General features: G+C 65.2%; 54 protein-coding genes, 1 tRNA gene and 3 rRNA genes (1 of these 58 only partly in view). 43 read left to right on the top strand and 15 right to left on the bottom strand.

What is annotated here, in order from left to right; genetic code table 11:
* Both MSP7336_RS17860 and MSP7336_RS17855 read left to right on the top strand, forming a co-directional pair.
* Positions 1-2,604: the 3' portion of an acyl-CoA synthetase gene (locus MSP7336_RS17860; RefSeq protein ID WP_113965029.1), read on the top strand. Its footprint begins 375 nt before the window's first position; 2,604 of the gene's 2,979 nt are visible here — the last part of the coding sequence; its start codon lies off the left edge, out of view; it ends in the stop codon at positions 2,602-2,604.
* Positions 2,601-2,813 carry a Trm112 family protein gene (locus MSP7336_RS17855; RefSeq protein ID WP_069397634.1) on the top strand — a complete coding sequence of 71 codons (213 nt, stop codon included), beginning with the start codon at positions 2,601-2,603 and terminating at the stop codon, positions 2,811-2,813. The genes MSP7336_RS17860 and MSP7336_RS17855 overlap by 4 nt, the downstream gene beginning before the upstream one ends.
* On the opposite strand, the gene MSP7336_RS17850 is transcribed toward MSP7336_RS17855, so the two are convergent.
* From MSP7336_RS17850 to MSP7336_RS17840, 3 genes are read right to left on the bottom strand one after another with little or no spacing between them, the layout of a single operon-like run.
* The gene (locus MSP7336_RS17850) at positions 2,779-3,393 is read right to left on the bottom strand and encodes a TetR/AcrR family transcriptional regulator (RefSeq protein WP_069397633.1); all 615 of its coding nucleotides are present in this window, start codon (positions 3,391-3,393) and stop codon (positions 2,779-2,781) included. The genes MSP7336_RS17855 and MSP7336_RS17850 overlap by 35 nt on opposite strands.
* A gap of 4 nt (positions 3,394-3,397) precedes the next feature.
* A complete protein-coding gene (locus MSP7336_RS17845; protein WP_113964249.1) occupies positions 3,398-4,216 on the bottom strand; it encodes an ABC transporter permease in 819 nt (272 codons plus the stop codon).
* Positions 4,150-4,914, bottom strand: coding sequence for an ABC transporter ATP-binding protein (locus MSP7336_RS17840; RefSeq protein ID WP_113964248.1), 765 nt, complete (start codon positions 4,912-4,914; stop codon positions 4,150-4,152). The genes MSP7336_RS17845 and MSP7336_RS17840 overlap by 67 nt, the downstream gene beginning before the upstream one ends.
* A gap of 59 nt (positions 4,915-4,973) precedes the next feature.
* On the opposite strand from MSP7336_RS17840, the gene MSP7336_RS17835 reads away from it, so the two are divergent.
* The 16 genes from MSP7336_RS17835 to xerD all read left to right on the top strand — a co-directional run bounded on the left by MSP7336_RS17835 (position 4,974) and on the right by xerD (position 23,793).
* Positions 4,974-5,588: a DNA-3-methyladenine glycosylase gene (locus MSP7336_RS17835; RefSeq protein ID WP_069397630.1), complete on the top strand. Its 615-nt coding sequence runs from the start codon at positions 4,974-4,976 to the stop codon at positions 5,586-5,588.
* Between the two features lie 22 nt (positions 5,589-5,610).
* Complete coding sequence (tyrS, locus tag MSP7336_RS17830) at positions 5,611-6,885, top strand: tyrosine--tRNA ligase (RefSeq protein ID WP_113964247.1); 1,275 nt, start codon at positions 5,611-5,613, stop codon at positions 6,883-6,885.
* 466 nt (positions 6,886-7,351) lie between these two features.
* A 16S ribosomal RNA gene (locus MSP7336_RS17825) occupies positions 7,352-8,887 on the top strand.
* Between the two features lie 308 nt (positions 8,888-9,195).
* A 23S ribosomal RNA gene (locus MSP7336_RS17820) occupies positions 9,196-12,323 on the top strand.
* Positions 12,324-12,382: 59 nt separating this feature from the next.
* Positions 12,383-12,496 (top strand): 5S ribosomal RNA (gene rrf, locus MSP7336_RS17815).
* The 16S, 23S and 5S rRNA genes sit together here, the layout of an rRNA operon.
* A gap of 139 nt (positions 12,497-12,635) precedes the next feature.
* Entirely contained in the window at positions 12,636-13,409 is a 774-nt protein-coding gene (locus MSP7336_RS17810; RefSeq protein WP_084226583.1) for a hypothetical protein, read from the top strand.
* Between the two features lies 1 nt (position 13,410).
* Positions 13,411-14,418, top strand: coding sequence for an HAD-IIA family hydrolase (locus MSP7336_RS17805; protein WP_069397510.1), 1,008 nt, complete (start codon positions 13,411-13,413; stop codon positions 14,416-14,418).
* Positions 14,419-14,440: 22 nt separating this feature from the next.
* Positions 14,441-14,617 (top strand): hypothetical protein, encoded by a 177-nt coding sequence (locus MSP7336_RS23875; protein ID WP_181786833.1) that lies wholly within the window; start codon positions 14,441-14,443, stop codon positions 14,615-14,617.
* Positions 14,618-14,622: 5 nt separating this feature from the next.
* The gene (locus tag MSP7336_RS17800; RefSeq protein ID WP_069397518.1) at positions 14,623-15,432 is read left to right on the top strand and encodes a TlyA family RNA methyltransferase; all 810 of its coding nucleotides are present in this window, start codon (positions 14,623-14,625) and stop codon (positions 15,430-15,432) included.
* Positions 15,429-16,352 (top strand): NAD kinase, encoded by a 924-nt coding sequence (locus MSP7336_RS17795; RefSeq protein WP_069397509.1) that lies wholly within the window; start codon positions 15,429-15,431, stop codon positions 16,350-16,352. Before MSP7336_RS17800 ends, MSP7336_RS17795 begins: the two co-directional genes overlap by 4 nt.
* 2 nt (positions 16,353-16,354) lie before the next feature.
* Positions 16,355-18,130, top strand: a complete 1,776-nt coding sequence (recN, locus tag MSP7336_RS17790; protein WP_113964246.1) for a DNA repair protein RecN — start codon at positions 16,355-16,357, stop codon at positions 18,128-18,130.
* Positions 18,131-18,232: 102 nt separating this feature from the next.
* Complete coding sequence (gene steA / locus MSP7336_RS17785; protein ID WP_069397507.1) at positions 18,233-19,414, top strand: putative cytokinetic ring protein SteA; 1,182 nt, start codon at positions 18,233-18,235, stop codon at positions 19,412-19,414.
* A gap of 3 nt (positions 19,415-19,417) precedes the next feature.
* On the top strand, positions 19,418-20,359 hold the full coding sequence (locus MSP7336_RS17780) for a copper transporter (protein ID WP_113964245.1): 942 nt from the start codon (positions 19,418-19,420) through the stop codon (positions 20,357-20,359).
* A 122-nt stretch (positions 20,360-20,481) separates the two neighbouring features.
* Positions 20,482-22,233: a CTP synthase gene (locus MSP7336_RS17775; protein WP_069397505.1), complete on the top strand. Its 1,752-nt coding sequence runs from the start codon at positions 20,482-20,484 to the stop codon at positions 22,231-22,233.
* The gene (locus tag MSP7336_RS17770) at positions 22,226-22,849 is read left to right on the top strand and encodes an NUDIX domain-containing protein (protein ID WP_069397504.1); all 624 of its coding nucleotides are present in this window, start codon (positions 22,226-22,228) and stop codon (positions 22,847-22,849) included. Before MSP7336_RS17775 ends, MSP7336_RS17770 begins: the two co-directional genes overlap by 8 nt.
* Positions 22,846-23,793, top strand: a complete 948-nt coding sequence (gene xerD, locus MSP7336_RS17765; RefSeq protein ID WP_069397503.1) for a site-specific tyrosine recombinase XerD — start codon at positions 22,846-22,848, stop codon at positions 23,791-23,793. The genes MSP7336_RS17770 and xerD overlap by 4 nt, the downstream gene beginning before the upstream one ends.
* 96 nt (positions 23,794-23,889) lie before the next feature.
* Here the strand turns inward: xerD and MSP7336_RS17760 are convergent, their stop codons facing one another.
* Positions 23,890-24,642, bottom strand: a complete 753-nt coding sequence (locus MSP7336_RS17760; RefSeq protein WP_069397502.1) for an O-methyltransferase — start codon at positions 24,640-24,642, stop codon at positions 23,890-23,892.
* A 123-nt stretch (positions 24,643-24,765) separates the two neighbouring features.
* Between MSP7336_RS17760 and MSP7336_RS17755 the strand changes: the two genes are divergently transcribed.
* From MSP7336_RS17755 to MSP7336_RS17720, 8 genes are all read left to right on the top strand, one after another.
* Entirely contained in the window at positions 24,766-25,629 is an 864-nt protein-coding gene (locus tag MSP7336_RS17755; RefSeq protein ID WP_069397501.1) for a ParA family protein, read from the top strand.
* Positions 25,626-26,432 (top strand): segregation/condensation protein A, encoded by an 807-nt coding sequence (locus MSP7336_RS17750; RefSeq protein ID WP_244917488.1) that lies wholly within the window; start codon positions 25,626-25,628, stop codon positions 26,430-26,432. The genes MSP7336_RS17755 and MSP7336_RS17750 overlap by 4 nt, the downstream gene beginning before the upstream one ends.
* Entirely contained in the window at positions 26,429-27,178 is a 750-nt protein-coding gene (gene scpB / locus MSP7336_RS17745; RefSeq protein ID WP_113964244.1) for an SMC-Scp complex subunit ScpB, read from the top strand. The genes MSP7336_RS17750 and scpB overlap by 4 nt, the downstream gene beginning before the upstream one ends.
* A complete protein-coding gene (locus MSP7336_RS17740) occupies positions 27,179-27,916 on the top strand; it encodes a pseudouridine synthase (RefSeq protein ID WP_113964243.1) in 738 nt (245 codons plus the stop codon).
* Complete coding sequence (cmk, locus tag MSP7336_RS17735) at positions 27,913-28,596, top strand: (d)CMP kinase (RefSeq protein WP_113964242.1); 684 nt, start codon at positions 27,913-27,915, stop codon at positions 28,594-28,596. Before MSP7336_RS17740 ends, cmk begins: the two co-directional genes overlap by 4 nt.
* Positions 28,593-30,002 carry a ribosome biogenesis GTPase Der gene (der, locus tag MSP7336_RS17730; protein ID WP_113964241.1) on the top strand — a complete coding sequence of 470 codons (1,410 nt, stop codon included), beginning with the start codon at positions 28,593-28,595 and terminating at the stop codon, positions 30,000-30,002. Before cmk ends, der begins: the two co-directional genes overlap by 4 nt.
* Positions 30,003-30,024: 22 nt before the next feature.
* Positions 30,025-30,807: a sulfite exporter TauE/SafE family protein gene (locus tag MSP7336_RS17725; protein ID WP_069397497.1), complete on the top strand. Its 783-nt coding sequence runs from the start codon at positions 30,025-30,027 to the stop codon at positions 30,805-30,807.
* Between the two features lie 53 nt (positions 30,808-30,860).
* Positions 30,861-30,934 (top strand) — tRNA-Pro (locus MSP7336_RS17720).
* Positions 30,935-31,010: 76 nt separating this feature from the next.
* Here MSP7336_RS17720 and MSP7336_RS17715 read toward each other — a convergent pair.
* The gene (locus MSP7336_RS17715; protein WP_113964240.1) at positions 31,011-31,907 is read right to left on the bottom strand and encodes a L,D-transpeptidase; all 897 of its coding nucleotides are present in this window, start codon (positions 31,905-31,907) and stop codon (positions 31,011-31,013) included.
* Between the two features lie 266 nt (positions 31,908-32,173).
* On the opposite strand from MSP7336_RS17715, the gene MSP7336_RS17710 reads away from it, so the two are divergent.
* Complete coding sequence (locus MSP7336_RS17710; protein WP_069397495.1) at positions 32,174-32,680, top strand: pyridoxamine 5'-phosphate oxidase family protein; 507 nt, start codon at positions 32,174-32,176, stop codon at positions 32,678-32,680.
* 45 nt (positions 32,681-32,725) lie between these two features.
* Here the strand turns inward: MSP7336_RS17710 and MSP7336_RS17705 are convergent, their stop codons facing one another.
* Complete coding sequence (locus MSP7336_RS17705) at positions 32,726-33,874, bottom strand: endonuclease/exonuclease/phosphatase family protein (protein WP_113964239.1); 1,149 nt, start codon at positions 33,872-33,874, stop codon at positions 32,726-32,728.
* Between the two features lie 201 nt (positions 33,875-34,075).
* Positions 34,076-34,594, bottom strand: coding sequence for a MarR family winged helix-turn-helix transcriptional regulator (locus MSP7336_RS17700; RefSeq protein ID WP_084226581.1), 519 nt, complete (start codon positions 34,592-34,594; stop codon positions 34,076-34,078).
* Between the two features lie 364 nt (positions 34,595-34,958).
* On the opposite strand from MSP7336_RS17700, the gene MSP7336_RS17695 reads away from it, so the two are divergent.
* The 5 genes from MSP7336_RS17695 to MSP7336_RS17675 are packed head-to-tail and all read left to right on the top strand — an operon-like array spanning position 34,959 to position 38,347.
* A complete protein-coding gene (locus MSP7336_RS17695) occupies positions 34,959-36,467 on the top strand; it encodes an aromatic/alkene/methane monooxygenase hydroxylase/oxygenase subunit alpha (RefSeq protein WP_113964238.1) in 1,509 nt (502 codons plus the stop codon).
* 5 nt (positions 36,468-36,472) lie between these two features.
* Complete coding sequence (locus MSP7336_RS17690; RefSeq protein WP_113965024.1) at positions 36,473-36,718, top strand: toluene-4-monooxygenase system B family protein; 246 nt, start codon at positions 36,473-36,475, stop codon at positions 36,716-36,718.
* Positions 36,711-37,046: a Rieske 2Fe-2S domain-containing protein gene (locus MSP7336_RS17685; RefSeq protein ID WP_113964237.1), complete on the top strand. Its 336-nt coding sequence runs from the start codon at positions 36,711-36,713 to the stop codon at positions 37,044-37,046. The genes MSP7336_RS17690 and MSP7336_RS17685 overlap by 8 nt, the downstream gene beginning before the upstream one ends.
* Positions 37,043-37,354, top strand: a complete 312-nt coding sequence (locus MSP7336_RS17680; RefSeq protein ID WP_069397490.1) for an MmoB/DmpM family protein — start codon at positions 37,043-37,045, stop codon at positions 37,352-37,354. Before MSP7336_RS17685 ends, MSP7336_RS17680 begins: the two co-directional genes overlap by 4 nt.
* Positions 37,355-37,357: 3 nt before the next feature.
* The gene (locus MSP7336_RS17675) at positions 37,358-38,347 is read left to right on the top strand and encodes an aromatic/alkene monooxygenase hydroxylase subunit beta (protein ID WP_113964236.1); all 990 of its coding nucleotides are present in this window, start codon (positions 37,358-37,360) and stop codon (positions 38,345-38,347) included.
* 206 nt (positions 38,348-38,553) lie between these two features.
* On the opposite strand, the gene MSP7336_RS17670 is transcribed toward MSP7336_RS17675, so the two are convergent.
* On the bottom strand, positions 38,554-39,186 hold the full coding sequence (locus MSP7336_RS17670) for an MPT63 family protein (RefSeq protein WP_113964235.1): 633 nt from the start codon (positions 39,184-39,186) through the stop codon (positions 38,554-38,556).
* A gap of 157 nt (positions 39,187-39,343) precedes the next feature.
* Between MSP7336_RS17670 and MSP7336_RS17665 the strand changes: the two genes are divergently transcribed.
* From MSP7336_RS17665 to MSP7336_RS17635, 7 genes are all read left to right on the top strand, one after another.
* Positions 39,344-40,342: a Gfo/Idh/MocA family protein gene (locus MSP7336_RS17665; protein ID WP_113964234.1), complete on the top strand. Its 999-nt coding sequence runs from the start codon at positions 39,344-39,346 to the stop codon at positions 40,340-40,342.
* Between the two features lie 67 nt (positions 40,343-40,409).
* Positions 40,410-42,491 carry a heavy metal translocating P-type ATPase gene (locus MSP7336_RS17660; RefSeq protein ID WP_113964233.1) on the top strand — a complete coding sequence of 694 codons (2,082 nt, stop codon included), beginning with the start codon at positions 40,410-40,412 and terminating at the stop codon, positions 42,489-42,491.
* Positions 42,492-44,096 (top strand): class I adenylate-forming enzyme family protein, encoded by a 1,605-nt coding sequence (locus MSP7336_RS17655; protein ID WP_069397485.1) that lies wholly within the window; start codon positions 42,492-42,494, stop codon positions 44,094-44,096. It begins immediately after the preceding gene.
* The gene (locus MSP7336_RS17650; protein WP_069397484.1) at positions 44,083-44,856 is read left to right on the top strand and encodes a class II aldolase/adducin family protein; all 774 of its coding nucleotides are present in this window, start codon (positions 44,083-44,085) and stop codon (positions 44,854-44,856) included. Before MSP7336_RS17655 ends, MSP7336_RS17650 begins: the two co-directional genes overlap by 14 nt.
* Before the next feature lie 5 nt (positions 44,857-44,861).
* On the top strand, positions 44,862-46,130 hold the full coding sequence (locus MSP7336_RS17645) for an amidohydrolase family protein (protein ID WP_069397483.1): 1,269 nt from the start codon (positions 44,862-44,864) through the stop codon (positions 46,128-46,130).
* Positions 46,127-46,675: a class I SAM-dependent methyltransferase gene (locus tag MSP7336_RS17640; protein WP_069397514.1), complete on the top strand. Its 549-nt coding sequence runs from the start codon at positions 46,127-46,129 to the stop codon at positions 46,673-46,675. The genes MSP7336_RS17645 and MSP7336_RS17640 overlap by 4 nt, the downstream gene beginning before the upstream one ends.
* A 28-nt stretch (positions 46,676-46,703) precedes the next feature.
* Entirely contained in the window at positions 46,704-47,498 is a 795-nt protein-coding gene (locus MSP7336_RS17635; protein WP_113964232.1) for an MOSC domain-containing protein, read from the top strand.
* A gap of 16 nt (positions 47,499-47,514) precedes the next feature.
* Here MSP7336_RS17635 and MSP7336_RS17630 read toward each other — a convergent pair whose 3' ends face one another.
* The 3 genes from MSP7336_RS17630 to MSP7336_RS17620 are packed head-to-tail and all read right to left on the bottom strand — an operon-like array spanning position 47,515 to position 49,685.
* A complete protein-coding gene (locus MSP7336_RS17630) occupies positions 47,515-47,958 on the bottom strand; it encodes a nuclear transport factor 2 family protein (RefSeq protein WP_069397481.1) in 444 nt (147 codons plus the stop codon).
* Complete coding sequence (locus MSP7336_RS17625; RefSeq protein ID WP_113964231.1) at positions 47,951-49,060, bottom strand: DUF1214 domain-containing protein; 1,110 nt, start codon at positions 49,058-49,060, stop codon at positions 47,951-47,953. Before MSP7336_RS17625 ends, MSP7336_RS17630 begins: the two co-directional genes overlap by 8 nt.
* 49 nt (positions 49,061-49,109) lie before the next feature.
* On the bottom strand, positions 49,110-49,685 hold the full coding sequence (locus MSP7336_RS17620; RefSeq protein WP_069397479.1) for a TetR/AcrR family transcriptional regulator: 576 nt from the start codon (positions 49,683-49,685) through the stop codon (positions 49,110-49,112).
* A 28-nt stretch (positions 49,686-49,713) separates the two neighbouring features.
* On the opposite strand from MSP7336_RS17620, the gene MSP7336_RS17615 reads away from it, so the two are divergent.
* The gene (locus MSP7336_RS17615) at positions 49,714-50,961 is read left to right on the top strand and encodes a sulfotransferase family protein (protein WP_113964230.1); all 1,248 of its coding nucleotides are present in this window, start codon (positions 49,714-49,716) and stop codon (positions 50,959-50,961) included.
* A gap of 6 nt (positions 50,962-50,967) precedes the next feature.
* Here MSP7336_RS17615 and MSP7336_RS17610 read toward each other — a convergent pair whose 3' ends face one another.
* The gene (locus MSP7336_RS17610; RefSeq protein WP_069397477.1) at positions 50,968-51,543 is read right to left on the bottom strand and encodes a glycoside hydrolase; all 576 of its coding nucleotides are present in this window, start codon (positions 51,541-51,543) and stop codon (positions 50,968-50,970) included.
* Positions 51,544-51,785: 242 nt separating this feature from the next.
* Positions 51,786-52,802, bottom strand: coding sequence for a DNA topoisomerase IB (locus tag MSP7336_RS17605; protein WP_113964229.1), 1,017 nt, complete (start codon positions 52,800-52,802; stop codon positions 51,786-51,788).
* 118 nt (positions 52,803-52,920) lie between these two features.
* Between MSP7336_RS17605 and MSP7336_RS17600 the strand changes: the two genes are divergently transcribed.
* Positions 52,921-53,478 (top strand): hypothetical protein, encoded by a 558-nt coding sequence (locus MSP7336_RS17600; protein ID WP_069397475.1) that lies wholly within the window; start codon positions 52,921-52,923, stop codon positions 53,476-53,478.
* A gap of 39 nt (positions 53,479-53,517) precedes the next feature.
* Positions 53,518-53,946: a type II toxin-antitoxin system Rv0910 family toxin gene (locus tag MSP7336_RS17595; protein ID WP_069397474.1), complete on the top strand. Its 429-nt coding sequence runs from the start codon at positions 53,518-53,520 to the stop codon at positions 53,944-53,946.
* A 20-nt stretch (positions 53,947-53,966) separates the two neighbouring features.
* Here MSP7336_RS17595 and MSP7336_RS17590 read toward each other — a convergent pair whose 3' ends face one another.
* Entirely contained in the window at positions 53,967-54,578 is a 612-nt protein-coding gene (locus MSP7336_RS17590; RefSeq protein ID WP_181786831.1) for a TetR/AcrR family transcriptional regulator, read from the bottom strand.
* A 103-nt stretch (positions 54,579-54,681) separates the two neighbouring features.
* Here MSP7336_RS17590 and MSP7336_RS17585 point away from each other — a divergent pair, with 103 nt between their 5' ends.
* Positions 54,682-55,545 carry a maleylpyruvate isomerase N-terminal domain-containing protein gene (locus MSP7336_RS17585; RefSeq protein ID WP_181786829.1) on the top strand — a complete coding sequence of 288 codons (864 nt, stop codon included), beginning with the start codon at positions 54,682-54,684 and terminating at the stop codon, positions 55,543-55,545.
* A 24-nt stretch (positions 55,546-55,569) separates the two neighbouring features.
* On the opposite strand, the gene MSP7336_RS17580 is transcribed toward MSP7336_RS17585, so the two are convergent.
* Positions 55,570-57,399 (bottom strand): molybdopterin-dependent oxidoreductase, encoded by a 1,830-nt coding sequence (locus MSP7336_RS17580; RefSeq protein ID WP_232321104.1) that lies wholly within the window; start codon positions 57,397-57,399, stop codon positions 55,570-55,572.
* Positions 57,400-57,460 lie beyond the last annotated feature (61 nt).

Genomic DNA, 57,460 nt, shown 5'->3' with positions numbered 1-57,460 from the left:
ATCGTCGCGCTCAGTGAGGCCGTCGACACCACGGTGGAAACCACCGGCCAGGACGTACATCTGGTCGGGTATTCGCAGGGCGGAATGTTCTGCTACCAGGCGGCCGGGTATCGGCGGTCGAAAAACGTCGCCAGCATCGTCGCGTTCGGCTCCCCGGTCGATACCCTGGCCGCGTTGCCGATGGGCGTGCCGCCCAACCTGGCTCAGGTCACGGCCAACTTCATGGCCGACCACGTGTTCAACCGGCTGGATATCCCAAGCTGGCTGGCGCGCACTGGGTTTCAGCTGATGGATCCGCTCAAGACGGCAAAGGCGCGGCTGGACTTCATGCGCCAGCTGCACGACCGGGAGGCGCTGCTACCGCGAGAAGCCCAACGCAGGTTCTTGCAGTCCGAGGGCTGGATCGCGTGGTCGGGCCCGGCCGTCTCCGAGTTGCTCAAGCAGTTCATCGCCCACAACCGGATGATGACCGGCGGGTTCGCCATCAACGGGCAACTGGTGACGCTCACCGACATCACCTGCCCGATTTTGGCTTTCGTCGGCGAGGTGGACGACATCGGCCAGCCACCGGCGGTGCGCGGTATCCGGCGGGCGGCGCCCAACGCCGAGGTGTACGAGTATTCCCTGCGGGCAGGGCACTTCGGGTTGGTGGTGGGTTCAAAAGCCGCACAGGAGTCCTGGCCGACCGTCGCCGACTGGGTGCGATGGATTTCCGCGGACGGGCCCAAGCCGGACGGCATCGTACCGATGGCCGATCAACCGGTGCAGCGGTCCGACGACAGCGGGGTGCCGATCACCTCGCGGGTCGCGCACGGCATCAACGAGGCGTCCGGGGTCGCCCTGGCGCTCGCCCGCGGCGCGGCCGATGCTGTTGTGGCAGCGAACAAATCGGTGCGCACGCTGGCGGTGGAAACCGCGCGAACGTTGCCCAGGCTGGCCCGGCTCGGCCAGATCAATGACCACACCCGGATCTCGTTGGGCCGGATCATCGGCGAGCAAGCCAACGACGCACCGCAGGGCGAATTTCTGCTCTTCGACGGACGGGTGCACACCTACGAGGCCGTCAACCGGCGCATCGACAACGTGGTGCGCGGCCTGATCGAAGTCGGCGTGCGGCAGGGCGAACACGTCGGTGTGCTGATGGAGACCCGACCCAGCGCACTGGTCGCCATCGCTGCACTGTCGCGGCTCGGCGCCGTCGCGGTGCTGATGCGGCCCGACACCGACCTGGCCGCCGCGGTGCGCCTCGGCGGCGTGACCGAAATCATCACCGACCCGCCCAACTTGGAGACCGCGCGCCAATTGCCCGGCCAGATACTGGTTCTCGGCGGCGGTGAGACCCGCGACCTGCATCTGCCCGACGATGCCGGCGTTATCGACATGGAACAAATCGACCCGGACGCGGTCGAGCTGCCCGGCTGGTACCGGCCCAACCCCGGCTACGCGCGCGACCTCGCTTTCATCGCGTTCAGCAGCGTCGGTGGCGAGCTGGTCGCCAAGCAGATCACCAACTACCGATGGGCGTTGTCGGCGTTCGGCACGGCCTCGGCCGCCGCGCTCGGACGCAGTGACACCGTGTATTGCTTGACGCCGCTGCATCACGAATCGGCGCTGTTGGTGAGCCTGGGCGGCGCGGTGGTCGGCGGTGCGCGCATCGCGTTGTCACGCGGCCTGCAGCCCGGTCGGTTCCTCTCCGAAGTGCGCCAGTACGGCGTCAGCGTCATCTCCTACACCTGGGCCATGCTGCGAGATGTCATCGACGACCCGGCATTTGTGATGCCAGGTCATCATCCGGTGCGGCTGTTCATCGGCTCGGGTATGCCGACCGGGCTGTGGCGGCGGCTCGTCGACCTGTTCGCGCCGGCCCATGTCGTCGAGTTCTTCGCGACCACCGACGGGCAGGCCGTGCTGGCCAACGTGTCCGGCGCCAAGGTCGGCAGCAAGGGCCGGCCGCTGCCCGGCGCAAGCCACGTCGAACTCGGCGCCTACGACGCCGAGCACGATCTGATCCTGGAAGACGACCGGGGTTTCGTGCAGGTCGCCGACACCGACGAGGTCGGTGTGCTGCTGGCCCAGCCGCGTGGACCGATCGATCCCACCGCGTCCGTCAAACGGGGAGTTTTCGCCCCGGCGGACACCTGGATCTCCACCGAATACCTGTTCCGCCGCGACAGCGACGGAGACTACTGGTTGTTGGGCAGGCGTGGCTCGGTGGTGCACACGGCCCGCGGAAGCGTCTACTGCGAACCGATCACCGACGCGCTCGGAATGATCAACGGGGTCGACCTCGCGGTGACATACGGGGTATCGGTGCACGGTCAAGCCCTCGCGATCTCGGCGGTGACGCTGCGGCCGGGGGCGACGATCACCGCCGGCGACCTCACCGAGGCCGTGGCCGCGATGCCGTTCGGATTGGGGCCCGACATTGTGCACGTCGTCCCCGAATTGCCGCTCAGCGCCTCGTACCGGCCGATGGTCAGTACGTTGCGCGCGGCGGGCCTGCCCAAACCGGGGCGCCACGTGTGGTACTACGACGCCACCCACAAGCAGTTCCGCCGGTTGACCAGCGCGGTGCGCAGCGAGATATTCGGCAGCCACAAGTGATCGACCAAGCACTGCTGGACATCCTGGTGTGCCCGGCCGACCGCGGCCCCCTGCTGCTGGTCGACCAGACGCTGTACAACCCGCGGCTGCGGCGCGCCTACCGGATCGAGGACGGTATCCCGGTGCTGCTGATCGACGAGGCCACCGAGGTGAGCGACGACGAGCACGCCCGGATCATGGCGCGGGCAAATCCGGCAGATCCCCGGTGAGGTAACGCTGCAGATTGGGTGCGATGGTCTGGGCGATCTGCTCAGGCGGCAGCGAGGCGAACGGCTCCAATTCCAGGATGTAGCGGGCCATCACGACACCTGCGATCTGCGAGGCGACGAACTCTGCGCGGATGATTCCAGCCCCCGGCGGGTTGTCTACGCGCGCGGCGATCTCTTCGATGACCACCTCACGCATGAATGCCCGCACCAAGCCGACGTCGGCGCCGGAGAGCAGCGACCGAAAGGTTGCGATCACCGCCGTGCCGAGCTCGGAGTCCCACAGCGGCAGCAGCAACGAAGGCAGTTTGTAACCGAGTTCCTCGACGGGTGTTTCGCGCAGCGGCCCAAGGATGGTCATCGGGTCTATCGGTATCCGGATCGCCGCGGTGAAAAGCTGCTCCTTGGTTCCGTAATAGTGGTGGACCAGCGCTGAATCGACGTTGGCCGCGGCCGCCACCGCCCGTATGGACGTCTTGTCGAACCCGTTGCGGGCGAACAATTCCCGGGCGCTGGCCAGGATTCTCTCTCGCGCGTCCGAGGCGCCTCGCGGGCGCCCGGGCCGTTTGATGTTGGTGACCATGCGATTACGGGGTCCGTCGCCGCAGCGTGGCCGCCGCCAGGCACAGCGCTGCCAGCGCAAAGCCCATCACGACGGCGATGTCGCGCACCGCGATCCCGGTCAGCTCCGAATGGGCACCGACTTGCTGCAGCGCCTCCAGCGCGTAGCTGGCGGGCAGCACATTGCTGATCCACTGCAGCCATTCGGCCATCAGCGGTCTGGGCACGATGATGCCGGCGAGCAGCAACTGCGGAACCATCACCAACGGGATGAACTGGACCGCCTGAAACTCGGTGCGGGCGAACGCACTACACAGCAAGCCCAAGCCGACACCCAGTATCGCGTTGATGATCGCGATGGCGAACACCCACATCGGGCTGCCCGCGGTGTCGAAGCCGAGGAACCAGAACGCCACGATGCACGCCACGGTCGCTTGCAGGGCGGCGGCAACCGAAAATGCGCTGCCGTAAGCGAGTAACAAGTCGAGCCGTCGCAGCGGAGTGGTCAAGATCCGCTCCAACGTTCCCGAGGCTCGTTCGCGTTGCATCGTTATCGACGTGATGACGAACATCAGGAACAGCGGGAACAGGCCGAGCAGGATCAGGCAGGCATTGTTGAACGGCGAGGGGGTACCCGGGCGATGCGGGGCGTTCTCGAACATGAAGTACATCAGCGTGATGACGAAAACCGGCACCACCAAAATCATCGCGAGGCTGCGACGATCAGCGAGCAGCTGCCGCAGGATCCGCGTCGTGGTCGCGGTATAGCCCTTGAGTCCTATCCGGCTTGGCGCGCGGTGCTCTGCCTGATGATAGACAGAAACGCGTCCTCCAGTGACATGCATCCGGTGTCCTCTCGTAGTCGGGTCGGCATGGTGTGGGCAAGGAGGTCCCCGTCGCGCATCAGCAACAGGTCGCCGCAGCGGTCCGCCTCATCCATCACGTGGCTGGAGACCAACAGCGTGGTTCCGCTGTGGGCCAGGTCGGTGAACTGATCCCACAGGTCGGCCCGCAGCACGGGATCGAGGCCCACTGTGGGTTCGTCGAGCACCAGCAGCTCCGGCCGGCACACCAAGGCGCACGCGAGGGCTACCCGGGTGCGCTGACCGCCGGACAGGTTGCTGCAGAAATCGGTCCGGTGGTCGGTCAGGCCCACCCGCTCGATCGCCTCGTCGGCGGCGTGGGCCTCGAACCCGTACAGCGCCGCGAAGTAGCGGACGTTGTCGACGATGCGCAGGTCGTCGTAGATCGTCGGATCCTGTGGCATGTAGCCGACTCGCCGGCGCAGGGCTGCCGACCCGGCCGGTTTGCCCAGCACCGTGACCGTGCCGGAAGCCAGCACCTGGGTGCCGACGATGCAGCGGATCAGCGTGGTCTTCCCGCAGCCGGACGGGCCCAGCAGTCCGGTGATGGTGCCCCGGGCAATCCGCACGGAAAAATCGCGCAATGCTGGGCGTTTGCCCCGGATCACCTGCAAGTGATTGATGTCGACGGCGACCTCGCCGCCGGCCGAAAGTAATTCATCACTTGATGAAGTCATCATACGATGAATATCTCCCCCTGTTGTCGGCTTGTCAAGGCGCGCGGGCAGAATCTTTTGCGATGAGCGCTGCGGAGCTGACGGTCGACCCGGTCACGGCCGCGCAGCGACTACTCGGCGCCACGCTGCACGGGCGAGGCGTATCCGCGACCATCGTCGAGGTCGAGGCGTACGGCGGGGTGCCCGACGGCCCGTGGCCGGACGCCGCGGCGCACTCCTATCGCGGGCTCAACGGCCGCAACGCAGTGATGTTCGGGCCTCCCGGGCGGCTGTACACCTATCGCAGCCACGGCATCCATGTGTGCGCCAACATCGCGTGCGGCCCCGACGGCACCGCGGCTGCGGTGCTGTTGCGGGCCGGGGCCATCGAGGAGTCCGGCGTCGACATCGCGCGGGCTCGCCGCGGCCCGTCGGTGCGCACCACGGCATTGGCGCGTGGCCCCGGCAATCTGTGCTCGGCCCTGGGAATCACCATGGACGACAACGGAGTCGACGTGTTCGACCCCGACAGTCCGGTGCGGCTGCGGCTGAACGACCCGCAGCCCGCGGTTTGCGGGCCCCGGGTGGGCATCAGCGTCGCCGCCGACCGGCCCTGGCGGTTCTGGCTGCAGGGCCGGCCAGAGGTCTCGGCTTATCGGCGCAGCCCGCGGGCCCCCGCCCCTGGAGCCAGCGATTAGGGAGATCCTGGAAGATCTACCCATGGCCACCACCATCCTGGACGAGCTGGACTGGCGCGGACTGATCGCGCAGTCCACCGATCTCGACGCGCTGGCCGCAGCGATTGCTCGAGGTCCGATCACGCTCTACGCCGGGTTTGACCCCACCGCGCCGAGCCTGCACGCCGGACATCTGGTGCCGCTGCTGGCCCTGCGGCGCTTTCAGCGGGCGGGGCATCGCCCGATCGTGCTGGCCGGTGGCGCGACCGGACTGATCGGTGATCCGCGGGAGACCGGCGAACGGACGCTCAACGCGGAGGACACCGTCCGCGAATGGACCGAGCGGATCGCCGGGCAGCTGCGGCGCTTTGTCGACTTCGACGACTCAGCCACCGGCGCGATCGTCGAAAACAACCTGGAATGGACGAAGGGCATGTCGGCGATCGAGCTGCTGCGCGACATCGGCAAGCACTTCTCGATCAACGTCATGCTCGATCGCGACACTGTCCGGCGCCGGCTGGAGGGGGAGGGAATCTCCTACACCGAGTTCAGCTACATGCTGCTGCAGGCCAATGACTACGTCGAGCTGTACCGGCGGCACAACTGCATCTTGCAAATCGGCGGATCCGACCAGTGGGGGAACATCGTCGCCGGGGTGCGCCTGGTGCGCCAAAAGCTGGGCGTGACCGTGCATGCGCTGACGGTTCCGCTGGTGACCGCCGCCGACGGAACCAAATTCGGGAAATCCACCGGGGGCGGAAATGTGTGGCTGGACCCGGAGCTGACCACGCCCTACGCCTGGTACCAGTACTTCTTCAACACCGCCGACGCCGACGTCATCAGGTATTTGCGGTGGTTCACGTTCTTGTCCCGCGACGAGCTGGACGAGCTCGAGGAGGCGACGGCCTCGCGGCCGCAGGAGCGTGCCGCCCAGCGGCGGCTGGCGCGCGAGCTCACCACGCTGGCACATGGTGAGGCGGCGACAGATGCCGTCGAGCACGCCAGCCGCGCGCTGTTCGGTCGCGGTGAGCTCGCGCGTCTGGATGAGCCCACGCTGCGCGCGGCGTTGCGGGAGACGCCGGTGGCCGAGCTGAAGGCCGGCTCGCCGGACGGCATCGTCGAGCTGCTGGTGGCCAGCGGCCTGTGCGCGAGTAAGGGCGCGGCACGGCGCACGATCGCCGAGGGCGGCGTGTCGGTCAACAACGTCAGGATCGACGACGAGGCCTGGGCGCCGCAGCCGAGCGACTTCCTGCACGGACGGTGGCTGGTGCTGCGCCGGGGGAAGCGGAACATCGCCGGCGTCGAGCGCGTCGGCTAAGTCCGCGCGAATCGAAACCTCGTTTCTAGCAGGAGAGTTGACTCTCAGGTGTCCCTCGCGTAACTTATTGGCGTCGCGCTGCGGCACGCCTGCGACGCGACGAACATCCCCGGGGAACACCCCACCGTTTGAGGGTGTTTTACCTGTCCGCACTACCGGCCGCGGCGATCGCCGCGGGTGGTTGCGCGGCCGGGGGTGTGGGTGTTGTTTGAGAACTCAATAGTGTGTTTGGTGGTTTTGTTTGTTGTTGTTTTTGCCGCATTCTGATGCCCCCGTGTCAGGGTGTGGTTGTTTTGTTTTGTCGGGGTTGTTTCTCTGAAACGGTTNGCCTGTTCACGGGTGTTGTTTGAGAACTCAATAGTGTGTTTGGTGGTTTTGTTTGTTGTTGTTTTTGCCGCATTCTGATGCCCCCGTGTCAGGGTGTGGTTGTTTTGTTTTGTCGGGGTTGTTTCTCTGAAACGGTTTTTGTTTGGAGAGTTTGATCCTGGCTCAGGACGAACGCTGGCGGCGTGCTTAACACATGCAAGTCGAACGGAAAGGCCCCTTTCGGGGGGTACTCGAGTGGCGAACGGGTGAGTAACACGTGGGTGATCTGCCCTGCACTTCGGGATAAGCTTGGGAAACTGGGTCTAATACCGGATAGGACCACATGTCGCATGGTGTGTGGTGGAAAGCTTTTGCGGTGTGGGATGGGCCCGCGGCCTATCAGCTTGTTGGTGGGGTGATGGCCTACCAAGGCGACGACGGGTAGCCGGCCTGAGAGGGTGTCCGGCCACACTGGGACTGAGATACGGCCCAGACTCCTACGGGAGGCAGCAGTGGGGAATATTGCACAATGGGCGCAAGCCTGATGCAGCGACGCCGCGTGGGGGATGACGGCCTTCGGGTTGTAAACCTCTTTCACCATCGACGAAGCTGCGGGTTTTCTCGTGGTGACGGTAGGTGGAGAAGAAGCACCGGCCAACTACGTGCCAGCAGCCGCGGTAATACGTAGGGTGCGAGCGTTGTCCGGAATTACTGGGCGTAAAGAGCTCGTAGGTGGTTTGTCGCGTTGTTCGTGGAATGCCACAGCTTAACTGTGGGCGTGCGGGCGATACGGGCAGACTGGAGTACTGCAGGGGAGACTGGAATTCCTGGTGTAGCGGTGGAATGCGCAGATATCAGGAGGAACACCGGTGGCGAAGGCGGGTCTCTGGGCAGTAACTGACGCTGAGGAGCGAAAGCGTGGGGAGCGAACAGGATTAGATACCCTGGTAGTCCACGCCGTAAACGGTGGGTACTAGGTGTGGGTTCTTTCCTAAGGATCCGTGCCGTAGCTAACGCATTAAGTACCCCGCCTGGGGAGTACGGCCGCAAGGCTAAAACTCAAAGGAATTGACGGGGGCCCGCACAAGCGGCGGAGCATGTGGATTAATTCGATGCAACGCGAAGAACCTTACCTGGGTTTGACATGCACAGGACGCGTCTAGAGATAGGCGTTCCCTTGTGGCCTGTGTGCAGGTGGTGCATGGCTGTCGTCAGCTCGTGTCGTGAGATGTTGGGTTAAGTCCCGCAACGAGCGCAACCCTTGTCTCATGTTGCCAGCGCGTGATGGCGGGGACTCGTGAGAGACTGCCGGGGTCAACTCGGAGGAAGGTGGGGATGACGTCAAGTCATCATGCCCCTTATGTCCAGGGCTTCACACATGCTACAATGGCCGGTACAAAGGGCTGCGATGCCGTGAGGTTAAGCGAATCCTTGTTAAAGCCGGTCTCAGTTCGGATCGGGGTCTGCAACTCGACCCCGTGAAGTCGGAGTCGCTAGTAATCGCAGATCAGCAACGCTGCGGTGAATACGTTCCCGGGCCTTGTACACACCGCCCGTCACGTCATGAAAGTCGGTAACACCCGAAGCCGGTGGCCTAAACCCGTTTGGGAGGGAGCCGTCGAAGGTGGGATCGGCGATTGGGACGAAGTCGTAACAAGGTAGCCGTACCGGAAGGTGCGGCTGGATCACCTCCTTTCTAAGGAGCACCACGAAAAGGGGCTTCCGCAGTGGGCGGAAGTCGAGCCGTGAGGAGTTCGTGTCTGTAGTGGGCGCGGGCTGGGTGCACAACAACGAACCGCCGTTCCGCTCTTTTTGTGGTGGGGTGGTTGGCCGCTAAGCACACTGTTGGGTCCTGAGACAACACCCGGGCCCGGTTGGGGTTGGTGTTGTTGCCTCATCTTTGGTGGTGGGGTGTGGTGTTTGAGTGTTGGATAGTGGTTGCGAGCATCTAGCAAGCAAAACTTGGTTGTTTTGTTTGTCGAGTTGTTTTCTTTGGTTTTGTGTGTGTAAGTGTGTGAGGGCGCATGGTGGATGCCTTGGCATCAGGGGCCGATGAAGGACGTGGGAGGCTGCGATATGCCTCGGGGAGTTGTCAACCGAGCGTGGATCCGAGGATGTCCGAATGGGGTAACCCGGCACCAGTGATGTGGTGTCACCCACCGTTGAATGTATAGGCGGTGGGGGGGAACGCGGGGAAGTGAAACATCTCAGTACCCGTAGGAGAAGAAAACAAAATTGTGATTCCGTTAGTAGTGGCGAGCGAACGCGGAGGATGGCTAAACCGCGCGCATGTGATACCCGGCGGGGGTTGTGTGTGTGGTGTTGTGGGGTCTGTGTTCTGTGGTCCGCCGGCCGCAGCAGCAGTAGTGGTGTGTTAGCCGAAGTGGCCTGGGATGGTCTGCCGTAGACGGTGAGAGTCCGGTAGGTGAAAACATGCCGCCTGTTGTCGCAGTGTCCCCGAGTAGCAGCGGGCCCGTGGAATCTGCTGTGAATCTGCCGGGACCACCCGGTAAGCCTGAATACTTCCTGATGACCGATAGCGGATGAGTACCGTGAGGGAATGGTGAAAAGTACCCCGGGAGGGGAGTGAAAGAGTACCTGAAACCGTGTGCCTACAATCCGTCAAAGCCTCCGCGTTTGTGTGGGGTGATGGCGTGCCTTTTGAAGAATGAGCCTGCGAGTCAGCGACATGTCGCGAGGTTAACCCGGGTGGGGTAGCCGCAGCGAAAGCGAGTCTGAATAGGGCGTATCCCCCATTTTTGGGGGTGTAGTGGTGTGTTGTGGACCCGAAGCGGGGTGATCTACCCATGGCCAGGGTGAAGCGCGGGTAAGACCGCGTGGAGGCCCGAACCCACTTAGGTTGAAGACTGAGGGGATGAGTTGTGGGTAGGGGTGAAAGGCCAATCAAACTCCGTGATAGCTGGTTCTCCCCGAAATGCATTTAGGTGCAGCGTTGCGTGGTTCGCGCCGGAGGTAGAGCTACTGGATGGCCGATGGGCCCTACTAGGTTACTGACGTCAGCCAAACTCCGAATGCCGGTGCGTAAAGCGTGGCAGTGAGACGGCGGGGGATAAGCTCCGTGCGTCGAAAGGGAAACAGCCCAGATCGCCGGCTAAGGCCCCTAAGCGTGTGCTAAGTGGGAAAGGATGTGCAGTCGCATAGACAACCAGGAGGTTGGCTTAGAAGCAGCCATCCTTGAAAGAGTGCGTAATAGCTCACTGGTCAAGTGGTTGCGCGCCGATAATGTAGCGGGGCTCAAGCACACCGCCGAAGCCGCGGCAACGACACCGTCAGGTGTTGTTGGGTAGGGGAGCGTCCCCTCACCGGTGAAGCCGCCGAGTGATCGTGTGGTGAAGGTGTGGGGAGTGAGAATGCAGGCATGAGTAGCGATTAGGCAAGTGAGAACCTTGCCCGCCGGAAGACCAAGGGTTCCTGGGCCAGGCCAGTCCGCCCAGGGTGAGTCGGGACCTAAGGCGAGGCCGACAGGCGTAGTCGATGGACAACGGGTTGATATTCCCGTACCCGTGTGTGCGCGCCCATACCGAATCAGCGGTACTAACCACCCAAACGGTGCGTGATCGGTGGTCTTCGGATCATCGACGCGTACCTGCTGCGTGGGATCTTCGCTGGTAGTAGGTAAACGATGGGGTGACGCAGGAAGGTAGCCGTACCAGTGAGTGGATGTGCTGGGGCAAGCCCGTAGGGAGTCAGATAGGCAAATCCGTCTGGCGTGTTCCCGAGAGGTGATGCATAGCCGGATGAGGTGAATTCGGTGATCCTATGCTGCCGAGAAAAGCCTCTAGTGAGTGCAGACACGGCCCGTACCCCAAACCGACACAGGTGGTCAGGTAGAGAATACCGAGGCGTGCGAGTGAACTATGGTTAAGGAACTCGGCAAAATGCCCCCGTAACTTCGGGAGAAGGGGGACCCGCATACCGTCAACTCCGCGTGCCGGGGGCGGCGGGAGTGGGTGGCACAAAACAGTGAGAAGCGACTGTTTACTAAAAACACAGGTCCGTGCGAAGTCGCAAGACGAGGTATACGGACTGACGCCTGCCCGGTGCTGGAAGGTTAAGAGGACCCGTCAACCCCTTTTCGGGGGGTGAAGCGGAGAATTTAAGCCCCAGTAAACGGCGGTGGTAACTATAACCATCCTAAGGTAGCGAAATTCCTTGTCGGGTAAGTTCCGACCTGCACGAATGGCGTAACGACTTCTCAACTGTCTCAACCATAGACTCGGCGAAATTGCAGTACGAGTAAAGATGCTCGTTACGCGCGGCAGGACGAAAAGACCCCGGGACCTTTACTACAACTTGGTATTGGAGTTCGATGCGGTTTGTGTAGGATAGGTGGGAGACTGTGAAGCCCGCACGCCAGTGTGGGTGGAGTCGTTGTTGAAATACCACTCTGATCGTATTGGGCTTCTAACCTCGAACCCTGAACCGGGTTCAGGGACAGTGCCTGGCGGGTAGTTTAACTGGGGCGGTTGCCTCCTAAAAGGTAACGGAGGCGCCCAAAGGTTCCCTCAACCTGGACGGCAATCAGGTGATGAGTGTAAGTGCACAAGGGAGCTTGACTGCGAGACGAACATGTCAAGCAGGGACGAAAGTCGGGACTAGTGATCCGGCACCCCCGAGTGGAAGGGGTGTCGCTCAACGGATAAAAGGTACCCCGGGGATAACAGGCTGATCTTCCCCAAGAGTCCATATCGACGGGATGGTTTGGCACCTCGATGTCGGCTCGTCGCATCCTGGGGCTGGAGCAGGTCCCAAGGGTTGGGCTGTTCGCCCATTAAAGCGGCACGCGAGCTGGGTTTAGAACGTCGTGAGACAGTTCGGTCTCTATCCGCCGCGCGCGTCAGAAGCTTGAGGAAACCTGTCCCTAGTACGAGAGGACCGGGACGGACGAACCTCTGGTGCACCAGTTGTCCCACCAGGGGCACCGCTGGATAGCCACGTTCGGCCAGGATAACCGCTGAAAGCATCTAAGCGGGAAACCTTCTCCAAGACCAGGCTTCTCACCCATATCAGTGGGATAAGGCCCCCCGCAGACCACGGGATCAATAGACCAGACCTACAAGCGCAGCAATGCGTGCAGGGAACTGGCACTAACCGGCCGAAAACTTACCCACAACCCACCGCAACCACACCAACACCCCACACCCCACCACCAAACACAAAACAATAGAGTTACGGCGGCAATAGCGGCAGGGAAACGCCCGGACCCATCCCGAACCCGGAAGCTAAGCCTGCCAGCGCCGATGATACTACCCACCCCGGGTGGAAAAGTAGGACACCGCCGAACACACACCAAAAAAGGGCACCCACAAGGTGCCCTTTTTACACGCAAAAAAACAAATAGGCGGCATTAATTATGGCCGCATTAACTGTGCCCGTATCCTTTAATATGAGGCCGCAACAGCGATACGAGGTGACTGGGACGAGTGGACAGCCACGGTGGCAGCGGGCAACGGCCGCCGCGTCGAGAAACGCGCCGGCCGCACTCGGGACCCGGCCGCGCGCGCAACGCGCAGCCTCAGCACCCGGCGAACGACCACGGCGCACCGCCGATCCCGCCGGATATCGAAGCCAAGCAGCTGGCACCTGAAATCCGTCGTGAGCTCAGCACTTTGGACCGCGCCACCGCCGACGCCGTGGCCCGCCACCTGGTCGCTGCCGGCGAGCTGATCGACGACGACCCCGAAGCGGCGCTTGCCCATGCACGCGCCGCCCGCGCCCGGTCCGGCCGCATCGCCGCCGTCCGCGAAGCGGTGGGAATCGCGGCCTATCACTGCGGGGACTGGGCGCAAGCGCTGGCCGAGCTGCGCGCCGCACGCCGAATGGGCAGCACGTCGCCGCTGCTGCCGTTGATCGCCGACTGCGAGCGAGGTCTGGGCCGACCCGAACGAGCGCTCGAAATCGCGCGCGGACCCGAAGCGGCTCAGCTATCCGGCGACGACGCCGACGAATTGCGCATCGTAGCCGCCGGCGCCCGCGCCGACCTCGGTCAGCTCGAACAGGCCCTGATGGTGTTGTCCACCCCGCAGCTCGATCCTGCGCGCACCGGCCCGACCGCGGCGCGGCTGTTTTACGCCTACGCCGATACGCTGCTTGCGCTTGGCCGAGGCGCCGAGGCGCTGGAGTGGTTCCTGCACGCAGCGGCCGCCGACGTCGAGGGTGTCACCGACGCCGAAGAGCGCGTGAGCGAGTTGGGCTGACGTGGGAACGCTTGCGCAGGAACATGATTGCCTGCTGCTGGATCTGGACGGGACGGTGTTCCGCGGCCACCAGCTCACCGAGGGCGCGGTGGAGTCGCTGGACAAAACGTCCGGGCGCAAGCTGTTCATCACCAACAACGCCTCCCGCAGCGCCGAGGAGGTGGCGGAACATCTGCGCGAGTTGGGGCTCAAAGCCAGCGGCGACGCCGTCGTCACCAGCGCGCAGAGCGCGGCGCGGATGCTGGCAGAACAGCTCGTAACCGATGCGCGAGTGCTCGTCGTCGGTACCGAGTCGCTGGCCGACGAAATCGCCGCGGTCGGACTACGGCCGGTACGCCTGCACCGAGATCGCCCCGACGCCGTAGTGCAGGGGCACTCGACCGAAACCGGTTGGGCGCAGCTCGCGGAGGCCGCATTGGCCATCCGCGATGGAGCGTTGTGGGTGGCGGCCAACATCGACCCCACGCTGCCGTCGGAGCGGGGCTTTCTGCCGGGCAACGGATCGATGGTGGCCGCGCTCAAGACCGCCACCGACGCCGAACCACAAGTGGCGGGCAAGCCGTCACCCGCCTTGATCCAAGACGCGTTGGCGCGCGGCGACTTTCGCGCTCCGCTGGTGATCGGCGACCGGTTGGACACCGACATCGCCGGCGCCAACGCCGCGGGACTGCCCAGCCTGATGGTGCTCACCGGGGCAAATTCCGCCCGCGACGCGGTCTACGCCCACCCCACGAGGCGTCCGACCTACATCGGCGCGGATTTGCGTGCACTGCACCAACACGCCGATGTAGTGGTGGTCGGGCCGCAGCCGGCCTGGCACGTCGACGCGGACGCCGGGACGGTCACTGTGACCAGTCGCGACGTCACTGCCGACCATGACGGGTTGGCAATCGTTCGGGCCGTCGCCCACGCGGTGTGGGAGGCGTGCCGCGATGACGATGGCCCGGTCGTGGTCAAGGCCGGCGACGACACGGCCCACGACGCCCTGCAACGCTGGTCCCTGGTCTAAGTCCGCTAGCGTTGACCGCACGATGACTACCCAACCCGAGGACATTCGCGCTCAGATCGACGCCGTGCTCGCCGAGCTGCCCGACGTCGACGACCCCGAAAACGAAATTGACGAGGCCAAGCTCGAAGAGCTGGCGCGTCGTCTTTCCGATGCGCACGACGCGTTGGTGCGCGCCCTGGAGTCGGCGGAGAAGGGCTGAGTGTGGTGGCCCGGCGTGCGCGCGTTGACGTCGAGCTGGTCCGGCGCGGGCTGGCACGATCCCGGCAGCAGGCTGCGGAGTTGATCGACGCCGGCAAGGTGAGCATCGACGGTATGCCGGCGGTCAAACCCGCCACCGCGGTCGCCGTTACCGCCGTGCTCAGCGTCACCGAGGATGCCGAGCGCAACTGGGTGTCGCGTGGCGCGCACAAGCTCATCGGCGCCCTCGACGAGTTCGGCGTCAGTGTGCAGGGGCGGCGCTGCCTGGATGCCGGCGCGTCGACCGGCGGATTCACCGAAGTGCTGCTGGATCGCGGCGCCCGCGAAGTTGTCGCGGTCGACGTCGGCTACGGGCAGCTGGCGTGGTCGCTGCGTTCGGACCCGCGGGTGGTCGTCGTTGAGCGAACCAACGTCAGAGACCTCACCCCGGCTGCCATTGGCGGTCCGGTCGACGCGATAGTGGCTGACCTGTCGTTCATCTCGCTGACGACGGTGTTGCCCGCACTGGTTGGATGCGCGTTGCCCGACGCCGATATCGTTCCCATGGTGAAGCCGCAGTTCGAGGTGGGCAAGGGTCAGGTGGGGGCTAACGGAGTGGTGCACGATCCGACGCTGCGCGCCGAGTCGGTGCTCGCGGTCGCGCGGCGCGCCGTCGAGCTGGGATGGCACCCCATCGGCGTCACCGCAAGCCCGCTGCCGGGGCCGTCGGGCAACGTCGAATACTTCCTGTGGCTGCGGACCCAGACTGATCGACCGCTGGGTGGCGATGATTTGGTGGATGCGGTCCACGCGGCGGTCGCGAAGGGCCCGCAATGACCAAAGACCGCACCGTGATGCTGGTGGTCCACACCGGCCGCGACGAGGCGACCGAGACCGCGCGTCGCGTAGAAAAAGTGTTGGGCGACAACGGTATCGGACTTCGGGTGTTATCGGCTGAGGCCGTCGACCGGGGGTCGCTGCATTTGTCGCCGGACGACATGCGCGCGATAGGTGTCGATATCGAGGTGGTCGACGCCAAACCAGGCGCCGCCGAAGGATGCGAGCTGGTGATGGTGTTAGGCGGCGACGGCACCTTCTTGCGGGCCGCCGAGCTGGCCCGCAACGCAGGCGTCCCGGTGCTCGGCGTCAATCTGGGCCGGATCGGTTTTCTCGCCGAAGCCGAAGCCGAGGCCATCGACAGCGTGCTCGAGCATGTGATCGCCCGCAGCTACCGGGTGGAAGATCGGTTGACACTGGACGTCGCGATCCGCGCCGAAGGCAAGATCATCAACCGCAACTGGGCGCTCAACGATGCCAGCCTGGAAAAGGGCCCGCGGCTCGGTGTACTCGGAGTGGTCATCGAAGTCGATGGCCGACCCGTCTCCGCGTTCGGCTGCGACGGGGTGTTGGTGTCGACGCCAACCGGCTCCACCGCGTACGCGTTTTCGGCCGGCGGACCGGTGTTGTGGCCCAACCTGGAGGCAATCCTGGTGGTGCCCAACAATGCTCACGCACTGTTCGCCCGGCCGATGGTGACCAGTCCGGACTCCACCATCGCTATCGAGGTCGAGGCGGAGGGGCATGACGCGTTGGTGTTCTGCGACGGCCGTCGGGAAATGCTGGTGCCCGCCGGTAGCCGGCTCGAGGTGACGCGCTGCGACACAGCGGTGAAATGGGCGCGGCTGGACAGTGCACCGTTCACCGACCGCCTGGTCCGCAAGTTCCGGCTACCGGTTACGGGCTGGCGCGGGCAGTAACCGTGCTGGCGGAGATTCGGATCGAGTCGCTGGGCGCGATCAGCGCCGCCGCCGCCGAGTTCGACCGCGGCCTGACCGTCTTGACCGGCGAGACCGGGACCGGAAAGACCATGGTGGTCACCGGGCTGCAGCTGCTGGGCGGCTCCCGCGCCGACGCGAACCGCATCCGCTCGGGAGCCGACCGGGCCGTCGTCGAAGGTCGTTTCAGCACCGACGATCTCGACGACACGGCGGCCGCACGAGTCGACGACATTCTGGACTCCTCCGGAGCCGAACGTGATGAGGACGGCAGTGTGATCGCATTGCGCTCGGTCAGCCGCGACGGTCCGTCCCGCGCCTACCTGGGCGGGCGAAGTGTGCCGGCTAAATCGTTGAGCCAGTTAACCGCCGAGCTGCTCACCCTGCACGGGCAAAACGACCAGTTGCGGTTGATGCGGCCCGACGAACAGCGCGCCGCGCTGGACCGGTTCGCGGGCGTCGGCGCGCAGCTGGAGCGCTACCGCAAACTGCGCGATGCGTGGCAATCGGCGCGACGCGACCTCGCCGAACGGACCGACCGGGCCCGGGACTTGGCCCAGGAGGCCGATCGGCTGAAATTCGCCCTGCAGGAGATTGACGCGGTCGATCCGAAACCGGGTGAGGACGATGCGCTGATCGCCGACATCCGCCGGCTCTCCGAACTCGATGCGCTGCGTGAGGCCGCCGCCGCAGCACGCATCGCGTTAGCCGGGGATGCCGAAATCACTGCCGAATCCGAGCCGGTATCGGCCGCCGACCGGTTGGGGCGGGCCAAGACGACGTTGGAGTCCACCGACGACCTCACCTTGAACGGGCTGGCCGAACAACTGGGCCAGGCGTTGACGGTGATCGACGACGTCGCGCGAGAACTCAGCAATTACCTGGAGGAATTGCCCGCCGACGCCAGCGCATTGGACACCAAGCTCGCGCGACAAGCCGAGCTGCGCACGCTGACCCGCAAATATGCCGCCGATATCGACGGTGTGCTGGACTGGGCGCGCGAATCACGAGAACGCTTGGCGCACTTGGATGTATCCGAAGAGGCGCTGGCCGAGCTGCAACGTCGTGTCGACGATCTGGCAGCTCAACTATCCGATGCCGCAACCGATCTCAGTAAAGCACGGACAAAATCAGCCAAGCGACTGGCGAAAGCGGTCACCGCCGAGCTGGCCGGCCTGGCGATGTCCGACGCCGAGTTCACGATCACCGTCAGCACCATGCCGGCCGGGGACGGCGACCCCGCCGCGTTGAGGCTGGCATCCGGTGTGGTGGGGCATGCCGGCGCCGACGGTGTCGACCAGGTCGAGTTCGGTTTTGCCGCCCACCGCGGCATGACGGTGCTGCCGCTGTCGAAAAGCGCCTCCGGTGGCGAGCTGTCCCGGGTGATGCTGGCCCTCGAAGTGGTGCTGGCCACGTCGGGAAAACAGACCACCGGATCGACGATGGTGTTCGACGAGGTCGACGCCGGCGTCGGCGGCCGCGCGGCGGTGCAGATCGGTCGCCGGCTGGCTCGGCTGGCCAGCACGCACCAGGTGATCGTGGTGACGCACCTGCCGCAGGTGGCCGCCTACGCCGACGTGCACCTGGTGGTCGATGCCGCCGGGGGCGACGGGGCCAGCAGCGTGCGACGCCTGGACGATGCGGGCCGGGTGGCCGAATTGGCCAGGATGCTTGCCGGGTTGGGCGAAACCGACAGCGGCCGGGCCCACGCCCGGGAGCTGCTGGAGGCGGCTCAAGGCGATCGGATCGCCGCATCCTGACCGCTCCGCGGCTTGTGGCCAGTGTGACAAAAGGCAACTTCTGAGGCCCTTGTTACGGCGCGCCTCCCCGCCTGAGCCGCACTTCACCGACAGAATCGCCCCATGAGAGTGTCAGCGCTTCTGTCCCGTAATGCCTCGCGCCCTGGCCTGGTCGGCACCGCCCGGGTCGATCGTGACGTCGACCGGCTACTGCGACGGGTGTGCCCTGGCGACATCGTGGTGCTCGACGCCTTGGATCTTGACCGCATCACCGCCGACGCGCTCGTCGACGCCGGGATCGCCGCCGTCGTCAACGCATCACCATCGGTTTCGGGCCGCTACCCCAACCTCGGGCCAGAGTTGTTGGTAAACAACGGCGTCACACTCATCGACGAAACCGGCCCGGAGGTGTTCAAGAAGGTAAAGGACGGCGCCAAGGTTCGCCTGCACAACGGCGGGGTGTACTCGGGTGACCGCCGGCTGGCTCTCGGTATCGAGCGCACCGACCACGACATCGCCCAGCTGATGCAGGAAGCCAAAAGCGGGCTGGTCGCACATCTGGAAGCCTTCGCCGGCAACGCCGTTGAGTTCATCCGCAGCGAAAGCCCGTTGCTGATCGACGGGATCGGCATTCCCGACATCGACGTCGACTTGCGTCGCCGTCATGTGGTGGTGGTCTCCGACGAGCCGCACGCCGCCGAGGACCTCAAACGCCTCAAACCGTTCATCAAGGAGTACCAGCCGGTCATGATCGGCGTCGGTACCGGGGCCGATGTGCTGCGCAAGGCGGGTTACCGGCCGCAGATCATCGTCGGCGACCCCAGCCAGATCAGCACCGACGTGCTCAAGTGCGGCGCGCAGGTGGTGCTGCCCGCCGACGCCGACGGGCATGCGCCGGGTCTGGAACGCATCGAGGATCTCGGTGTCGGGGCCATGACCTTCCCGGCCGCGGGTTCGGCCACCGACTTGGCGCTGCTGCTGGCCGACCATCACGGAGCCGCGCTGCTGGTGACTTGTGGGCACACCGCCAACATCGAGACGTTCTTCGACCGGAGCCGTCAGCAGAGCAATCCCTCGACGTTTTTGACCCGGCTGCGGGTGGGAGAGAAGTTGGTCGATGCCAAGGCGGTCGCCACCCTCTACCGCAACCGGATCTCGGCGGGGGCCATCGCTTTCATGATCCTGGCGATGCTGACCGCGATCGTCATCATGTTGTGGGTGTCGCGCACCGATGCCCTGGTGATGCACTGGGTTGTCGATTATTGGAACCGGTTCTCCCTCTGGGTGCAGAACTGGATCAGATAAACCGTGATCTCCCTACGCCACCACGCTATTTCGTTGGCAGCCGTATTTCTGGCGCTTGCCGCCGGCGTGATTTTAGGCTCTGGGGTCTTGTCGGACACTCTGCTGTCGGGGCTGCGTGACGAGAAACGGGATCTGCAGTCGCAAATCAACTCACTCAACGACCAGAAGAATGTTCTGAATGAAAAGCTCAGTGCGGCCAATGCTTTCGATGCACAGATGGTCGGGCGTATCACACGTGACGCGCTCAAGGACAAGTCGGTCGTCATCTTCCGTACCCCCGACGCCAAAGACGACGACGTCGCCGCGGTGTCGAAGATCGTCGGCCAGGCCGGCGGCGCTGTCACCGGAACCCTGGCGCTGACTCAGGAGTTCGTCGACGCCAACTCCGCGGAGAAGCTTCGGTCGGTGGTGAATTCGTCGATCGTGCCGGCCGGTGCCCAGCTGAGCACCAAACTGGTGGACCAAGGCTCGCAAGCCGGCGACCTGCTGGGCATCGCGTTGCTGATCAACCGGGATACCTCGGTGCTGCCCGTCGACGACACCCAGCGCGACACCGTGCTGGCGGCCCTGCGCGAGACCGGCTTTCTGACCTACCGCGACGAACACATCGGCGCCGCCAACGCCGCCGTGGTGCTTACCGGCGGTGCCCTCGGCGAGGACGCCGGGAACCAGGGCACCAGCGTGGCGCGCTTCGCCGCGGCGCTGGCCCCGCACGGGTCCGGTGTCGTGCTGGCCGGCCGCGACGGCTCGTCGGTGGGAACGGCCGCCGTGGCGGTGGCCCGCGCCGACGCGGCGACGACCTCGACGATCAGCACCGTGGACAACGTGGACGCCGAGTCCGGGCGGATCACCACAGTTCTGGCGGTCGGCGACCTGCTGGGCGGCGGGCCCACCGGTCAATACGGCATCGGTCACGGCGCCACCTCGGTGACCGTCGCGCAGTAGATGCGCCCCGGGCGTGTCAGCGCAGCGCCGGCCCGGTGGGTGTTAGGGTGGAGTTCCGTGGGTCGGCAGGCACCCGCTAGCTACAGCTCAGGCCCTGCGCCGTCTTCACGGAGGTCGCCCTATTGCGTAGGCATCCGCAAACCGCCACCAAGCACCTCTTCGTCAGCGGGGGCGTCGTCTCCTCACTCGGCAAAGGGTTGACGGCCAGCAGCCTTGGGCAGTTACTGACCGCCCGGGGCTTGCAGGTGACGATGCAAAAGCTCGACCCCTACCTCAATGTCGACCCGGGCACCATGAACCCGTTCCAGCACGGCGAGGTCTTTGTCACCGAGGACGGCGCCGAAACCGACCTCGACGTGGGGCATTACGAGCGATTCCTCGATCGCGACCTGTCCGGCTCGGCGAATGTCACGACGGGACAAGTTTATTCGACAGTGATCGCCAAGGAGCGCCGCGGCGAGTACCTCGGCGACACCGTTCAGGTGATCCCGCATATCACCGACGAGATCAAACGCCGCATTCTGGCGATGGCCCAGCCGGACGCCGAGGGGAACCGCCCCGACGTCGTGATCACCGAAATTGGCGGCACCGTAGGTGATATCGAGTCGCAACCGTTCCTGGAAGCGGCACGCCAGGTGCGTCATGACCTCGGCCGGGAAAACGTTTTCTTCCTGCACGTGTCGCTGGTGCCGTATCTGGCTCCGTCGGGCGAACTGAAAACCAAGCCCACCCAGCACTCGGTCGCGGCTCTGCGCAGCATCGGTATCACACCTGATGCCCTGATCTTGCGCTGTGACCGTGACGTTCCCGAACCGCTCAAGAACAAGATTGCGCTGATGTGTGACGTCGACATCGACGGCGTCATCTCCACTCCGGACGCGCCCTCGATTTACGACATCCCCAAAGTGCTGCACCGCGAAGAGCTCGACGCGTTTGTGGTGCGACGGCTGAATTTGCCCTTCCGCGACGTCGATTGGACCGAGTGGGACGACCTGCTGCGGCGAGTGCATGAGCCGCATGAGACGGTGCGGATCGCGCTGGTCGGCAAGTATGTCGACCTGTCGGATGCCTACCTTTCGGTGACCGAGGCGCTGCGCGCCGGTGGATTCAAACATCACGCGAAGGTCGAGATGGTCTGGGTGGCATCCGATGACTGCGAAACCGCAAGCGGCGCGGCAGCCGCGCTGAGCGATGTGGACGGCGTGCTGATCCCGGGTGGTTTCGGGATCCGCGGCATCGAAGGCAAGATCGGCGCCATCAGCTACGCGCGGAGTCGGGGACTGCCGGTGCTGGGACTGTGTCTGGGGTTGCAGTGCATCGTGATCGAAGCCGCGCGCTCGGTCGGCCTGACGCAGGCCAACTCGGCGGAATTCGATCCCGACACTCCGGACCCGGTCATCTCCACCATGGCCGATCAGCGTGACATCGTCGCGGGCGAGGCGGATCTGGGCGGCACCATGCGGCTGGGGTCCTATCCGGCCGTGTTGGAGCCGGATTCGATTGTGGCGCAGGCGTATCAAACGACGACGGTGTCCGAGCGGCACCGTCATCGCTATGAAGTCAACAACGCCTACCGCGACCGCATCGCCGAAAGCGGACTGAGGTTCTCGGGTACCTCACCCGACGGGACTTTGGTGGAGTTCGTCGAGTATGCCGCCGACGTGCACCCGTTCGTGGTTGGCACCCAAGCACATCCGGAGTTGAAGAGTCGACCGACTCGTCCGCACCCGCTGTTCGTCGCTTTCGTCGGTGCGGCCCTGGACTACAAGGCAGCCGAGCGGCTGCCGGTGGAAATTCCCGACCACCGGGCGAATGGGAGCGAGCACCGCGATGGCGTCAGCACCTCAGTACCCGAGCCGGCCGCTCGTGGGTGAACACGTCTTCGAGACTACGTCGTCGGAAACGTTACATACCGGAAAGATATTCGCACTCCGGGTCGACCACGTGCGGATGCCGGGTGGGAAGACCGTCACCCGCGAGGTGGTCGAACATTTCGGCGCCGTGGCGGTTGTCGCGATCGACGACGACGGCAACATCCCGATGGTGTACCAGTACCGGCACCCCTTCGGCCGGCGGCTCTGGGAGCTGCCGGCCGGGCTGCTCGACGTCAGCGGGGAAGCACCGCATCTCACGGCCGCCCGAGAACTGCGTGAAGAGGCCGGCCTGCAAGCCGAGACGTGGCACACGCTGGTCGACCTGGATTCCACACCCGGATTCAGCGACGAGTCGGTGCGTGTCTATTCGGCCACCGGGTTGACCCAAGTCGACCGGCCGCAAGCACACGACGAAGAAGCCGACATGACGATGCGCTGGTATCCGATTGACGAAGCCGCCCGACAGGTCTTCACCGGTGAGATCGTGAATTCCCTTGCGGTGGCTGGCATTCTGGCGGCCCTGGCGGTGCGGCAGGGATTCGCACAGCCGCGGCCGGTGGATGCGCCGTGGGTTGACAAGCCGACGGCCTTCGCTAGGCGGCAGATGGCCCAATGACCATTGTCGCCGCGCCGCTGGAAGCGCAGATGCAGGGTTACCTCGATCATCTGACGATCGAACGCGGTGTCGCGGCCAACACGCTGAGTTCGTATCGCCGCGACTTGCGTCGCTACTCAGAGCATCTCGCGTCGCGCGGTGTGGACGACCTGGCGAAGGTCACCGAAGACGATGTCAGCGAGTTCCTGGTGGCGTTGCGCCGCGGCGACCCCGCTAACGGGGTGGCGCCGCTGTCGGCGGTATCGGCGGCGCGCACGCTGGTCGCCGTACGCGGACTGCACCGGTTCGCCGCGGCTGAGGGACTCGCCGAGCTCGACGTGTCGCAAGCGGTCAAGCCGCCAACCCCGGGGCGTCGACTGCCGAAGAGCCTGACCGTCGACGAGGTGCTGGCGCTACTGGCCGGTGCCGGCGGCGACAGCCCGTCGGACGGCCCGCTGACCCTGCGCAACCGGGCGCTGCTGGAACTGCTGTATTCCACCGGAGCGCGCATATCCGAGGCCGTCGGACTCGACGTCGACGATCTCGACACCCACGACCGGTCGGTGCTATTGCGGGGCAAGGGCGGCAAGCAGCGGCTGGTGCCGGTGGGGCGTCCCGCGGTGCAAGCGCTGGATGCCTATCTGGTGCGGGGACGGCCGGGCCTGGCGCGCCGCGGGCGGGGAACACCGGCCATCTTCCTCAACTCACGCGGTGGGCGGTTGTCGCGGCAAAGCGCCTGGCAGGTGTTGCAGAGCGCCGCCGAACGCGCCGGCATCACGTCCGGGGTGTCACCGCACACGCTGCGGCATTCGTTTGCCACCCATCTGCTCGACGGCGGCGCCGACGTGCGGGTGGTGCAGGAGTTGCTGGGTCACGCGTCGGTGACGACGACGCAGATCTACACCCTGGTCACCGTGCACGCGCTGCGCGAGGTGTGGGCCGGCGCCCACCCCCGCGCCCACTGACTCCCAGCCGCGCCTTTCCCACCCGCGAGCGGGCGTGTTTGTACGTCGACACGCCGCAACTGCCGGCGTTTTGCGCCCGCTCGCGCCAAAGGGGGGCTAGCCCAGGTACTCCGACTCGAGCACCAGATCCGCCAGCAAGTTCTGATACTCGACGTGCGTCTTGTGCTCGACGGTGTTCCACAGCGCACCCTGCTGCTCTTTCATGTAGGCGCGGTACTTCGGGGCGCCGGGCATCTTGACGTTGTCGGCCACGACGATCGAGCCGCGATGCAGCCAGCCGCGATCCAGGATGCTCTGCAGATCGGGCAGATACGCATCCTTGTCGTGGTCGAGGAACAACAGATCCAACGCGCCGGCGCTGAAGCCGTGCTCACCGGCCAGCGTGTCGAGCGTGCGCCCACCGTCGCCGATGGTGCCGACCACGCAGGTCACTCGGTCGGCGACGCCGGCATGCGCCCAGATCTGGCGAGCGTTGACGGCGTTGGCCTCGGCGAGTTCGACGGAGTACACCTTGGCGCTCGGGGCGGCCCGCGCGATCCGCAGCGCGCCGTAGCCGACGTAGGTGCCCAGCTCGAGCGCCAGCTTCGGGTCGGCCCGGCGGACCGCGGCGTCGAGCAGTGCGCCCTTCTCGTCGCCGACGTTGATCAGCATCGACTTCTCGTAGGCGAACCGGTCGATGGTGGCCAGTACGTCGTCGATGTCGCCGGCACGCGCGTGCTTGAGCACGTATTGCACGGCCGCCGCCTCGCGACCATCACCGATCTGGCCCGTCGTCGTGATGTTGCGAGTGGCGCGGGCCATCCGCAAAACCGACCACCGCACGAACGGGATTCGCTGCTTGAGACTCATGAAAGTCGAGCCTAGCCAGTGGGCTAGCGTATTGGCTGGCTACGTTGCTGCGGGTCTCCCGACGCGGACGCGCAAAACGGCTACACTCACCTCCGATGTTCGCCATTACCGGAACCCCCGGGCATGACTGACGACGCCGATAGCGGCGCCGGTGTCGGCCTGACCGGACGGCCGCCGCGAAAGATTCCCGAACCCAAGCCACGCACCGCACACGGACCCGCCAAAGTCGTCGCGATGTGCAATCAGAAGGGCGGCGTCGGGAAAACCACCTCGACCATCAACCTGGGCGCGGCACTGGCCGAATACGGCCGCCGGGTCCTGCTGGTGGACCTCGACCCGCAGGGCGCGCTGTCGGCGGGTCTGGGCGTGCCGCACTACGAACTCGACCACACCATCCACAACTTGCTCGTCGAGCCGCGGGTCGGGATCGACGACGTGCTGATCCACACCCGGGTCAAGCAGATGGATCTGGTGCCCAGCAACATCGATCTTTCGGCCGCCGAAATTCAGCTGGTCAACGAGGTCGGTCGCGAGCAATCGCTGGCCCGTGCGCTGCATCCGGTGCTGGATCGCTACGACTACGTGCTCGTCGACTGCCAGCCGTCGCTGGGCCTGCTCACCGTCAACGGTCTGGCCTGCTCCGACGGGGTGGTCATCCCGACCGAGTGCGAATACTTTTCACTGCGCGGTCTGGCGCTGCTCACCGACACCGTCGAGAAAGTCCGCGACCGGCTCAACCCGAAACTGGAGATCAGCGGCATCTTGATCACCCGTTACGACCCGCGCACGGTGAACTCCCGCGAAGTCATGGCCCGGGTGCTGGAGCGGTTCGGTGACCTGGTGTTCGACACGGTCATCACCCGCACCGTCCGTTTCCCGGAGACCAGCGTGGCCGGTGAACCGATCACCTCTTGGGCGCCGAGGTCGGGCGGCGCGCAGGCCTACCGCTCACTGGCCCGCGAGGTCATCGATCGATTCGGCGCGTGACCAGTACCGATACCTCAACCCACAACGGCTTCCAGGTCCGGCTGACCAACTTCGAGGGGCCGTTCGACCTGCTGCTGCAGCTGATCTTCGCCCACCGCCTCGACGTCACTGAGGTGGCGCTGCACCAGGTCACCGACGAGTTCATCGCCTACACCCGCGCGATCGGTCCGAAGCTGGAACTGGAGGAGACAACCGCCTTCCTGGTGATAGCCGCGACCTTGCTCGACCTGAAAGCGGCACGACTGCTGCCATCCGGGGAGGTCGACGACGAGGAGGACCTCGCGCTGCTGGAGGTGCGCGATCTGCTGTTCGCCCGGCTGCTGCAATACCGGGCGTTCAAGCATGTCGCGCAGATGTTCGCCGAGCTGGAGGCGGCCGCGCTGCGCAGCTACCCGCGGGCGGTATCACTCGAAGAGCGATACGAGGGGTTGCTGCCCGAAGTGATGCTCGGCGTCGACGCGCAACGATTCGCCGAGATCGCCGCGATCGCGTTCACGCCGCGCCCGGTGCCGACGGTGGCCACCGAGCACCTGCACGAGTTGATGGTGTCGGTGCCTGAGCAGGCCCAACATTTGCTGGGGCTACTGGAGTCCCGCGGCATAGGGCAGTGGGCGTCGTTCTCGGAGTTGGTGGCCGACTGCGAGACGACGATCGAGATCGTCGGGCGCTTCCTGGCGCTGCTCGAACTGTATCGGACCCGGGCGGTAGCATTCGATCAGTCAGAACCGCTTGGTGTGCTCGAGGTTTCGTGGACCGGAGAACGGCCGACCAACGACGACTTGGAAGTTCGAGATTACTCATGACCCACGCCGGCGACGCGAGAGAAAACAACGAAGCGCCCTACCCGGTCAACGACGACGACGTCGATCTGGAATTCCCCGCCGGCGACGATCTGGGTATCGACGTTGCGACGGCACCGGAACTGCCCGACGACGAGCTGGCCCGCGTGCTCGAGGCCTTGCTGCTGGTGGTCGACACCCCGGTGTCGGTCGAAGCGCTGGCCGCCGCCACCGAACAACCGGTGTATCGAATCGCCACCAAGCTGCGGCAGATGGCCGAGGAGCTCGCCGAACGCGACAGCGGAATCGACCTGCGGGAGGCCGGCGGGGGATGGCGGATGTACACCCGCGCCCGGTTCGCGCCCTACGTGGAGCGCCTGCTGCTGGACGGATCGCGCTCCAAGCTGACCCGCGCCGCGTTGGAGACGCTGGCCGTGGTGGCCTACCGCCAACCGGTGACGCGAGCCCGGGTGAGCGCGGTGCGCGGGGTCAACGTCGACGCCGTCATTCGCACCTTGCTGGCCCGCGGCCTGATCACCGAGGCCGGCACCGATCCCGACACCGGCGCGGTGACATTCGCGACCACCGAGCTGTTCTTGGAACGGCTGGGTCTGTCGTCGCTGGCCGAGCTGCCCGACATCGCGCCGCTGCTACCCGACGTCGACACGATCGACGATCTGAGCGAATCGCTGGAAACCGACCCGCGTTTCGTCAAGCTTTCCGGCAACGCCGAATCCGATGAGCCGTTGTCGTTCGACGTGGACGAGTAAATGGCCGAGGGTGTACGCCTGCAAAAAGTGTTGTCGCAGGCTGGAATTGCGTCACGGCGCGTCGCCGAGAGAATGATCACCGACGGCCGCGTGGAGGTCGACGGTCGGGTCGTCACTGAACTGGGCACCCGGGTGGACCCGGACACCTCGGTGGTTCGCGTCGACGGCGCCCGGGTGATTCTCGACGAGTCGCTGGTTTATCTGGCGTTGAACAAGCCCCGCGGTATGCATTCGACGATGTCCGACGATCGCGGCAGGCCCTGCATCGGCGACCTGGTTGAGCACCGGGTGCGGGGCAACCACAAGCTTTTTCACGTGGGCCGGCTCGACGCTGACACCGAGGGTCTGATTTTGTTGACCAATGATGGTGAGTTGGCGCACCGGCTGATGCACCCCTCGTACCAAGTGCCCAAGACTTACGTGGCCACGGTCGCGGGATCGGTGCCGCGCGGTCTGGGCAAGAAGCTGCGCGCCGGAATCGAATTGGACGACGGACCGGCATCCGTGGACGACTTCGCGGTCGTCGACAAGCTGCCGGGCAAGACCCTGGTGCGCGTCACCCTGCACGAAGGGCGTAAACGCATTGTGCGGCGGCTGTTGGCCGCCGCCGGTTTCCCGGTGCAGGAGCTGGTACGCACCGGCATGGGGTCGGTATCGCTGGGGCAGCAGCGCCCGGGCAGCATCAGGGCGTTGGGCCGCAACGAAATCGGGGACTTATACAAGGCGGTCGGACTGTGACCGGCGTCGTTGTTGCTGTCGACGGACCGGCGGGAACCGGAAAGTCCTCGGTGTCACGGGGTTTGGCGCGCGGGTTGGGAGCGCGGTATCTGGACACCGGCGCCATGTACCGCATCGTGACGCTGGCGATACTGCGCGCCGGCATCGACCCGGAAGACCAAGCGGCAGTGGGCGAAGCGGCGCAAACGGTTCAGCTCTCCGTCGGCTATGACCCCGATGAGGACCGCTGTTATCTTGACGGAGAAGATGTTTCGTCGGAGATCCGCGGCGAGGCGGTCACCCGCGCGGTGTCCGCGGTGTCGTCGGTTCCGGCAGTGCGCGCCCGAATGGTAGATCTGCAGCGTTCGCTGGCCGCCGGGCAGGACAGCATCGTGGTCGAAGGCCGCGACATCGGGACCGTGGTGCTGCCCGATGCCGACGTGAAGATCTTCTTGACCGCATCGGCCGAGACCCGGGCGCAACGCCGCAACGACCAGAACGTCGCCGCGGGCCTACCCGATGACTATGCCGGCGTGTTGGCCGACGTGCGCCGCCGCGATCACCTGGATTCGACGCGGGCTGTCTCGCCGTTGCGGGCGGCCGATGACGCGGTGATCGTCGATACCAGCGCGATGACCGAGCCTGAAGTCATCGACCACCTGCTGAAGCTGGTGCGGCAGCGAAGTGAGGCGGTCCGGTGAGCCGCACCGGCGACGGGACCTGGAGCGACGAAAGCGATTGGGAACTCGCCGAATTCGCTTCAGGCGACGAGGAGCAGGTAACCGGGCCGCCGCCGGTGGTGGCGGTGGTGGGCCGACCCAACGTCGGCAAATCGACACTGGTCAACCGGATCCTGGGCCGCCGCGAGGCGGTGGTCCAAGACGTTCCCGGCGTGACGCGCGACCGGGTGTCCTACGACGCGATGTGGACCGGGCGCCGCTTCGTCGTACAAGACACCGGGGGATGGGAGCCCGACGCCAAGGGCCTACAGCAGCTGGTGGCTGAGCAGGCTTCGGTGGCGATGCGCACCGCCGACGCGGTGATCCTGGTGGTGGATGCGGTGGTCGGCGCGACAGCAGGCGACGAGGCCGCCGCGCGTATCTTGCGCCGCTCCGGCAAGCCGGTGTTCTTGGCGGCCAACAAGGTCGACACCGAAAAGGGTGAGGCCGACGCTGCGGCGCTGTGGTCGTTGGGGCTGGGTCAGCCATTCGCCATCAGCGCCATGCACGGCCGCGGTGTCGGTGATCTCCTCGACGCGGTGGTCGGCGTGCTGCCGGAGGTGGCCGGGCTGGCGTCGACCTCGGGTGGTCCACGGCGGGTGGCGCTGGTCGGCAAGCCCAATGTCGGCAAGAGCTCGCTGCTCAACCGGCTGGCCGGCGACCAGCGGTCGGTGGTTCACGAGGTCGCCGGGACAACGGTCGACCCGGTGGATTCGCTGATCGAAATGGACGGCAAACTCTGGCGTTTCGTCGACACCGCCGGGCTGCGCCGCAAGGTCGGCCAGGCCAGCGGGCACGAGTACTACGCGTCGGTGCGCACCCACGGGGCGATCGATGCCGCCGAGGTGGTCATCGTGTTGATCGACGCCTCGGTGCCGCTGACCGAACAGGATCAGCGGGTGCTGTCGATGGTCATCGAAGCGGGCCGGGCGCTGGTCTTGGCGTTCAACAAGTGGGATCTCGTCGACGAGGACCGCCGCTACCTGCTGGAGCGCGAGATCGACCGCGAGTTGGTGCAGGTGCGCTGGGCGCAGCGGGTGAACATCTCGGCCAAGACCGGCCGCGCGGTGCAAAAGCTGGTGCCCGCGTTGGAAAATGCGCTCGCTTCGTGGGACACCCGGATCTCCACCGGCCGGCTGAACACCTGGATCAAGGAGGTGGTGGCGGCCACGCCGCCGCCCGTGCGTGGTGGCCGTCAGCCGCGGATCCTGTTCGCCACCCAGGCCACCGCGCGGCCCCCGACGTTCGTGTTGTTCACCACCGGGTTCCTGGAGGCCGGTTATCGGCGGTTCTTGGAGCGGCGACTGCGGGAGACCTTCGGCTTCGAGGGCAGCCCGATCCGGATCAATGTGCGGGTGCGGGAGAAGCGGCGCGCGAAATCCCGCTGAGCGGTCCCGCTAGGGTTCTGCAGTGCCCTTATCGCACGCAGTTTTGATCATCATCGCCGGGCTCGGTGCCGGGGCGATCAACGCGCTCGTCGGGTCGGGCACCCTGATCACCTTCCCGACGCTGGTGACGCTGGGCTACCCGCCGGTGACGTCCACGATGTCCAACGCCGTCGGATTGGTGGCGGGCAGCGTGTCGGGCACCTGGGGATACCGCCGCGAGCTCGGTGGCCAGTGGGGCCGGCTGCGCTGGCAGGTTCCGGCCTCGCTGCTCGGCGCCGGGTTGGGCGCATTTCTGCTGCTGCACCTGCCGGAGAAGGTGTTCGCCGAGGTGGTGCCGGTGCTGCTGCTCGCGGCGCTGATCCTCGTGGTGGTAGGCCCGCGGATCCAGGAGTGGGCGCGTCGGCGCGCCGAAGCCGACGGTCGCTCTGCTTCGCACGTGTCGCCGCGGCGGATGGCGGTGCTGGTGATCGGGACGTTCGCGGTCGGGGTTTACGGCGGGTATTTCACCGCGGCGCAGGGCATCCTGCTGATCGGCATGATGGGGGCGCTGCTGCCCGAGTCGGTGCAACGGATGAACGCGGCGAAAAACCTGCTGGCGCTGCTGGTCAATGTGGTGGCGGCGCTGGCCTACACGATCGTCGCGTTCGACCGGATCAGCTGGCCGGCCGCCGGGCTGATCGCGGGAGGTTCGCTGATCGGAGGCTGGCTGGGCGCCCACTACGGCCGACGGCTGTCGCCGAATGCGCTGCGGGGGGTGATCGTCGTGGTCGGACTCATCGGGTTGTACCGGCTGCTGACGGTGTAGGGGCGACGGCTGCGGTAGGCTTTCGACCTGCTGCCGGATCACCTCGGCGGCACCGGGCTGTGGCGCAGTTTGGTAGCGCACTTGACTGGGGGTCAAGTGGTCGCAGGTTCAAATCCTGTCAGCCCGACGCAGGTCAGAGGGGGTTTCGGGCTGCTTTCGTCGGCGTCGTTAAGCCACCAATACCGTTGGCTACCTGCGGCGAGCTAGTTCTGCCAGTCGTTAGAGCCGTCGTTCCTGGTGTAGGTACCGGTGGAGTTCGTCACGATAATGGGATCACCGGGACTGACGGTGTCGAAGAACCACTTTGCGTTGGTGGGGCTGATGTTGATGCAGCCGTGGCTGACGTCGCGCTTACCTTGGTCGTCAACAGACCATGGAGCGCTGTGCACGAAATCGCCGCTGTTGTCGAATTTCACGGCGTGATCGACCGTCAGTCTGTATCCGTTCGCAGAGCTGACCGGGACGCCGTAGGTCGAGGAATCCATCACCACCGAGGGCAGTTTCTCTAGAACGTAGAAGGTGCCGTTCGGGGTTTGGTGCCCGCCGGATGCCATACCCATCGACATCGGGATGGTCTTCTCCACGCTCCCGTTGCGGGTGACGGTCAGTTGGTGCGTGGCGTCGTCGGCCGTGGCGACCAGGGTGTCGCCGGTGTGGAAGCTCGACACTGTGCCGCCCGCATCGACGGTCACCTCGGTGTGGGCGGGCCAGAAGTTCAGCGGGCGCCAGCGCAGCTGCGTGGGGCTCTGCCAATAGAACTTGCCGTCGACCGGCGGGACCGAGGTGATGTGGACGGCGCTCTCGGTCGCTCCGGCGTCATCGACCAGCCCGGGGAAGTTGATGAGGATCGGTTGGGCCACACCCACCGTTGCTCCGTTGGCGGGGACGATCGTCGGCGGCCCGAATGGCGCGGCTCCAATCGGTGGTGGTGCAGGCGGGCCTGCGGGCGGGGCGACAACCCCTGGGTCGCTGGGAGCCGGATCCGGATCAGGCTCCGCCAGCACGGGACCCGCACCCAGAACCAGCAGCAAGCCTAATATCGCAGCCACTCCAGCCGCCTTCAGAGCGGCGATGGGGCTTCCCTCCGTCCAGCCCGACATATACAACCCTCCCGTCGCTTGTGGGACAGTGTCGCATAGCGTCCAGGCCAGCCATCTTGTCACGACGTTGGCACAGACCGTTTCAGATTGAGGGAATAGTTGGGGAGATCGGCCTGGCCGAGTTTGCGCTTGGTGAAGAACTGTTGAACAATGTTGTGCCACAGTATAATTCGGCGTATACGGACCGGGAATCAAGTGTTCGCGGGTTCACGTCCTGCCGGCCAGACCGAGGTCAGACGATAAGACCAGGTAGGACTACGAGTGTGATGAACACACAAGAGTTGGCTCAAGAGCTTGGCCACCCCGGCGCCCAGAAGCTGCTCTCGGGCTCCATTGCTCGGCTCGCGTACAACGGACACGATGGCTTCCCGCGGGTCATCCCGGTCGGGTTCTACTGGACCGGTGAGCGCATCGTGGTCTCCACCGCGTCCACCTCGCCGAAAGCACGTGCGCTTTCGTCGCGCCCGGAAGTCGCATTGACCATCGACACCGGGTCCACCCCAGAAGAGGCGAAGGCCCTCTTGGTGCGTGGCCTCGCCACGCTGGAAACCGTCGACGGTGTCACCGACGAGTACCTCGCGGCAGCGAGGCGATCGATGGACGGACCCCAACTCGCCGAGTTCGAACGCACTGTGCGGTCGACATACAAGCAGATGGTGCGAATCTCGATCGAGCCGCAATGGGCGAGGTTTTATGACTTCGGCGCCGGCCGGTTACCCGTGTTCCTCGCGAACCTCATCAATGATGGTCAGTCAGATTCGGGTGGGCAATAGCCAGCGTTCGGCCCCACGGGGACGCATCGAACGGCGGCTTAGCTTTCATTGCGCCAGCTTGGTCAGATAGTCATCCGCGAAGTCGGTGGTGATCTTCACCCACAGTGGGCTGTGATCTGAGATCTGCCAGGTCCGCCACTTGCGATAGAAATCGCGGTCGTCAGCCTGTGCATCCCCGCGCTCCGGATTCTTGTTCTTGATTGGTCGCCAGTCGTCCTCGTAGGCGTCCATGTCCTCGTCGCGGAAGACATGTTCGAACGGGCGCACGAGGCCGCCGGCGGTGACGGCGAACCGCTTGTCCTTGACCCGCACCGCAATCTGGTCGTAGAAGTGCTCTCCCTGACGTCGCACCGCGTCGCCGCTAATGGCGTCCGGAACCACAAACCCCTTGCCCTTGAGCGCTTTCATCGTCTCGTGCTGTGGGCTGACGACGTTGAAGTCGCCGAGCAGGATGTAGTTTTCGGTTTGCGTCGGCGCGAAGCGGCCGCCTCGCGCCTCCGTCGCCTTTTTGTCGGCCCGAACCTCCTTGTCCTGACGCTTGGCGAAGAAGGCGACCAGGCGCTGGATTTCTTGGATGCGCCGTGCGAGTTCTTTACCGGTCTCCGAGCCGTAGAAAATGTGTACGGTGCAGAGGCTGAACTTGAACCAGCCGGATTGGAAGGCGACCAGGAAGGGTGTGCGTGCGAACTGTCCGTTGCCGATCGGTGCCTTCTCCGGCGGGAGCCCGGCTTCGGCAGGCGAGACGATCGTCTGGCCGTCGGGCAGCACGACCTCCCCGGCGATCTTGCGGAAGAAGACCTTGTTTTTGTCAAAGAGGAACGCCATCCGCTCGTTGTTGCCGCCGGTGCCTTCAGTCGCATCCGTGACGATGTAGTCCCAACTGCCGCCGAGGATGCCCATCAGCTCCCGCAGCGGCGCCAGATTGCGATTGATCTCTTGCACGGCAACCAGATCGAAGCTGCTGATGATTTCGGCCAGGTAGTAGAACGACTCTTGCTTGCGTGGGCCGAATCCGAACTTGTTGTCATCAAAATCTCGAATGTTCCACGTCGCCAACAAAAGTGAGTTATCGGATCGCTCGGTTCTGACTGGGGAGAGACCTTCGCGCAACGCGAGTAGTCGTTCCGCACAGCGATGCAACCCAGTTTCGTCGCTTCCGAACTTGCGCCGCATGCCGGTGTAGACATTGGACATGCTGACCCCGCTCCCTGTCCCTCGGCAACATGGGCCCACTGCCGCTTTACGCCCGCGACGTCACCCGCTGGTCCAAAATTTACGCTTGTGGTGGGCCGCAGAGGTCAGAATCGGCAAGTCGCACGAAGCGCCGACGAAAAGCCAGCTGAGTACCCGCATTTGGGTGCTCGCCAACTTGCAGCGTCCACCAGCCACTCCCGACTAGACGCTGACATGGTCGGCGCAGTCGACCCGCAGCTCCGAAACGGACATGGGTGTGTCGTACAACCGACAGTGGTAGCTCCGCGTGTCGGCTTGGGTGGTCTCCAGTTGCAGGCAGGTGCTGCACGCACGCACCACTGGAAGCAGCTGAACCTCATAAAGTTTCGCCATCACCATCAGCAGTGTGTCCAGGAGTTGCTCTGCTTCGGCACGGTCCAGCTTCGACGTCGCGATCTCCGCCGGGGCGGTCCACCGCGACAGTTCGGCCGCGGTTTTGCGGCCGGACCGGGTCAAGGCTAGGTCGTGACGGCGACGGTCCTGCGGATCTGGCGTGCGCTGCACCAAACCCTTGCGCATCAGAGCGGCGATCGCGTCGCTGACGGTCGGATCGGCGACATTGAGTTCGCGGGCCAGCGCGGTGCTGCGGGCGGCCGGCGGCGGGCCGACGTAAAGCCAGGTGAGTACCCGCATTTGGGTGCTCGAGAGATCGTGGCGTTCGCCGGCCCGCCGGGCCAGCACGTGCAAAGCGTCACCGATTCGGTCGAGGGCCGCGATGATCTTCGAGTCAAGGCTTCGATGGCGTGCCGCTTGGGGTTTCAGGGCACAACCTCGTTCAGCTCGCCGGTGGGGTCATCAACGATGAAGCCCAGTCCGAGGACCCGGTAAACAACCGTCACTGAGACCTCTTTTCTGTGTGTTTGCTGCCCCGGCGGCATCCGTCTCGGATGGTAGCGACGGTGCGCTCCGGGGATGACGGTGTAAATCAGCGTGATCCTAACCCTTAGGAGTCCTTGGAATATGTCGCATGATGGATTCCGCTCGCGTCATCAACGCAGCTCACGCGGCTCAGCGTAGCCCTATGACCTGAACCAAGGACGACACCATGCCGAAACTTTCCCGCAGTGACTGGTATGACCTGGCCCGCGACACCAACTGGACGTTTCGCTACGTGACCGAGGAGGAAGTGTTTCCTGAGGAGCTCTCGGGCACGCACCGCGTCCCGGCCGACGCGTGGCTCAAATGGGACGAGCCGTACAAGATCGGTTACCGCGAGTACGTACACAACCAGGTCACCAAGGACACCACCACCTACTCGCTGAAAAACACCATTGGGCGCTCGAAGCTGTTCGAGCAACTCGACCCGGGCTGGAAGTCGGTGATCGTCGCGCACTACGGCGCGATCACGATGCCGGAGTACCTGGCATCCATCGGGGAGGCCCGGATGGGGCGGTTCGGCCGTGCGGCGGCCTGGCGCAACACGGCCACCTTCGGCACCCTCGACGAGGTCCGCCACGGTCAGATCCAGGCGTTCTTCCCCTACGGCCTGCTCGACAAGGAACCGCGAGGCGATTGGGCACTCAAGGCTTTTCACACCAACAACTGGATCGTGCTCGCGGTGCGTTATCTGTTCGACGACATGTTCGTCGCCAACGACGCGTTGTCGATCGCGTTGCAGTTGACGTTCACCCTGGAGACCGGGTTCACCAACCTGCAGTTCCTCGGTATGGCCGCGGACGCCATCGACGTCGGAGACCTAGAGTTCGGTGCACTGATCAGCTCGATCCAAACCGACGAAGCCCGCCACGCCCAGCAAGGCGAGCCCACTATCAAAGTGCTCACCGACAACGGCGAGGCCGAATGGGGACAGTTCCTCATCGACCACATGTTCTGGCGGTCGTGGCGCATTTTCGCGCTGCTGACCGGGCTGTCGATGGACTACTACACCCCGCTGGAAAGCCGGCGGATGAGCTTCAAGGAATTCATCGAGGATTGGGTGGTCAAGCAGTTCAGCGACCAGTTCCGCGACTACGGACTCGATTTCCCTTGGTACTGGGATGAATTCATCAACGAGCTGACCTGGTATCACCACGCCATCCACCTCGGTGTCTGGTACTACCGGCCTACGGTGTGGTGGAACCCCGATGCGGGCGTCTCCGACGCGGAGCGGCTGTGGCTGGAAGAGAAATACCCCGGCTGGAACCGCGACTTCGGCAAGCACTGGGACGTCATCACCGACAACATCCGCAAGGGGGATATCGCGGCCACCTTGCCCGAGACCCTGCCGATCACCTGCAACCTGTGCCAGCTGCCGGTCGTGCGCGCCGCCGGCGTCATCGTCGGCGCCCACACCGACCCCACCCCGCCGACGCATGTCCACAACGGCCGCAGATACGTGTTCTGCTCCGAGCCGTGCAAGTGGATCTTCACCCAGCGGCCCGACCGCTTCGCCGGCCATCAGTCCCTGATCGACCGGGTGCTCTCCGGCGAGATCAGCCCTCCTGATCTGGGGACCGTCCTGCAGTACTTCGGTCTCTCGGCCGACGAGCAGGGCCAAGACGCCGACGACTATGCGTGGGCGCAACACGGCTCCACCAACGGATCGAAGGGCTGACGATCATGGCACTGCTCCCGTTGACCGCCCTCTTTGAAGGCGACGTACTCGAACTGCTCATCCCCGTCGACGACGCTGACAGTGTCGAAACGGTCACCGCAGCCATCGCCCATCATGTCGTCGGCCACCGTGTGGCCCACCGTGACGCGCCGATCCGGTTGCGCCACAACGGTAACGTGCTTGATCCGCACGCAACGATCGGGGCATCCGGTGTCGGGCCGCTGGATCACGTCGAGGCGTTCTATGACTAGTGCGATGACCTGGACCCCGGTGGCCACCCTCGACGACCTGTGGGAGGGCGAGATCGCCGAGTACTACGTCGATGATCGTCCGATCCTGCTCGTCCACCTGCGCAGCGGAGAAATCCGCGCCTACGACGGTCTGTGCCCGCACGCCGGTTTCCCGCTCGTCGACGGCGACGTCGAGGACGACGTCCTGACGTGCGGGGCGCACAGCTGGGAGTTCGACCTGACCACCGGCGCAGGGGTGAACCCCGCCAACTGCCGGCTGCACAGCCACCCGGTCCGCCTCGACGGCGACCAGATCACCGTAGCGCTGTCCGAAGGAGACCACCGATGACCGCAGCCACCGAACAGGACAAACTCGTCGGCCCCGTCGTACGCGGTTTCGACCCCGACATCGTCTCCGCGCTCACCGACGCCATTTACACCGACAACCCCGACGCCGACATCACCATCGATGACCACGCCGGGTATGTGCGCATTCACGCACCGCGCTTCTTGCGGGTCACCCGCGCGAGCCTGGAAGCCGCTGCGGGACAGGAATTCCCGCTCGCCACCCTGGAACCGGCGCTGGTGGCGTTCGCCGGACGGATCCGCTACGTCGGCGACGACGAACTGCACTGGTATTTGGACCGAGAGGACTAGCACATGACCACCGCAACGAGCCGGCGCCTTAAGACCTGGAGCATCGCCGCGGACACCCGGCGCAAACCCACCGAGTACGAGGTTGTCACCGGCCAATTCCACTACCACTTCAACCGTCGGCCCGCCCCGTTCGACCTCGACCCCGACAGTGCCATCAACCGCTGGTACCTCAAACACCGCGAAGGCTCACCGCTGCAGGCCGACAACTGGGAAGCCTTCCGCGACCCGGCCGCACTGAACTACCGCCGCTACATCGCGCTGCAACACGACCGCGAGGTGTACGCCGAGGGCGTGGTCGATCACTACGAGGCGCTCGATGACGACCACAAGCTCGACCCTGCCTGGATCGAGACCCTCACCCGCATCTATGTGCCTGCCCGCTACCTGTTCCACGTCCTGCAGATCACCAGCCTCTATGTCGGGCAGCTAGCCCCCAGCGCCTACATCACCAACGCGGCGTTCTTCCAGGCCGCCGACGAACTGCGGGCGCTGCAGTGGATCGCCTACCGCGCCAAGTCGCTGTCGCTCACTCACGGCACACAGTTGGCCAATAGCGAAGCGACACAGCGGATTTGGGAGACCGACGAGGTCTGGCAGCCTGCCCGCGAAACGTTGGAACGCTTGCTGCTGGCCTACGACTGGGGTGAGGCCTTTACCGCGCTGAACCTGGTGGTCAAACCGGCGCTCGACGCGTTGTTCAAGGAGGCTTTCGCTGAGCTGGCGTCCGACAACGGCGATGGCCTGACCGCCGCGCTGCTGCAGGAATCGCGCGTCGACACCACCCGCAACCAGGCCTGGAGCGCCGCACTAGCCCGCTACGCGCGCAGCGCCAACCCCGCCAACCGAGCGGTCATCGACGGCTGGGTCGAAAAGTGGCGGCCCCGGGCGAGCCGGGCTGTCGACGGCCTTGCGACCGCCTTGCCCGATCCCGACGCCGCACTCGACCAAGTCGCGCACTCGGTCGCGGCATTCACCGCGCAGTGGGCGGACTAACGAGCACGCCCAACCTTGAGTGCGTACACCTGCAACCTTGTCGCCGGCGAAGCGGGAGAGCCCGTCCCCATACGTGTGTTCGGACCGCCCTCGGGAGGCGTGGACGGTCCGAACAACATTAAAGACGTGCGTTGGGGCGATTTGGTTCAAGCGCCCCGCAAACCTCCCGCGCCACGAGGGCGTGGCGGGGGAGGTTCGCATAGGGGTTAGCTTGTGGCCGGCCCAGGAAGCGCGCCGGGCGCCGGGCTTGGGCTCGCAGGCATGCCCGGAACGGAGTTGGCCGGTGCGCCCGTGCCCGGGCTTGCCGGTCCACCCGAAACGGAGTTCGGCGGGACGCCAGGTCCGGCAACCTGCGGCACGTTCGACGTCCAGATCAGAATGTCTTGCAGTCCGTCGTTGTAGACGACGCCATTGGGCGGTGCGCCCGTGACGTCGAAGTACAGCTTGCCCGTCGATTCGTTGCCTTGCGGAATCGGCGCCGGGTTGAGGCCGTTGGGGACGGCTACGTCGTCGACCATTTCGTAGGTCTGGCCGTTGGGCCCCCGAGCGGTGAAGTTCTTCACCATCGGGGTAACCAGGCCGCTCTCCGACCGGGCAGTGATGTCTGCCTGGTAGAGCGTGCCCTCGGGGGTGTAGCCGGGAATCGCTATGTTGCTGGGCTGCAGGTTGCTCACTGTGTACGTGGTCACCAGTGACCCGTCGACCAGCTGTTGGCTGGTGCCGAATCCCTGAATGTTGGGTGGCGGTGCAGCTATTGCCGGTACTGCGGTGAAGATGCTCGCAGCGGCTATTGCCGCGGCACCAATCCCCGTCTTTACGCTGGTAGTCGCGAATTTCACGATGAGCTCCTTCTTCGCTTTGAGCGGCTGATGCGGTCCCCAGGGTTGGGGTTAAACCGCACCTGTGCGGCATAACCGTGCGGCGGCGACCTCAAACATCGCTGCATGGGCGCGGCACCGTCCGTGCAGGTCAGCGCCGAGTGTTAGCGTCTGCTCCGTGTCCGAACATGACGCTCCGCTGCGAATCGGGGTACTGGGTGCCGCGCGCATCGCGCCGCTTGCGCTGATCCGGCCGGCCGCCAACAACCCCGATGTCGTGGTCGCGGCCATCGCCGCTCGCGACTTGTCGCGCGCTCAGGCATTTGCGGAAAAGCACAACATCGCTCGGGCGCACGGAAGCTATCAGGCGCTGATCGCCGACCCAGACATCGACGCGGTCTACATCCCGTTGCCGAACGGGTTGCACGGCAAGTGGACTCGAGCCGCGCTGGCCGCCGGCAAGCATGTGCTGTGCGAAAAGCCGTTCACCGCCAACGCCGCCGAGGCCCGCAAAATCGCCCAATTAGCCGCTACGTCGGGGCGAGTCGTGATGGAAGCCTTCCATTACCGCTACCATCCACTCACGCTGCGCGCCGAGCAGATCATCGCTTCGGGGGAGCTCGGCGCACTGGAGCGGGTAGAAGCCGCCCTGTGTTTCCCGCTGCCCAAGTTCTCCGACATCCGTTACGACTACTCGCTTGCCGGCGGCGCGACCATGGACGCGGGATGTTATCCAGTCCACATGGTCCGCACCTTCGGCGGCTCGACCCCCGAAGTCGTTTCTGCACAAGCGAAATTGCGCGACCCGCGAGTCGACCGGGCCATGACTGCCGAATTGCGCTTCGCGGAAGGGCATACCGGCCGGATCCGCTGTTCGATGTGGTCGTCGCGCCTGCTGCAAATCAGCGCCAAAGTGATTGGCAGCCGCGGCGAAATGCGGCTGTTCAACCCGGTGACGCCGCAATACATCCATCGGCTCTGGATCCGATCACCGAACGGCAAACGGGTGGAACGCTTTTCGCGGCGCCCCTCCTACGCTTACCAGCTCGACGCGTTTGTTGCCGCAGTGCTACGCGGCGAGCCGGTGCCGACGACGCCCGAAGACGCAGTCGAGAACATGACCGTGATCGACGAGATCTACCGCGCTGCCGGCCTGCCGCTCCGTCAGCCGAGTTGAGCCGAGCAATTCCGGAGAGGCGCCCATACCACTTGCAAATAAATACCCCCTGTGGGTACATGGCTGTATGACTGCTCACCATGACAACGGTCACGCCGCGCTAATGGAAGCGGACGGCCACGCACACGCCGACCATGCCGGTCACGACCACGGAGACCATGTCGCGCAGTTTCGACGGCTGTTCTGGGTGATGCTGATACTCGCGATCCCGACCGTTGCGCTGTCAGGGATGTTCGCGATGATCATCGGCTACACGATTCCGGCGTTTCCGGGCGTGGCTTGGGCGTCGCCCGTCCTCGGCACCATCATCTACTTCTGGGGCGGCGCGCCGTTTTTGACGGGAGCGATCAGCGAGATCCGTTCCCGCGCACCAGGAATGATGCTATTGATCGGCTTGGCGATCACTGTGGCGTTCGTGGCGTCGTGGGGCGCGAGCCTCGGCGTGCTGAGCCAGCAGCTGGAGTTCTGGTGGGAGCTGGCGCTGTTGATCGTCATCATGCTGCTCGGGCATTGGCTGGAGATGCGGTCGCTGGCGCAAACCACGTCAGCGCTGGACTCGCTGGCGGCGCTGTTGCCCGACGAAGCCGAGCGCATCGAGGGTGACACCGTGGTCACCGTCGCGCCCGGCGAACTGCGGGTGGGTGATCTGGTGATTGTGCGTCCGGGTGGCACCGTCCCGGCAGATGGCATCGTGGTCGAGGGCGTCGCCGAACTCGATGAGTCCATGGTCACGGGTGAATCGCGCCCGGTGCGTCGCTCAGCCGGTGACAACGTGGTCGCCGGCACCGTTGCCACGGACTCCGGATTGCGGATCGAAATCAGCGCCGTCGGCGACCAGACGACGTTGGCGGGGATCCAGCGACTGGTCGCCGAAGCGCAGAGCTCGTCGTCACGGGCGCAGCGGCTCGCCGACATCGCCGCCGGCTGGTTGTTCTGGTTCGCGCTGGGCTCGGCCGCCGTCACGGCCGTCGTGTGGGGCATCCTCGGTCACCCGGACCAGGCGGTGACCCGGGTGATCACCGTGCTGGTGATCGCTTGCCCGCACGCGCTCGGGCTGGCCATCCCGCTGGTGGTTTCCATCGCCACCGAACGGGCCGCCCGCGGCGGCGTGCTGGTCAAGGACCGGCTGGCGCTGGAAAGCATGCGCACCGTCAATGTGGTGCTGTTCGACAAGACCGGCACCCTGACCAGAGGCGAGCCGACCGTCACCGATGTCATCGCACCAGCCGGTTCAGCAGACGAAGTGCTGGCCGTGGCGGCAGCCGTCGAGTCCGACAGCGAGCATCCGCTGGCCCGCGCGATCGTGGACGCCGCCCGGCGGCGCGAGTTGTCGGTGCCCAACGCGAGCGGCTTTGCGTCCCGGCCGGCCGTCGGCGTGACCGCCACCGTCAATGGCCGCGCCGTGCACGTCGGCGGCCCGTACATGCTGGCCGAACAGAACCTCGACGAGTTGCCGCAGGTGCAGCCGTGGCGCGACGAGGGTGCGATCATCTTGCACGTGGTGGCCAACGGCGCGGTCATCGGGGCGCTGAAGCTCGCCGATGCGGTGCGGGAGGAGTCCGCGCAGGCCGTCAATGCCCTGCACCGGCTCGGTGTCCGGGTTGCGATGGTCACCGGCGACGCCGAAGGGGTAGCGCACGCGGTCGCCGACGAACTGGGCATCGACCGCGTCTTCGCCGGGGTGCGCCCCGAGGACAAGGCCGGCAAGGTCGTCGAGTTGCAGCGCGAGGGCTTCAAGGTGGCCATGGTTGGCGACGGTGTCAATGACGCGCCCGCGCTGGCCCAAGCCGACGTCGGCATCGCGATCGGCGCCGGCACCGATGTCGCGATCGCTTCCGCGGGTGTCATCCTGGCCAGTTCGGATCCGCGTTCGGTGCTCTCGGTCATCGAACTGTCCAAGGCGGCGTACCGCAAGATGAGCCAGAACCTGTGGTGGGCAGCCGGCTACAACCTTCTCGCGGTTCCGCTGGCGGCCGGTGTGCTGGCCCCGGTGGGTTTCGTGATGCCGATGTCGGTGGGCGCGATCCTGATGTCGCTGTCGACCATCGTCGTCGCGCTCAACGCGCAGCTGTTGCGGCGGCTGGACCTGCGCCCGGATCGCAGCGTGTCTTCGTTGCAGCCCGCGGCGACGGTTCAAGGCGGTGGGTGAGTGCCGCAGCGGCATACCGTGAACTCGCCGGCGTTCACCGCCGAGGAGTCCGCCCGCTACTACGCCGCCGGCTGGTGGTCCGATACGACGCTTTCCGACGTGGTACGCCACAACGCCCAACACACACCGACCCGCGTCGCATACATCGACCATCCCGACAGGTCACTGACCTGGGCTGAATTCGACTGCGCGGCAACCAAACTTGCTGAACAGCTAACTGGAATCGGGATAGCGCGCGGCGACCGAGTGGCGGTGTGGCACGGCGACGCCGCCGCCATCCACGTGCTTCTCGTCGCGATAGAACGCTGCGGAGCGGTCGCCGTCGGCATCGGCGCTCGCGCCGGCACCCGGGAGGTCGGCGCGATCTTGGGCGGCACCCAGCCCAAGCTCCTGATCAGCGATCACCAGCGCAGCGGATCCGCGGCAAGCGTCGCCGCCGAATCCGTGGTCATGACCCACGACGACGCCGGAGTGCGCTTGAACGTCGATGCGGCACCCGCGGCGCTGCCAGCCGACGCCGGCCTCGGGCCCGACGATGTGTTCCTTCTCAACTCCACCTCGGGAACCACCGGGCTGCCCAAGTGCGTCGTACACACCCAGAACCGATGGCACTACTTCCATCAAAAAGCCGTCGCCAACGGCCGGCTGACCACCGAGGACGTCTTCTTGCCGGCGATCCCGACGCCGTTCGGGTTCGGGATCTGGACCAGCCACACCACTCCGATCTACCTCGGCTCCACCGCGGTGATCCTGGACCGATTCACCACCAGAGCCTGCTGTGAAGCGATCGCCCAGCACAAAGTCACCATATTATGTTGTGTCAGCACGCAATTGACGATGCTGATGGCTGACCCGGCACGCCGCGACTATGACCTGAGCTCGCTGCGGGTGGTGTTTACCGGCGGGGAAGCGTTGCCATATCGCCCGGCTGCCGAGTTCGAGGAACTCACCGGCGCCAAGGTTCTGCAGTTCTACGGCTCGAACGAAACCGGACTGCTCAGTGGGACGACGCTCGAAGATTCGCTGCACCACCGACTGCGCACCGGCGGCAAAATCGTGCCGGAGATGTCGGTCCGGCTCTTCGACGGAGATCGCGACGTCACCGCGAGCGGGCGGGGCCAGCCGGCCTGCCGCGGTCCGGCCACCAGCCTCGGCTACCTCGACGGCACCGACCACGACAAGCTGTTCACCCCCGACGGGTGGATGCGCATGGGCGACATCTGCGCCATCGATTCGGATGGCTACCTCAGCGTCACCGGCAGAACCTCCGACTTCATCCTGCGCGGCGGCAAGAACATCAGCGCCGCCCAGGTCGAAGACGCCGTGATGACGCATCCGGCGATCGCCGTGGCCGCCGCAGTCGCCATGCCCGACCCGGTGTTCGGTGAAAAGGTCTGCCTATACGCCGAACTCGTGGATTCGCACACCATCGACCTTCCCGGCCTGATCACGCATCTACTGTCGCTGGGAGTTTCCAAGGAACTGCTGCCCGAACGGCTCATCGTGGTCGACGAACTACCCCGATCCTCGGGAGGAAAGATTGCCAAAGGCGCGCTCCGCGACGATATTCGAGTCAGGATGGAGGGCAACCATGAACGCTCCTAACGCGCGGCCCGGCGGACTGGAAGTCTGGGCTCCCTCGGTGGTTCCGCCGATCGGAGTCGAGCTCACCAACGAACAGGCGCTGGCAATAGCCTTCCGCCACCTTGCCGCCATCGGGTTCGCCGAGAACATGGCCGGCCACATCACCTGGCAGCTCGACGGCCAGACGGACATGCTGGTCAATCCGTGGGGACTGTGGTGGCAAGAACTCACCGCCTCGGACATCTGCGTGGTGGACAGCGAAGCGCGGGTAGTCCGCGGCCGGTGGGACGTGACCCCGGCGATTCACATCCACACCGAACTGCACCGCGTCCGCGACGACGCCCGCGTGGTCATCCACAATCACCCCTACCATGCGTGCGTGCTTGCCGCGTTGGGCAGGCTGCCCGAACTGGTCCACCAGACCGGTTCGCTGTTCCTCGACGATTTGTGCCTGGTCGACACGTACGACGGGGAAATCGACAGCGCCGGCCGCGCAGCGGATCTCGCGGCGCAAATCGGTGAAGCGAACTTGACCATCTTGGCCAACCACGGCGTCATCGCGACCGGTCGCACCCTCGCGCAGGCTGTTTATCGAGCGGCATCGATCGAACGGGTCTGCAAACTCGCTTACGACGTCATGCTGACCGGTCAAGAGCCGACGAAGATGAACTGGTCGGACATGGCGGGCATGCAGGCGTCGCTTCTCGAGCGAGCCGCCGACGTGTATTGGGCTGGGGCAGCGCGGATGACCATCAAAGCCGATCCCGACGTGCTCAGGTGACACAAGTGAAATCGATCGACGAGCTGGCCAGCAACCTGAACTTCACCACCGCCAAAACCGGTGCCGAGCGGTCGGTCACCTTTCTGCCCGACCCGCCGCGGGCGAAGAGGCGCTACACGCTGATTTCCGTCGACGACCACATCGTCGAACCGCCGGACACCTTCACCGGACGCCTCCCGCGCAAGTTCGCCGACCGCGCACCCAAGGTCGTCGACGCCGACGACGGTCGACAGACCTGGATTTATGACGGGCAGGAACTTCCCAATGTCGGGTTCAACGCCGTGGTCGGCCGGCCGGTTTCCGAGTATGGTTTCGAGCCGGTTCGCTTCGACGAAATGCGCAGGGGCGCCTGGGACATCCATGCCCGCATCAAGGATATGGACCTCAACGGTGTCTACGCGTCGCTGAACTTCCCGTCATTCCTGCCCGGGTTCGCCGGCCAACGGCTCCAACAGCTGACCTCTGATCGCGACCTGGCATTGGCATCGGTCCGGGCCTGGAACGACTGGCATCTCGAGGTATGGGCGGGGTCCTATCCGGACCGGATCATCCCGTGTCAACTGCCCTGGCTGCTGGATCCCGAACTCGGCGCGAAAATGATCTACGACAACGCCGATCGCGGATTCCGCGCTATCACATTCAGCGAAAACCCGGCGGCGCTGGGGCTTCCGAGCATTCACTCCGGTCACTGGGATCCGATGATGGCGGCGTGCGCCGAGACCGGCACCGTGGTGAACCTGCATATCGGTTCGTCGGGTTCGTCGCCGTCCACCACCGAGGACGCGCCGCCGGACGTGCCGGGTGTGCTGTTTTTCGCCTACGCCATCTACGCGGCGGTCGACTGGCTGTACTCCGGTCTGCCCAGCAGGTTTCCCGAACTGAAGATCTGCCTGTCCGAAGGCGGGATCGGCTGGGTGGCAGGGCTACTGGACCGGCTCGACCACATGCTCAGCTACCACGAGATGTATGGCACCTGGCAGGAACTGGGTGAAAGTCTTACTCCCGCAGAGGTTTTCACACGTAACTTCTGGTTCTGCGCAGTGGAAGACCAATCGTCGTTCGTACAGCATGACCGAATCGGCACGGAAAACATCATGCTGGAAGCCGACTATCCGCATTGTGACTCCACCTGGCCGCACACCCAACAAACCATCCATGAACAGATCGGAGATCTGCCGGCGGACGTGATTCGTCAGATCACGTGGGAGAACGCGTCGCGACTGTATCGCCATCCGGTGCCGGTCGAAATCCAGCAGGATCCGGAGGCATTCTGACCGACCGGGACCGCGCCCGCTGGGACGCGAAGTACACGGCCAGCGGACCGCCGGCAGGCGACGCAATAGGCCCACCCGAGGCATTCACCGGCTTCGCCGACATGTTCCCGACGACGGGGCAGGCGCTTGATCTGGCGTGCGGGCAAGGGTTGACAGCGGTCTGGCTGGCCCGTCGGGGAATGGCGGTGTGGGGACTCGACGTCTCCGCGGTGGCGATCGACCAGGCGCGGGATCTGGCCCGGGCCTGCGGCGTCGACGACCGGTGCCGGTTTGAGGTGGTCGACCTCGACCACGGCTTACCGCCCGGCCCGGCGGTGCAGGTAATCGTGTGCAACCGATTCCGGGACCGCCGTCTCGATGCGGCGATCATCCGGCGCCTGGCGCCCGGCGGCCTATTGGCGATCACCGCGCTGAGCGAAGTCGGGGCGGCGGCCCCGGGGCCGTTTCGAGCCGCCGCCGGCGAGTTGACCGCGGCTTTCGGGCAGCTCGATGTGATCACAGCAGGGGAAGGCGGCGGCGCGGCCTGGCTGCTGGCGCGGCGCTGAGCGCATACTGACAACCGTGACAGGCCAGATGCGGGTCGACAGTTTGCGCCGCTATCCGGTCAAGTCGATGCTCGGCGAGGTCTTGACGTCCATGTTTGTCGACGAACGCGGCGCGGCGGGGGACCGGCGGCTGGCTCTCGTCGACGCGGAGACCAACCGAGTGGCCAGCGCTAAGCAGCCCCGGTTGTGGCGCAGGCTTCTGCAGTTCACCGCCAGCGGCGGCGACGGCGACGGCGTGTGCATCCGGCTGCCCGACGGAGCGAGTGTGGCCGCCGACGATCCGGGCATCGACGATCTGCTTTCCGAATTGGTGGGACGGCCGGTCACCTTGGTCAGCAAGCGGCCGCAGGGCGCCAGTCTGGAACGCCCCGACCCCGAGAAGGTGCTGGAGCTTGGCGAGGACGCAGACATTGCGGGTCAGATCCTCGAGATCGCCCAGGCCACGCCCGGCGACTCGTTCACCGATCTCGCTCCGCTGCATGCGATTACGACGGCCACCGTGCAGCACATCGGCACCGAGGCACTGCGCTACCGGCCCAACCTGGTGATCGCCACCCCGCCTGACTACCCGCCCTACGCCGAAAACGAGTGGGTGGATAGGGACGTGAGCGTCGGTGAGACCCGCCTACGCGTTTTGAAGCCCACGTCTCGGTGCGCGTTACCCACGCTCGAGCATGGCTCGTTGCCGCGCGCCCCTCATGCGCTTCGCACGCCGGTTGCCGAGAACCGGGTGGGACCGGCGAAGCTGCCGTGCGCCGGGGTTTACCTGAAGGTGTTGGTAGAGGGCACTATTCATACCGGCGACCCGGTCGTCTTGCACTAGCGGCTGGCAGACGCGTTCAGAACTTAAGGTGCTGGCTGACGTCGCCGACCTGGTCGACGAACATGATGCGGGTGTCGAACCACCAGGTGCCGTCCAGCCGCTGGAAGGTGTCCTTGTAGCGCCCGGTGACAATCACTTGCAACGGCAAGTCGGGGGTGGCTTGCGTGACGCAGTAGTACGAGGTGCTGCGCGCGGTCCCGGCCGCCTCATCGATGTGCAGCTGCACATTGCTGGTGTTGTGTTTGGTCTTCGGGGTGCCGTCTTCGTAGATACGAGTGGCCATCTCGTACATTTCCCGCACCCTTGTCGGGCCGGCGAACACCGTTTCCGGCGGACCGTTCTCCACGCCGCAGATGCGGCCGTGCTCGAAAAGCCGTGCTACACCGTCCAAATCACCGCTGTCCAAGAGCTCGGCGTAGGTGTAGATCAGATTGGTGATCTCGATGGCGCTGTCACTCATGTGTCACAGCCGTCGGCGCGTCGGACAGCTTCACCACTTTCGCTTCCGGCCGGGCGGGCACCGCATCGGCAAGAAACCAACGAAACGCCAGATTTCCGCGTGGATAGTCCAACGTCGTCAGTGAATTCGGGTGCGAGGTCATGCCGCGGGACATGACGATGGTCACCGTCCCGTCGGTGTTGAGGACGGCGCTGTGCCCGTTGATCGAACTGCGTGCGTCGGTCACGCAGTGGGTGGCCATGAACTGGTTCCACACCACCAGGTTCCAGAACCTGCACGCGGGCGGACGGTGGGTGACCACCAGCGCCTCATCCTCGGCCAGCACGAAGCTGCCGTAGGCGTAACACGCGTCGCGCGCCGACCAGCCGAAGTTTGCGTCAGGCACCTGATAAGGCTCCGCGAATTGGTTTGCAACATGGGCTACTTCGTGACCAAGCGCATGCTTGTCATCGACGCGCACCCCGACGGCGAGCGGCACGATCGCGAACATGGTGCGCAGCCAGGCGGCGCTGGCGCGCAACGCCGCAGCGGTCTCGGCATCGCCGTGCCGTATCGGGTCGGGCTCGTCGAGCGCCTCGATGCGCCAGGTCACCGGGCGGCCGGTCAGCGGGTCGGCCTGATAGTCGCGGGTCATCAGCACCGCGGCGTCCGGCGTCGGCCCCAGCTCGAAGGAGAAGTTGCCCGCCGCGTCGATGTCGAGATCGTCGTCGCGTACGATCGCCACGATCCGATCCGACCAGGCCCCGGGCGAAGGCTCGTTGTAGGCGGTCAGCGAGAAGTACACACTGTCACCCTTGTTGCCGCTGATGCGGTAGCGGCGCTGGGGATCCACCGGGCAGATGCTGTAGTAGGCGTCGGTGTTGTCGCCGCCCCAGCGACGATCACGCCGAAACGGCGTGTTGACGTCGACGAACATCGGCCGGCTCGGATCAGCGAACAGATAGGTATCCAGCGCCACGCCCAGGGTGGTGGCGAGCATCCGGTAGCCGTCGGCGACGTGGCGCTCGTCGGTGACGGCACGATCGCCCTCCAGAAACGACCGATCGAGGTCGCCCAGCGTGTCCAGCAATTCATGCCACGCGGCGGTGGAGTTGTGTTTCATGCGCCGCTCCTTCTCATCGCTGCGCTCTGCATCGTCGCCGGCGCGTGTTTCATGCGGCGATTCCTCTCGTGATGAAAGCCGAGGTGCGGTCCACCCAGGTGTCGTCGAGCGCGTCGCCGCGGGTGAGCAGCGCCAGGAATGTGGTGCCGGCGACGGCCTCGACCACCTCGGCGGCGGTCACGTCGGGGCGTGCCTCCCCGCGTCGAACGGCGTCCTGCAGGCGCTCGGTCAGACCGCGCGACAGGATGCCGGCGAAGCGTTCCAGCAGCGCCGAGTGCAGGGTCAAATCGGCGGCCATCTCGCCGACCAGGCCGGGCAGCGCCGCCCGGGCGGCCGGGGTGGTCAGAACGGCCGCGGTGCGGCGCACCATCTCCCGCACGTCACCGGCCAACGATCCGGTCTCGGGCAGCGTGGTGTCCTCGTCGATCGGGAACACCGCCTCGTGCACCAGATGCGCCTTGCCGGGCCACCGCCGGTAGATGGCCGGCTTGCTGGTGCCGGCCCGTCGCGCGATCGCATCCACCGACAGCTCGGCATAGCCGGTCTCGCCCAGCAGCTCGACCGTCGCACGCAGTACCGCGTTGTCGATGCGTTTGTCGCGAGGTCGGCCAATTTCCGTCGTCATTACGGAACTCAAAGTAACATAAGTCGCCGTGACCGACACGACCACCAGCCTCGTCCACCTCGATGACCTGGCCGAACCCCGCTTCTCCCCGGAGATCGAGCAGATCCGCCAGCTAATGGCGGCGATGGCGCCGGATTGCGACCTGGATGCCGAGGCGCTGCACGCCAAGGCCACCGCCGAGACCGATCTCGATGATTTCGGGCCCGATGACTATCGCGAGCGCCTCGATGTGTACCTGGCGGCGCTGCATGAGATCCCCGACCTGCACGGGCCGGGCATCGTCAACATGCACGCGCAATTACTGCAATGGCTCAAGAACCGGCTGCTGCTGACCGACCTGCTGAAGCGGCATCCCGAAATCGAGGACATCGAGCTGGCCCCGCCGGTGGTGATCGCCGGCCTGCCCCGCACCGGCACCACCCACCTGCACAATCTGCTCGCCGCTGCCGGCACCTTCCGCACGCTCCCGTACTGGGAAAGCGTCGAGCCGTTCCCGCTGCCAACCGAGGTCGGTGTCGAACCCGATCCGCGCCGAACCCGAATGGACGCCGCCGTCGAGTTCATGAACGCGGTGATGCCGCACTTTCGGCTGATGCACGAAATGACCACCGACCATGTGCACGAGGAAATCCAGCTGCTGGCCAACGCCTTCTCGTCGATGCTGTTCGAAACCCTCGCGCACGTACCCCGGTGGCGCGACTATTACTTGGCCCACGACCAGACCCCGGCCTATGAGTACCTGGCCCTTCAGCTCAAAGCGCTGCAATTCCTGCGGGGTGGGCGTCGCTGGCTGCTCAAGTCGCCCCAACACCTCGAGCAGTTACCCGTGCTAGATCGGGTCTTTCCCGGTGTGGTCGTGGTGTGTACCCACCGCGACCCCGTACCGGTGGTTTTGTCGATGGTCGCAATGATCACCTACTCGGCACGGATGCATCGTTCACCGGTGCCGGTCAACGAAATCGCGGCGTCGTGGGTCGACCGGCTCGACGCGATGCTGGCCGCGCTGGTACGCGACCGCGATCTCATTTCACCGGAGCGCTCGGTTGACATTCGCTTCGACGATTTCATGGCCGACGAGCTTGGTGTCGCCGAACGCGTCTACGACCTCGCCGACGAGTCGGTTACGCCCGAGGCGCGTGCGGCGATGACCGACTATCTGGCAGGTCACCGCCGCGGCCGGCTCGGCCAGGTCGCGACGTCGGCCGAACTGTTCGGACTTGATATGCGCGACCTGACCAGTCGCTTCACCTCGTACACCCAGCGCTTTCTGCAGTGAGGGCGGCTATACCTCCATGCCGGGTTGCATGCCGGCCGGCTCGTCGGCCGGTGCCGGATCATCCTGCGGTGCAGGTGCTTCCGCGTCCACTGGCTCAGCCGGGGCCGGGTCTGCTTCCGGGGCAGGCGGTTCCGGTGCGGGTGGTTCCGGTGCGACAGCATCGGCCAGAACAAAGCCTTCCGCCGGCGGCGGGGCATCCTCCATCGCGGCGGGGTCGACCGGCAAGAACATGTGGTGGGTGAACTGCGGCTGGTAAGCGCCGCCGCCACCGATTCGCACGCCGCCGCCTTCACCGCTGGAAACCGGGGTGCCGTCGGGCAGCGTCGCCGCGGTGTGGTGGCTATTCCAGCCGATCACCAACGCGCCCGGCGCGGTGCCGTACTGGAACCCGCGCGCCAACAGTGCGGCTTCCTCGTTGCCGGTGTTGAACCTGCTGCCGAAAACCGGTCGGTCGGTGGCCGCATTAGCGACCCAGGAAACCAGACCGGAACAATCCGTTCCGGCAGGCGAATCCCCACCCCGGACATACGGGGTGCCCGAAACCTGCTGAATAAGGGTCATCAGCGTTGCTAACACAAACATGGGGCGCGACGCTAACAACAGCTAGCAGGGGCAATCAAAATTTGTGAAGCCCATCACTTTTGGTGCCAAATCATGATCTGGGCTACACTGACAGCGCTAAAACTGCTGGTGGCGAAAGATGTTCAGCTGACCTGTGATGCCGTATCGCTCTTATCGTTTCGCTTCCGAAATCGCGAACGTAATGCAGATCACGATTATTCGCAAATTGCTTGCGCGACCGACGGCAGTTGCTGATTCAATTATCAACCGCGGTCAACGCGTTTGATAATCCGCGCGGTCGCCCGCTCGAGCAAGTGCTGGCGTCCCAACGCGGTTCGCTCGCGCTTGACTCGACGCAGGGCGGGAGCAATCGTGATCCCTTGCTCATATGCCGTGACAACCCGCGGGTCCACATACGAGCCGCGCGCTACGGCGGGTGTGTTTCCCAATTCCTCGGCCACTGCCCGCATCACCGCCGCCTCTTCGCGGCGGCGGGCGGTTTTCGACGTGGGCTCGGAGGCGGTCGCGAAGGCCTCCGCGGCCAGCACTGTGCCGTGCCACGTCCGTAAATCCTTGACGCTGAATTCGTCACCGACGAGCTCACGGAACCGCGAGTTGAGATCGTCGGCGCGCACCTCGTGCCAGCCGTCCGAGGTTCGGTAGACCAACAGACGGGGGATCCTGGTTTCGGCGCGCAGCAATGACCGGACCGCCCGGATGATTAACGGATCATCCAGCGAAATCGCCTGTCGTACACCGCTTTTAGCCGGATAGTCGAAGGCCACGCTGTCCCGGTGCACTTGGACATGGTCGCGCAGCAGCGTCGCCAGCCCGAAGCTGCCGTTTTCTTGTGCGTATTCCTCTCCGCCGGCGCGGAAATAGCCTCGATCGATCAGGTGCTGGGCCACGGCGAGAACGCGGTCGCGTCCCAGACCACGGCCGCGCAGGTCGGCGATGATTCGGGCGCGCCAGTCCGGCAGACATTTCGCCAGCGTCAACGTCCGGTCGTATTTCTCCTCGGCCCGCTCGGTCTGCCACTTTTCGTGGTAGAGATACTGGCGGCGTCCGGCGGCGTCGGTGCCCACGGCCTGAATGTGGCCGCTCGGGTGCGGACAAATCCAGACGTTCTTCCAGGCCGGAGGAATCACTAGTGCTTCGATGCGGGCCAGCACTTCTGGGTCGTCGACCGGCTCACGCTGTCCATCGATATAGGAGAATCCGCGGCCACGCCGAACCCGCCGAAATCCCGGGCCGCCGACGGTACTTCTGCGCAGCCTCATCGGGCTGGCTCCCTGTTCACAGCGGTGGTTTACCCGCGGCGCGAAGCGGCGACACCATCGAGGCGACACGATCGGATCAGCGGTCGACGCAGACCAGGACGTGAGACGGTATCAACCTATGCAGACCTTCGACTACATGACCTACGAAGATTTCGGGCGGCTGTTCTTCGAGGAAGCCGTGACCGAAGAGCGCGTTGCGCAAGCCTTCGCGCAGGTCTCCGGCAGCGAGTTCGAGATGGAGCCGATTGCTCAGGGACCGGGCAAGATCGCGAAGGTCAGCGCCAAAGTCAAGATCCAACAGGCCCAGGTCAAGCGGCACGTCGACGACCTGATCACCTTCACGATCCACATCCCGCTGGCGATCGACCTGTTGGTGGACCTCCGGCTGGACAAGCAGCGGTTCTTAGTCGACGGTGACATCGAGTTGCGTGCCGTCGCCCGCGCCGCCAAGCCGCTGCTGGTGGTGGTCGAAGTCGCCAAGCCCCGGTCTTCCGATATCACCGTCCAGGTCTCGTCGAAGTCCATCCGTGGTGAGGTGTTGCGCATCATCGCCGGCGTCGACGGCGAAATCCGGCGGTTCATCGCGCATTACGTCGCAGAGGAGATCGATTCCCCGCAATCACAAGCGGCGCAAGTCATCGACGTCGCCCAACAACTCGGTGAGTGGGGCAGTTAGACGGTTTACCCTGTCGGCGCAACCGGGTATGGACCCCAGATGGCACGAGTAGATGTCTCGACGTCATCTGACCTTGAGCCGGAATCGGCGTGGAAGCTGGCTTCGGATCTGCACCGCTTCCAGGAGTGGATGACGATTTTCCACGGCTGGCGCAGCGAGGTTCCGACCCACATCGAACAGGGCACCACGGTGTCGTCGTGCATCAAGGTGAGGGGATTCCGCAACGTCATCCACTGGACGGTCACCCGCTATGACGAGCCGCACGAGGTGGAGCTAAAGGGCCGTGGCCGCGGCGGGATCCGCATCAAAGTGAAGTTGACGGTCACCGCCGAGGATTCGGGGTCGAGGTTCGATCTGAGCGCCGAGCTCAAGGGCGGGGTGCTCAACGGGCCGGTCGGCCGGCTGGTCGCCCGCGTGCTGCAATCCGACATCCGTAAATCCGTGAACAACCTTGCCGCGCTGCGCTGACCGCGTCGTGGCGTGAGTGCTCAGGCTGGGGTGAAGCCGTTGAGCAACGCGCGCATGGATTGCGCCACGGCATGTCGCGTCGCGACAGGATCCGCCGAATTCGCGATCAGCATGGCGCCGCGCGTCAACGCGCCCAGCAGCAGCCGGGTGATGGTTTCGGGATCATCGACGCGCAGCGTGCCGGCGTCGGTCGCGGCCCGCAGCGCTTCGACGATCACCGCGAAGGCATAGCGCTCGTCCAATTCGGTGTAGCGGGCCAAGCCGAGCACAGCGGGGCCGTCGAGAATCAAGATGCGCTGCAGGTCCGGTTCCAGGATTGCGTCCAAAAACGCGTCGAAGCCGCGGGCCAGCTCGTCGAGTTCGTCGGACGCATCTTGGGCGGCCTCCATCGACGCGCTCATCAGCTCGGTGTGCGCGTGCTCGAAAACGGCCTCAAAAAGTGCGGTCTTGGTGGGGAAGTGGTGGTACAACGCGCCGGTCGTGACCCGGGCGGTGCGGGCCAGATCCTCCACAGACGTCTGACGAAAACCGTTCTGCCCGAACAATTCCCGGCCAGCGCGGATCAGCGCGTCGCGCGTCTGAGCCACCTGCTGGGCGCGCAGCGACGACGGCTGTGGTGTCGATTCGGACATGCTCTTGCTCCCTGCACGAAGACCGCACCAGCCTATTGACATAGCAACATTATGTGGAATAGTAGCATTATCTCAGGTCGCATCCCGATGGAGGTCGTTTCCGATGACAACTGTCCCCGTACTGCCCGCAGGGCCGGTCGACGAGGTCCGCCGCGCCGATGCCCGTACCAGGGCCGCCTTATATCACGCCGTAGAACGCACGGCCCGGCTGTGGCGCAGCGTCGACGATCCCGCGGCGCCGGTGCCCGGGTTGGCCTGGACCGCCGGCGAGGTGGCCGCCCACGTAGTCGGCGATATGGGCGAATACGCCGCGGCACTGACCGCGCACGTGGCCGGCAGCGCGTCCGTCACCGAGCTGCCGGACGGGTCACCTGCTCGGCTGCGGACCGCGGTGAACGCCGGCCATCTCGACGAGGTCCGCGAACGTGACCCGCGCCGTCTGGCCGACATGCTGGAGGAGACGGCCGCGAAGTACCTGGCCGTGGCCGCCGGGCTCGACCCGTCTGAGCACTCCGCGATCCTGACCGCCGACAGCCTGGTGCTCGAACCGGCAGTCATGACGTGTCTGCTGCTCGGCGAGCAGTTGGTGCACGGGCTGGACATCGCGCGCGCGGCCGGCCGGCGATGGGTTATCAGCCGCGAGGACGCACTGCCCGTGATACCCGCCGTACTGGCGCTCACGCCAAAGTACTTGCGGCCGTCGCGAACCCAGAATCTGCGCGCCAGCTTTGAGTTGCGGATGAGCGGCGGCGGACGCTATCGGATCGCAATCGACAACGGTGCCGGCACCGTCACCACGGCAGGCGAGAAGGCCGACTGCGTCATCACCGCCGACCCGGTCACCTTCCTGCTGCTCGGTTTTGATCGCGTGCCGCAATGGCCGCAGATCCTCCGCGGCAGGCTGCGGGCCGGCGGCCGCAAGCCTTGGCTGGCCGCAAAGTTCGCCACCTTGCTGGCCAGTCCGTGACCGAAAGCGGCGACGGTGGCCGCGTCAGATCGTCTGGTGGCGCCCGAAGTACTTGTGGTCTTCGCTGTAGCCGCCGTAGCCGCTTCCGATCTCGCGGTAGTCGGCGACGAACTCAATTCCCTTGATCCACTTGACCAGTTTGAAGCCGTGCTGCAATTCGTTACGCAGCCGCAGCGGCTTGCCGTGCATGTAGGGGAGCGGCTGGTCGTTCATGTTGTAGGCCAGCATGGTCATGTGGTAGCCCATCTGGTCGATGGGATGGGCGTTGTAATAGATGCCGCCGGTCGCGCCGAGGCCCATCGAGTAGAACACCACCCACTTGGCCTCGGGCAGCGGTTTGACGATGTCCATGATCGTCTTCATCTGCACGCCACCCCATTTGGCGACACCCGACCAGGCTTGGATGCAGAAGTGCTGACTGATCTGCTCGTGGTAGGGCAATGCCTTGAGGTCGTCGAGCGAGAACTCCATCGGGTGCTCGACCAGCCCGTAGACCCGCAGCCGCCAGTCTTTGAAGTCGTTGGCCTCCAACTCCTTGTACTCGACGGTTTCCGGCAGGCGGCCGTTGCGCCAGTGGTGCGGGGAAATGTCTTTCTCGGTGAAGGCGCCCGGCTTGGGGTTGAGGTTTTCCAGCAGTCGCTGGAACGGGCCGACCAGCGCATAGCCCACCCGCTGCACCACACGCGGATGCTTGATCGTGAATGGCGTCGCCCACACCCAGGCCACCGCGCACACCACCATGGCCACCGTGAAGATCCCGAAGCCGATCCAGCTGTCGTCGTCGCGGGCGGCGAACATGTGGTTGAGGTTCCGCAGTGCGGTGGTCGCGAACACCAGCGTGACGTGAACGACGATGAAGAACAGGAAGTACACCAGCACCAAGAAGTGCAGCGAGCGCGCGTGCTGAATGCTCAGCCGTGTGCTCAGCCAGTGCACTCGCTGTGATAGCGCCGGCGACATGCCCAAACCGGTGATCAACGCGGCCGGCGCGGCAATGAAGACGGTGGTGAAGTACGCGAGTAGCTGCAGACCGTTGTAGGCGGTCCAGCCGTTGTCGGCCGGCCAGTGCGACACCGACAGGTATTGGATCGCCACCGACGCGGCGTTGGGGAACACGTCCCAGCTGGTCGGCACGATGTGGCGCCACTGACCGGTCGCGAACAGCAGCACGTAGAAGATCAGCCCGTTGAGCAACCACAGCACATCCATGCCCAGGTGCCACCAGCGGGCCAGCCCGATGGAGTGCCGGAAGCCGGGCAGCCCGAATTGTGGAGGCAGCGCGACGGTGTCGGCGTTGGCCGTCCACAGCTCGTCGTCGGGGACCGGCGGGCCCACCCGCAACCACTCGTCCTTGCCCGGGGTGGCGTTGCGGCTGAAGTAGAGCCGTGGGTGGTCACACAAGATCTGGATCCCGCTTCTGATGATGAAGATCATCAGGAACAGGTTGAAAAAGTGGGTCCAGCCCAGCCAGCCCGGCATGCCCGGGCGGACGTGGCGGTCGTCGACGCCGGGGTAGCGCTCAATGAAATCCTGTACCGCGGGCATGTTGTAGAGCCCTTTGCCGATCGCCACCGCGGCGACCAGACCCGCGAATCCGATGGGGATCAGCCACAGCAGGTTGAACCACTTGTCACGGCCGACCCGCAGCTTGGGTGCGGTGGCTCGCCGGGTGAGGTCGAACCCGCCGCCGTAGGTTTCGACATCGATGCTGTCTTCCTCGGCGGGGTGGACTTCGCTGCGATAGTCGGGGTCGAACGTCAGCGGTGTACCGACCGCCAACGTCGCGGTACCTGATCGTGGGGATTGTGGTGAATCAACATGGCCGTCAGCATCATTAGCGTCGGTGGTCGTCACGCGGCCGACCATACTCCACGCGAACAGGCCATTGGCGTCCGGAGGGCTAAAAGTATCTGTT

The sequence above is a fragment of the Mycobacterium shimoidei genome, from assembly GCF_900417275.1.
In the GTDB taxonomy this organism is placed as follows: domain Bacteria; phylum Actinomycetota; class Actinomycetes; order Mycobacteriales; family Mycobacteriaceae; genus Mycobacterium; species Mycobacterium shimoidei.
Note: the sequence above shows the minus strand (reverse complement) of the source record. Positions and strands in the feature narration are given on the sequence as shown.

Coding starts and splice junctions, on each gene's coding strand:
- MSP7336_RS17850 (WP_069397633.1), bottom strand. CDS start 3,393: ATGGTCACCAACATCAAACGGCCCGGGCGCCCGCGAGGCGCCTCGGAC.
- MSP7336_RS17845 (WP_113964249.1), bottom strand. CDS start 4,216: ATGCATGTCACTGGAGGACGCGTTTCTGTCTATCATCAGGCAGAGCAC.
- MSP7336_RS17840 (WP_113964248.1), bottom strand. CDS start 4,914: ATGATGACTTCATCAAGTGATGAATTACTTTCGGCCGGCGGCGAGGTC.
- MSP7336_RS17835 (WP_069397630.1), top strand. CDS start 4,974: ATGAGCGCTGCGGAGCTGACGGTCGACCCGGTCACGGCCGCGCAGCGA.
- tyrS (WP_113964247.1), top strand. CDS start 5,611: ATGGCCACCACCATCCTGGACGAGCTGGACTGGCGCGGACTGATCGCG.
- MSP7336_RS23875 (WP_181786833.1), top strand. CDS start 14,441: ATGACTACCCAACCCGAGGACATTCGCGCTCAGATCGACGCCGTGCTC.
- MSP7336_RS17795 (WP_069397509.1), top strand. CDS start 15,429: ATGACCAAAGACCGCACCGTGATGCTGGTGGTCCACACCGGCCGCGAC.
- steA (WP_069397507.1), top strand. CDS start 18,233: ATGAGAGTGTCAGCGCTTCTGTCCCGTAATGCCTCGCGCCCTGGCCTG.
- xerD (WP_069397503.1), top strand. CDS start 22,846: ATGACCATTGTCGCCGCGCCGCTGGAAGCGCAGATGCAGGGTTACCTC.
- MSP7336_RS17760 (WP_069397502.1), bottom strand. CDS start 24,642: ATGAGTCTCAAGCAGCGAATCCCGTTCGTGCGGTGGTCGGTTTTGCGG.
- MSP7336_RS17755 (WP_069397501.1), top strand. CDS start 24,766: ATGACTGACGACGCCGATAGCGGCGCCGGTGTCGGCCTGACCGGACGG.
- scpB (WP_113964244.1), top strand. CDS start 26,429: ATGACCCACGCCGGCGACGCGAGAGAAAACAACGAAGCGCCCTACCCG.
- MSP7336_RS17740 (WP_113964243.1), top strand. CDS start 27,179: ATGGCCGAGGGTGTACGCCTGCAAAAAGTGTTGTCGCAGGCTGGAATT.
- MSP7336_RS17715 (WP_113964240.1), bottom strand. CDS start 31,907: ATGTCGGGCTGGACGGAGGGAAGCCCCATCGCCGCTCTGAAGGCGGCT.
- MSP7336_RS17710 (WP_069397495.1), top strand. CDS start 32,174: ATGAACACACAAGAGTTGGCTCAAGAGCTTGGCCACCCCGGCGCCCAG.
- MSP7336_RS17705 (WP_113964239.1), bottom strand. CDS start 33,874: ATGTCCAATGTCTACACCGGCATGCGGCGCAAGTTCGGAAGCGACGAA.
- MSP7336_RS17695 (WP_113964238.1), top strand. CDS start 34,959: ATGCCGAAACTTTCCCGCAGTGACTGGTATGACCTGGCCCGCGACACC.
- MSP7336_RS17690 (WP_113965024.1), top strand. CDS start 36,473: ATGGCACTGCTCCCGTTGACCGCCCTCTTTGAAGGCGACGTACTCGAA.
- MSP7336_RS17685 (WP_113964237.1), top strand. CDS start 36,711: ATGACTAGTGCGATGACCTGGACCCCGGTGGCCACCCTCGACGACCTG.
- MSP7336_RS17680 (WP_069397490.1), top strand. CDS start 37,043: ATGACCGCAGCCACCGAACAGGACAAACTCGTCGGCCCCGTCGTACGC.
- MSP7336_RS17675 (WP_113964236.1), top strand. CDS start 37,358: ATGACCACCGCAACGAGCCGGCGCCTTAAGACCTGGAGCATCGCCGCG.
- MSP7336_RS17660 (WP_113964233.1), top strand. CDS start 40,410: ATGACTGCTCACCATGACAACGGTCACGCCGCGCTAATGGAAGCGGAC.
- MSP7336_RS17650 (WP_069397484.1), top strand. CDS start 44,083: ATGAACGCTCCTAACGCGCGGCCCGGCGGACTGGAAGTCTGGGCTCCC.
- MSP7336_RS17635 (WP_113964232.1), top strand. CDS start 46,704: ATGCGGGTCGACAGTTTGCGCCGCTATCCGGTCAAGTCGATGCTCGGC.
- MSP7336_RS17630 (WP_069397481.1), bottom strand. CDS start 47,958: ATGAGTGACAGCGCCATCGAGATCACCAATCTGATCTACACCTACGCC.
- MSP7336_RS17625 (WP_113964231.1), bottom strand. CDS start 49,060: ATGAAACACAACTCCACCGCCGCGTGGCATGAATTGCTGGACACGCTG.
- MSP7336_RS17620 (WP_069397479.1), bottom strand. CDS start 49,685: ATGACGACGGAAATTGGCCGACCTCGCGACAAACGCATCGACAACGCG.
- MSP7336_RS17610 (WP_069397477.1), bottom strand. CDS start 51,543: ATGTTTGTGTTAGCAACGCTGATGACCCTTATTCAGCAGGTTTCGGGC.
- MSP7336_RS17605 (WP_113964229.1), bottom strand. CDS start 52,802: ATGAGGCTGCGCAGAAGTACCGTCGGCGGCCCGGGATTTCGGCGGGTT.
- MSP7336_RS17600 (WP_069397475.1), top strand. CDS start 52,921: ATGCAGACCTTCGACTACATGACCTACGAAGATTTCGGGCGGCTGTTC.
- MSP7336_RS17595 (WP_069397474.1), top strand. CDS start 53,518: ATGGCACGAGTAGATGTCTCGACGTCATCTGACCTTGAGCCGGAATCG.
- MSP7336_RS17590 (WP_181786831.1), bottom strand. CDS start 54,578: ATGTCCGAATCGACACCACAGCCGTCGTCGCTGCGCGCCCAGCAGGTG.
- MSP7336_RS17585 (WP_181786829.1), top strand. CDS start 54,682: ATGACAACTGTCCCCGTACTGCCCGCAGGGCCGGTCGACGAGGTCCGC.